The sequence below is a fragment of the Chryseobacterium vaccae genome (assembly GCF_009602705.1).
Lineage (GTDB): Bacteria > Bacteroidota > Bacteroidia > Flavobacteriales > Weeksellaceae > Chryseobacterium > Chryseobacterium vaccae.
Window position 1 is genome coordinate 922,743 of record NZ_VSWH01000001.1, and the last position, 57,671, is coordinate 980,413.

At 36.9% G+C, this 57,671-nt stretch carries 55 protein-coding genes and 1 riboswitch (2 of these 56 cut by a window edge); of the genes, 27 read left to right on the top strand and 28 right to left on the bottom strand.

The window, feature by feature from the left end; genetic code table 11:
* Together FW768_RS04225 and FW768_RS04230 are read left to right on the top strand one after the other, a co-directional pair.
* Positions 1-1,140 carry the 3' portion of a hypothetical protein gene (locus FW768_RS04225; RefSeq protein ID WP_153392813.1) on the top strand. 45 nt of this gene lie to the left of the window's left edge, so the window shows 1,140 of its 1,185 coding nt (coding positions 46-1,185); the start codon falls outside the window, past its left edge; its stop codon occupies positions 1,138-1,140.
* A 36-nt stretch (positions 1,141-1,176) separates the two neighbouring features.
* Positions 1,177-1,671 carry a MepB family protein gene (locus FW768_RS04230; RefSeq protein ID WP_153392815.1) on the top strand — a complete coding sequence of 165 codons (495 nt, stop codon included), beginning with the start codon at positions 1,177-1,179 and terminating at the stop codon, positions 1,669-1,671.
* 513 nt (positions 1,672-2,184) lie between these two features.
* Here the strand turns inward: FW768_RS04230 and cphA are convergent.
* Entirely contained in the window at positions 2,185-4,815 is a 2,631-nt protein-coding gene (cphA, locus tag FW768_RS04235) for a cyanophycin synthetase (protein WP_153392818.1), read from the bottom strand.
* 202 nt (positions 4,816-5,017) lie between these two features.
* Between cphA and FW768_RS04240 the strand changes: the two genes are divergently transcribed.
* The 4 genes from FW768_RS04240 to FW768_RS04255 all read left to right on the top strand — a co-directional run bounded on the left by FW768_RS04240 (position 5,018) and on the right by FW768_RS04255 (position 7,673).
* Positions 5,018-5,905 (top strand): cyanophycinase, encoded by an 888-nt coding sequence (locus tag FW768_RS04240; protein ID WP_153399782.1) that lies wholly within the window; start codon positions 5,018-5,020, stop codon positions 5,903-5,905.
* A gap of 50 nt (positions 5,906-5,955) precedes the next feature.
* Entirely contained in the window at positions 5,956-6,435 is a 480-nt protein-coding gene (locus tag FW768_RS04245) for a hypothetical protein (RefSeq protein ID WP_153392821.1), read from the top strand.
* A 55-nt stretch (positions 6,436-6,490) separates the two neighbouring features.
* On the top strand, positions 6,491-7,333 hold the full coding sequence (locus tag FW768_RS04250; RefSeq protein WP_153392824.1) for an isoaspartyl peptidase/L-asparaginase: 843 nt from the start codon (positions 6,491-6,493) through the stop codon (positions 7,331-7,333).
* 103 nt (positions 7,334-7,436) lie between these two features.
* A complete protein-coding gene (locus tag FW768_RS04255; protein ID WP_153392827.1) occupies positions 7,437-7,673 on the top strand; it encodes a YtxH domain-containing protein in 237 nt (78 codons plus the stop codon).
* 197 nt (positions 7,674-7,870) lie between these two features.
* Here FW768_RS04255 and FW768_RS04260 read toward each other — a convergent pair whose 3' ends face one another.
* The 7 genes from FW768_RS04260 to FW768_RS04290 all read right to left on the bottom strand — a co-directional run bounded on the left by FW768_RS04260 (position 7,871) and on the right by FW768_RS04290 (position 13,305).
* Positions 7,871-8,662: a class I SAM-dependent methyltransferase gene (locus tag FW768_RS04260; RefSeq protein ID WP_153392829.1), complete on the bottom strand. Its 792-nt coding sequence runs from the start codon at positions 8,660-8,662 to the stop codon at positions 7,871-7,873.
* A 16-nt stretch (positions 8,663-8,678) separates the two neighbouring features.
* On the bottom strand, positions 8,679-9,173 hold the full coding sequence (locus FW768_RS04265) for a hypothetical protein (RefSeq protein ID WP_153392832.1): 495 nt from the start codon (positions 9,171-9,173) through the stop codon (positions 8,679-8,681).
* Positions 9,170-9,697 carry a PH domain-containing protein gene (locus FW768_RS04270; protein WP_153392835.1) on the bottom strand — a complete coding sequence of 176 codons (528 nt, stop codon included), beginning with the start codon at positions 9,695-9,697 and terminating at the stop codon, positions 9,170-9,172. The genes FW768_RS04265 and FW768_RS04270 overlap by 4 nt, the downstream gene beginning before the upstream one ends.
* Before the next feature lie 96 nt (positions 9,698-9,793).
* Positions 9,794-10,888 (bottom strand): leucine-rich repeat domain-containing protein, encoded by a 1,095-nt coding sequence (locus FW768_RS04275; protein WP_153392838.1) that lies wholly within the window; start codon positions 10,886-10,888, stop codon positions 9,794-9,796.
* Positions 10,889-10,920: 32 nt separating this feature from the next.
* Positions 10,921-11,565 (bottom strand): GNAT family N-acetyltransferase, encoded by a 645-nt coding sequence (locus FW768_RS04280; RefSeq protein ID WP_153392841.1) that lies wholly within the window; start codon positions 11,563-11,565, stop codon positions 10,921-10,923.
* Between the two features lie 17 nt (positions 11,566-11,582).
* Positions 11,583-12,419 carry an SHOCT domain-containing protein gene (locus FW768_RS04285; protein ID WP_153392844.1) on the bottom strand — a complete coding sequence of 279 codons (837 nt, stop codon included), beginning with the start codon at positions 12,417-12,419 and terminating at the stop codon, positions 11,583-11,585.
* A gap of 13 nt (positions 12,420-12,432) precedes the next feature.
* Positions 12,433-13,305 (bottom strand): PH domain-containing protein, encoded by an 873-nt coding sequence (locus FW768_RS04290; RefSeq protein ID WP_153399784.1) that lies wholly within the window; start codon positions 13,303-13,305, stop codon positions 12,433-12,435.
* 225 nt (positions 13,306-13,530) lie between these two features.
* On the opposite strand from FW768_RS04290, the gene FW768_RS04295 reads away from it, so the two are divergent.
* Entirely contained in the window at positions 13,531-14,496 is a 966-nt protein-coding gene (locus FW768_RS04295) for a dimethylarginine dimethylaminohydrolase family protein (protein WP_153392847.1), read from the top strand.
* A 286-nt stretch (positions 14,497-14,782) separates the two neighbouring features.
* On the opposite strand, the gene FW768_RS04300 is transcribed toward FW768_RS04295, so the two are convergent.
* The 4 genes from FW768_RS04300 to FW768_RS04315 form a co-directional block, all read right to left on the bottom strand.
* Positions 14,783-16,117 carry a leucine-rich repeat domain-containing protein gene (locus FW768_RS04300; RefSeq protein WP_153392850.1) on the bottom strand — a complete coding sequence of 445 codons (1,335 nt, stop codon included), beginning with the start codon at positions 16,115-16,117 and terminating at the stop codon, positions 14,783-14,785.
* 9 nt (positions 16,118-16,126) lie between these two features.
* Positions 16,127-17,497 carry a histidine--tRNA ligase gene (gene hisS, locus FW768_RS04305; RefSeq protein WP_153392853.1) on the bottom strand — a complete coding sequence of 457 codons (1,371 nt, stop codon included), beginning with the start codon at positions 17,495-17,497 and terminating at the stop codon, positions 16,127-16,129.
* A gap of 122 nt (positions 17,498-17,619) precedes the next feature.
* The gene (locus FW768_RS04310; RefSeq protein WP_153392856.1) at positions 17,620-18,072 is read right to left on the bottom strand and encodes an HRDC domain-containing protein; all 453 of its coding nucleotides are present in this window, start codon (positions 18,070-18,072) and stop codon (positions 17,620-17,622) included.
* A gap of 16 nt (positions 18,073-18,088) precedes the next feature.
* A complete protein-coding gene (locus FW768_RS04315; protein ID WP_153392859.1) occupies positions 18,089-18,421 on the bottom strand; it encodes a single-stranded DNA-binding protein in 333 nt (110 codons plus the stop codon).
* 536 nt (positions 18,422-18,957) lie between these two features.
* On the opposite strand from FW768_RS04315, the gene FW768_RS04320 reads away from it, so the two are divergent.
* The 7 genes from FW768_RS04320 (at position 18,958) to FW768_RS04350 (ending at position 23,761) form a co-directional block, all read left to right on the top strand.
* On the top strand, positions 18,958-19,863 hold the full coding sequence (locus tag FW768_RS04320) for an arginase family protein (RefSeq protein WP_153392862.1): 906 nt from the start codon (positions 18,958-18,960) through the stop codon (positions 19,861-19,863).
* Entirely contained in the window at positions 19,864-20,457 is a 594-nt protein-coding gene (locus FW768_RS04325; protein ID WP_153392864.1) for an HPP family protein, read from the top strand.
* 8 nt (positions 20,458-20,465) lie between these two features.
* Positions 20,466-20,810 carry a hypothetical protein gene (locus FW768_RS04330; RefSeq protein ID WP_153392867.1) on the top strand — a complete coding sequence of 115 codons (345 nt, stop codon included), beginning with the start codon at positions 20,466-20,468 and terminating at the stop codon, positions 20,808-20,810.
* A gap of 17 nt (positions 20,811-20,827) precedes the next feature.
* The gene (locus tag FW768_RS04335) at positions 20,828-21,745 is read left to right on the top strand and encodes a TIGR01777 family oxidoreductase (protein WP_153392870.1); all 918 of its coding nucleotides are present in this window, start codon (positions 20,828-20,830) and stop codon (positions 21,743-21,745) included.
* 27 nt (positions 21,746-21,772) lie between these two features.
* Positions 21,773-22,354, top strand: a complete 582-nt coding sequence (nudK, locus tag FW768_RS04340; protein WP_153392873.1) for a GDP-mannose pyrophosphatase NudK — start codon at positions 21,773-21,775, stop codon at positions 22,352-22,354.
* A 240-nt stretch (positions 22,355-22,594) separates the two neighbouring features.
* Entirely contained in the window at positions 22,595-23,053 is a 459-nt protein-coding gene (locus FW768_RS04345) for a DUF2750 domain-containing protein (protein WP_153392876.1), read from the top strand.
* A gap of 18 nt (positions 23,054-23,071) precedes the next feature.
* Positions 23,072-23,761 carry a DUF2306 domain-containing protein gene (locus tag FW768_RS04350; RefSeq protein ID WP_153392879.1) on the top strand — a complete coding sequence of 230 codons (690 nt, stop codon included), beginning with the start codon at positions 23,072-23,074 and terminating at the stop codon, positions 23,759-23,761.
* A gap of 223 nt (positions 23,762-23,984) precedes the next feature.
* Here the strand turns inward: FW768_RS04350 and FW768_RS04355 are convergent, their stop codons facing one another.
* Positions 23,985-26,444 carry an SEL1-like repeat protein gene (locus FW768_RS04355; protein ID WP_153392882.1) on the bottom strand — a complete coding sequence of 820 codons (2,460 nt, stop codon included), beginning with the start codon at positions 26,442-26,444 and terminating at the stop codon, positions 23,985-23,987.
* 270 nt (positions 26,445-26,714) lie between these two features.
* On the opposite strand from FW768_RS04355, the gene FW768_RS04360 reads away from it, so the two are divergent.
* The 3 genes from FW768_RS04360 (at position 26,715) to FW768_RS04370 (ending at position 29,407) form a co-directional block, all read left to right on the top strand.
* On the top strand, positions 26,715-27,479 hold the full coding sequence (locus tag FW768_RS04360; protein ID WP_153392885.1) for a hypothetical protein: 765 nt from the start codon (positions 26,715-26,717) through the stop codon (positions 27,477-27,479).
* 176 nt (positions 27,480-27,655) lie between these two features.
* Positions 27,656-28,549, top strand: coding sequence for a retropepsin-like aspartic protease (locus FW768_RS04365; RefSeq protein ID WP_185151934.1), 894 nt, complete (start codon positions 27,656-27,658; stop codon positions 28,547-28,549).
* A gap of 198 nt (positions 28,550-28,747) precedes the next feature.
* A complete protein-coding gene (locus tag FW768_RS04370) occupies positions 28,748-29,407 on the top strand; it encodes a hypothetical protein (protein ID WP_153392891.1) in 660 nt (219 codons plus the stop codon).
* Between the two features lie 18 nt (positions 29,408-29,425).
* On the opposite strand, the gene FW768_RS04375 is transcribed toward FW768_RS04370, so the two are convergent.
* A complete protein-coding gene (locus tag FW768_RS04375; RefSeq protein ID WP_153392894.1) occupies positions 29,426-29,887 on the bottom strand; it encodes an Lrp/AsnC family transcriptional regulator in 462 nt (153 codons plus the stop codon).
* A gap of 155 nt (positions 29,888-30,042) precedes the next feature.
* Positions 30,043-30,228, top strand: a riboswitch (cobalamin riboswitch).
* Positions 30,229-30,407: 179 nt separating this feature from the next.
* Here FW768_RS04375 and metE point away from each other — a divergent pair.
* From metE to FW768_RS04395, 4 genes are all read left to right on the top strand, one after another.
* On the top strand, positions 30,408-32,747 hold the full coding sequence (gene metE / locus FW768_RS04380) for a 5-methyltetrahydropteroyltriglutamate--homocysteine S-methyltransferase (protein ID WP_153392897.1): 2,340 nt from the start codon (positions 30,408-30,410) through the stop codon (positions 32,745-32,747).
* Positions 32,748-32,990: 243 nt separating this feature from the next.
* On the top strand, positions 32,991-34,004 hold the full coding sequence (locus FW768_RS04385; RefSeq protein WP_153392900.1) for an HNH endonuclease: 1,014 nt from the start codon (positions 32,991-32,993) through the stop codon (positions 34,002-34,004).
* 222 nt (positions 34,005-34,226) lie between these two features.
* A complete protein-coding gene (locus FW768_RS04390; RefSeq protein WP_153392903.1) occupies positions 34,227-34,673 on the top strand; it encodes a KTSC domain-containing protein in 447 nt (148 codons plus the stop codon).
* A 197-nt stretch (positions 34,674-34,870) separates the two neighbouring features.
* The gene (locus FW768_RS04395; RefSeq protein ID WP_153392906.1) at positions 34,871-35,377 is read left to right on the top strand and encodes an Abi-alpha family protein; all 507 of its coding nucleotides are present in this window, start codon (positions 34,871-34,873) and stop codon (positions 35,375-35,377) included.
* Positions 35,378-35,423: 46 nt separating this feature from the next.
* Here the strand turns inward: FW768_RS04395 and FW768_RS04400 are convergent, their stop codons facing one another.
* A complete protein-coding gene (locus FW768_RS04400) occupies positions 35,424-36,509 on the bottom strand; it encodes an IS481 family transposase (protein ID WP_153391442.1) in 1,086 nt (361 codons plus the stop codon).
* A gap of 55 nt (positions 36,510-36,564) precedes the next feature.
* Between FW768_RS04400 and FW768_RS23965 the strand changes: the two genes are divergently transcribed.
* On the top strand, positions 36,565-36,876 hold the full coding sequence (locus tag FW768_RS23965; RefSeq protein WP_153392909.1) for an Abi-alpha family protein: 312 nt from the start codon (positions 36,565-36,567) through the stop codon (positions 36,874-36,876).
* Between the two features lie 70 nt (positions 36,877-36,946).
* Here the strand turns inward: FW768_RS23965 and FW768_RS04410 are convergent, their stop codons facing one another.
* From FW768_RS04410 to recQ, 12 genes are all read right to left on the bottom strand, one after another.
* Complete coding sequence (locus tag FW768_RS04410; protein ID WP_153392911.1) at positions 36,947-40,132, bottom strand: efflux RND transporter permease subunit; 3,186 nt, start codon at positions 40,130-40,132, stop codon at positions 36,947-36,949.
* A gap of 7 nt (positions 40,133-40,139) precedes the next feature.
* On the bottom strand, positions 40,140-41,201 hold the full coding sequence (locus FW768_RS04415) for an efflux RND transporter periplasmic adaptor subunit (RefSeq protein WP_153392914.1): 1,062 nt from the start codon (positions 41,199-41,201) through the stop codon (positions 40,140-40,142).
* 9 nt (positions 41,202-41,210) lie between these two features.
* On the bottom strand, positions 41,211-42,563 hold the full coding sequence (locus FW768_RS04420) for a TolC family protein (RefSeq protein ID WP_153392918.1): 1,353 nt from the start codon (positions 42,561-42,563) through the stop codon (positions 41,211-41,213).
* A gap of 97 nt (positions 42,564-42,660) precedes the next feature.
* Complete coding sequence (locus FW768_RS04425) at positions 42,661-43,254, bottom strand: TetR/AcrR family transcriptional regulator (RefSeq protein ID WP_153392921.1); 594 nt, start codon at positions 43,252-43,254, stop codon at positions 42,661-42,663.
* 418 nt (positions 43,255-43,672) lie between these two features.
* Positions 43,673-44,497, bottom strand: a complete 825-nt coding sequence (locus FW768_RS04430; RefSeq protein WP_153392924.1) for a CvfB family protein — start codon at positions 44,495-44,497, stop codon at positions 43,673-43,675.
* Between the two features lie 265 nt (positions 44,498-44,762).
* Entirely contained in the window at positions 44,763-45,614 is an 852-nt protein-coding gene (locus FW768_RS04435) for a DUF4476 domain-containing protein (protein ID WP_153392927.1), read from the bottom strand.
* Between the two features lie 102 nt (positions 45,615-45,716).
* Entirely contained in the window at positions 45,717-47,120 is a 1,404-nt protein-coding gene (gene lpdA / locus FW768_RS04440) for a dihydrolipoyl dehydrogenase (RefSeq protein ID WP_153392930.1), read from the bottom strand.
* A gap of 127 nt (positions 47,121-47,247) precedes the next feature.
* The gene (locus FW768_RS04445) at positions 47,248-47,595 is read right to left on the bottom strand and encodes a hypothetical protein (RefSeq protein ID WP_153392933.1); all 348 of its coding nucleotides are present in this window, start codon (positions 47,593-47,595) and stop codon (positions 47,248-47,250) included.
* 62 nt (positions 47,596-47,657) lie between these two features.
* The gene (locus tag FW768_RS04450; protein WP_153392936.1) at positions 47,658-48,737 is read right to left on the bottom strand and encodes a glycosyltransferase; all 1,080 of its coding nucleotides are present in this window, start codon (positions 48,735-48,737) and stop codon (positions 47,658-47,660) included.
* Positions 48,734-49,516: a formyl transferase gene (locus FW768_RS04455; protein ID WP_153392939.1), complete on the bottom strand. Its 783-nt coding sequence runs from the start codon at positions 49,514-49,516 to the stop codon at positions 48,734-48,736. Before FW768_RS04455 ends, FW768_RS04450 begins: the two co-directional genes overlap by 4 nt.
* Positions 49,503-50,483 carry a polysaccharide deacetylase family protein gene (locus FW768_RS04460; RefSeq protein WP_153392942.1) on the bottom strand — a complete coding sequence of 327 codons (981 nt, stop codon included), beginning with the start codon at positions 50,481-50,483 and terminating at the stop codon, positions 49,503-49,505. The genes FW768_RS04455 and FW768_RS04460 overlap by 14 nt, the downstream gene beginning before the upstream one ends.
* Positions 50,484-50,551: 68 nt before the next feature.
* Positions 50,552-52,756: a DNA helicase RecQ gene (recQ, locus tag FW768_RS04465; protein ID WP_153392945.1), complete on the bottom strand. Its 2,205-nt coding sequence runs from the start codon at positions 52,754-52,756 to the stop codon at positions 50,552-50,554.
* A 158-nt stretch (positions 52,757-52,914) separates the two neighbouring features.
* Between recQ and FW768_RS04470 the strand changes: the two genes are divergently transcribed.
* The 5 genes from FW768_RS04470 (at position 52,915) to tatC (ending at position 56,782) form a co-directional block, all read left to right on the top strand.
* Positions 52,915-53,874 (top strand): KpsF/GutQ family sugar-phosphate isomerase, encoded by a 960-nt coding sequence (locus FW768_RS04470; RefSeq protein ID WP_153392947.1) that lies wholly within the window; start codon positions 52,915-52,917, stop codon positions 53,872-53,874.
* Between the two features lie 11 nt (positions 53,875-53,885).
* Positions 53,886-54,449, top strand: coding sequence for a Crp/Fnr family transcriptional regulator (locus tag FW768_RS04475; RefSeq protein ID WP_153392950.1), 564 nt, complete (start codon positions 53,886-53,888; stop codon positions 54,447-54,449).
* A gap of 117 nt (positions 54,450-54,566) precedes the next feature.
* Complete coding sequence (locus FW768_RS04480; RefSeq protein WP_153392952.1) at positions 54,567-55,253, top strand: type 1 glutamine amidotransferase domain-containing protein; 687 nt, start codon at positions 54,567-54,569, stop codon at positions 55,251-55,253.
* A 119-nt stretch (positions 55,254-55,372) separates the two neighbouring features.
* A complete protein-coding gene (locus tag FW768_RS04485) occupies positions 55,373-55,885 on the top strand; it encodes a hypothetical protein (RefSeq protein WP_153392954.1) in 513 nt (170 codons plus the stop codon).
* Between the two features lie 69 nt (positions 55,886-55,954).
* Complete coding sequence (gene tatC / locus FW768_RS04490) at positions 55,955-56,782, top strand: twin-arginine translocase subunit TatC (RefSeq protein ID WP_185151935.1); 828 nt, start codon at positions 55,955-55,957, stop codon at positions 56,780-56,782.
* 137 nt (positions 56,783-56,919) lie between these two features.
* On the opposite strand, the gene gwsS is transcribed toward tatC, so the two are convergent.
* Positions 56,920-57,671, bottom strand: partial view of a grasp-with-spasm system SPASM domain peptide maturase gene (gene gwsS, locus FW768_RS04495; protein WP_153392957.1) — the 3' portion only. It continues 340 nt past the right edge of the window; the window shows 752 of its 1,092 coding nt (coding positions 341-1,092); its start codon lies off the right edge, out of view; the stop codon is at positions 56,920-56,922.

Sequence of the window (57,671 nt, forward strand, 5' to 3'; positions counted from 1 at the left end):
GAAAAATATAGTCAGCTTAAAGAATCTCTGGCACAAAAAGGCGGAATAACACCAACATTCAGAGTTTCAGAAAGTCCGATCTTCCTGAGTAAGGAATTTGAGAACAAGCTTATAGATGCCACAGAAAGTATCATTGATCAGATTAAAGCACTTCCTTCTGACCTGCTTCAAAAAGCTGTCCCTGAAAACTGTTATGTTCCGAATGACACGGATAAACCTCATTTTTTTACGATTGATTTTGGAATATGCAGAAATGAGAACGGAGAAATAGAACCCCAGCTGATCGAACTACAGGCCTTCCCGTCATTATATGCTTTTCAGAAAGTTTTTGAAGAGACTTTCTGTGAGGTCTATCCTTTTCTTAACGAAATTAAAAACAAAATGCCCGATCATGAATTCAGAAATCATCTGAAAGAAATTATTGTGGGCGATGAAAATCCGGAAAATGTTATTCTTTTGGAAATATTTCCTGAAAAACAGAAAACAGCCATTGATTTTGCTCTCACAGAAAAGTTATTAGGTATAAAAACAGTCTGCCTGACTAAAGTTAAAAAGGAAGACAAAAAACTGTTTTATGAGAAAGACGGCCAAAAAATAGAAATTAAAAGGATTTATAACCGTGTTATTTTTGATGAACTGGACAGGATTCCGGATCTGGTGACTGAATTTGATTTCCGTGAAGAGGTTGATGTAAAATGGATTACTCATCCTAACTGGTTCTTTAAGATCTCTAAGTTCCTTCTTCCCCTGCTTAATCATCAGTTTGTTCCGAAAAGCTACTTCCTGCACGAATTCCCGGCGCATGAAAATCTTGAACATTTTGTATTGAAGCCTCTATTTTCTTTTGCCGGAAGCGGTGTCAATTTAAACCCGACCAAAGAAATCACCGATGCTATTGAGGACAAAGAAAACTATATTCTTCAGAGAAAAGTAAGTTATGAACCTGTATTTGAAGATATTAACGGAGATTTTTCAAAAGCAGAAATCAGACTTCTTTACGTATGGCACGAAAATGATGACCGTCCTGTTCTGCTGGAAAATCTGGGAAGAATGACCAAAGCCGCTATGGTTAATGTAGATTTTAATAAAAAAGATGCAATCTGGATTGGAAGTTCCAATGCTTTTTTTGGAGAAGAATAACTAAAAAAACAACTATAAAACTTTAACAAAAGATAAATGAAGCTTAAAAATGTTGATGAAATGATTTTTCATCCGCTCGGACTGAAAATTTCAAATGCTGAAGAAGATGCTGAATGTAAAGAATATTCCGGAATGAATTTTACTTTAGCTCAGCTGAAGATAAAATTCCGGACTGCTAAAATTACACCAACTAAAACCGGACAATTTGTAACGCTATGGAAAAGAAACCAAAAGAGAGAAACCATTCCATTTGAATCCTGTGACAGTTTTGATTTCTATCTGATTTCCACTTCTAAGGAAAGCCATGCTGGAATTTTCATTTTTTCAAAGGAAATTCTTGCGAAAAAAGGAATATTAACTCACGAGGAAAAGGAAGGTAAGAGAGGCTTCAGAGTATATCCGGCTTGGGATAAAACAGAGAACAAGCAGGCCTCAGCTACTCAAAAGTGGCAGACAGAATATTTTCTTGAGCTTTCTGAAAACGAAGAATCCTGGCTTCAGAAAGCAAAATTGCTGTTTGGTTTGAAATGATGTTTCCAGTATTTGTTTTTCTTATTTTTTTTAAACGCAAAATTGAATTTTGCATGATATTTCAAGGGAGCAAAGAATATAATCAACTCCGTTGATTCGATGAAGCGATGGATTAGCCTTCGGCTGTTTTTAAGTCATAAAGTAATTGATAACCATTGAAAAAATAGCTGAAAATCCTAGATTTTCTTGCGTCTTAAAAACAACAGCATATTTAAAACCCTTTCGCCATCGCGTTAAGCCAACAAAAAATCAGCTAGATCAGCGAGCCTTAGAAAAATATACCTAAATATTTGTGTAGTCTGAGAAATCTACGGGAAATTTAAATTATATAGATACTGTTTCTGAAGAGCTGTGAGAGGTTTTTTAGCTCGCAGATAGAGCAGATCTTTTTATAAATACAATTTTACTCATGCTGGCTGCTTCAAAATCATAGTCTAAAATGAACGTCCAACTTCCCTCTTCCAGCTTCCAACAAATAAAAATCGCCCGAGAAATTTCGGGCGATTTTTTGTTTTACATATTTTTATCGTCTTCCAGCAATTCCCTTGCCTGATATTCCTGAACAAGATCAATGGCATTGGAGATTACATCACTCAGGGCTGTGATGAAGGTTCCTTCTTCAGCCATTCCCATTGCATGTTTTAAAGCTTCAATTTCTTTAGGAATGATCTCATAGCTTACATTTCTTCCGGCTTCGTTGATTCCGTCTATGATCAGACCGTTGATTTCATCTTCGGTTCTTCCTCTCAAATGCTTTTCATTTCGGATAATAATGTAGTCAAACATTCTTCCGGCAATCTTTCCACATTCTTTAATATCACTATCTCTTCGGTCTCCTACTCCGGAAATGATACCTATTTTCTTCGTAGCTTCCACATTTTTAAGATAATCTTCAATAGCTTCGTAACCTGATGGATTATGAGCAAAGTCAATCAGCACTTTAAAGCTTTTGAACTTAAAGATATTCAGTCTTCCCGGTGTAAGCTGTGCACTTGGAATAAAAGTTCTTAAAGAGTTGGAAATATCTTCAATTCCGAAACCGTACAGATAACTCGCCAGACTGGCTGCCAGAACATTTTCAATCATGAATCTGGCCTTCCCTTCCATTGTAATCGGGAAATCTTTGGCTTTTCCTATTCTGATCTTCCAGTCTCCTTTTTTGATCGTTACAAAACCTTCTTCATAAATACAGGTGATCTTTCCTTCTTTCGCAAACTTTACAATATGAGGATTGTTTTCATCCATACTGAAAATAGCGACATTGCTGTCCAGATCATTCACAATCTTCATGGAATAGGCATTATCTGCATTCAATACACTCCATCCGGTTTTCTTTACACTGTCCAGAACAACCCTTTTTACTTTGGTAAGATCCTTTAGGTTGTGAATATCATTCATTCCCAGATGGTCTTCCTCAATATTGGTCAAAACTCCGATATCACACTGGGAATATCCTAAACCTGAACGTAAAATTCCACCTCTTGCTGTTTCCAGCACGGCAAACTCTACGGTTGGATCTTTAAGTACGAATTCAGCGGAAAGAGGTCCTGTAGTATCCCCTTTTGAAAGCATCGTATTCTGGATATAAATACCATCTGAAGTAGTAAATCCTACTCTGTATCCGTTGCTTTTTACAATATGGGAGATCAATCTTGTTGTTGTGGTCTTTCCGTTGGTACCGGTTACTGCGATGATCGGAATGGTAAACGGTTTTCCCGGAGGATAAAGCATATCCACCACCGGAGCAGCAACGTTTCTTGGCAGTCCTTCACTTGGTGCCAAGTGCATTCTGAATCCCGGAGCGGCATTCACTTCTATAATTGCCCCACCACTTTCTTTTAACGGCTGAGTTAAGTTTTCTGCCATAATATCAATTCCGCAGACATCCAGACCTATGATTTTTGAGATCCTTTCTGCCATGGTAATATTTTCCGGATGTACCATATCGGTAACATCAATAGAAGTTCCTCCTGTAGAAAGATTGGCAGTAGATTTCAGATACACCACCTCTCCTTTCTGAGGGACTGTTTCAAGGGTATACTGAAGTTTTTCAAGAAGTTCAAGTGTATCCTTATCTACTTCTATTTCGGTCAGAACATTTTCATGTCCGTACCCTCTTCTCGGATCTTTATTTTCTTTATCGATCAGGTGCTGAAGATTAAGTTCTCCGTCTCCTACTACATGAGCAGGAACCCTCCTCGCTGCAGCCACCATTTTATTATTAATCACCAGAACTCTGAAATCATATCCTGTAATATACTTTTCTACAATTACTTTTCTGGAATATTTCTGAGCGTGTTCCAATCCTGTTTTTGCAGCTTCCCAATCATTAACATTGATAGAAGATCCTTTTCCATGGTTTCCGTCTAATGGTTTTAAAACAATCGGATATCCTATTTTCCTGATAACAGTATTCAGTCCGTCTTCATCCACTACCAGATCTCCTATAGGTACAGGAATGGCAGCATCATGAAGCATTTTTTTCGTCAATTCTTTATTACAGGCAATATCTACTGCAATAGAACTGGTTTTTCCGGTAATAGTGGCCTGAAAACGTTGTTGGTTGACTCCATACCCCAGCTGTACTAAAGAATTGGTTCCTAACCTGATCCATGGAATCCTTCTGGACACGGCTTCCTCCACGATACTTCCCGTTGAAGGGCCTAAACGTACACGTTCCCTGATCTCTTTAAGTCTATGAATACAGGCATTCATGTCATATTCACCGCCATCAATCAGGATCTGTGCTATCTTTACTGCTTCTTCAGCCGCATAGATTCCTGCATTTTCTTCTATATAATTAAAAACGACATTGTATACCCCCGGAGTTTTGGTTTCTCTGGTTCTTCCGAAACCTACATCCATCCCTGCCAGAGTCTGAATCTCTAAAGCGATATGTTCGATAACATGTCCCATCCAGGTTCCTGTTTCTACCCTGTGGAAAAAGCCTCCTTCCACTCCTTCTGAACACCTGTGGGTAATCAGTGATGGAATGAGTTTTTCAATTCTTTCCCTAAATCCATCGATCTTGTTGGTAGGATAATTTTCCATTTCTTCCAGATCCAATCTCATCTGTATCAGCTTCTTTCTTCTGATACTCCAGATATTCGGGCCCCGCAGTGCCTGTATCTTCTCAATTTTCATAGTCTATTTGTATTTTTTAACGTTAACAATAACTCCTTCAAAAATCAAAGATAATGTAAAACCCTAAATGAAACTATAGCCCATTTAAAGATTTCTCAAAAAATATTTAAAAATTATTAACAATCCTAAAACCTTAAAAATCAATTTAAATATGGTATGAATTTCGCCAAATGTGAATTATTTTTTAAATTTGTACTCTATGATGAAACCCGTTGGAAAATTAATAGTGATCGGAGGTGCTGTAAACAAAGGAAGTTTTTCAGAAACTGATTACGATCAAAATATCGAAAAAAATCTTAATTTCTTTGAAAGAGGAATTTTAAGAAAAATTATAAACGAATCAAAACACAAGGAAGATTCTGTCATTGAGATTGTTACAACAGCCTCTCAAATCCCGCAGATTGTAGGAGTAGAGTATAAAAAGGCATTTGAATTTCTCGGTGCCAAAAATGTGAACGTTCTTGATATTCACAACCGTGAAGAAGCCAACTCTGATGCGATGGTGGCAAGAGCTAATGCAGCCGATGTAATGATGTTTACAGGCGGGGATCAGCTGAGACTGACCTCTATTCTTGGAGGAACAAGATTTCATGATACTATTCTGCTGAAATATCAGGAACAGGACTTTATCTATTCCGGAACTTCTGCCGGAGCCGCAGCTGCTTCTGAAAATATGATTTATCAGGGAAGCAGTTCTGAAGCCCTTCTGAAAGGTGAAATTAAAACGACACAAGGATTAGGTCTGATTGATAATGTAATCATTGATACCCACTTTGTACAGCGGGGCAGAATCGGACGTCTATTCCAGGCTGTAGTCAACAATCCGAGAACATTGGGAATCGGACTGGGAGAAGATACCGGGCTTTTCATCCATAATGATGTGATGACTGCCGTTGGTTCCGGTCTTGTAATCTTAGTGGACGGAAGATTTATTAAAGATACCAATCTTACCAATATCAATCTTGGAGAACCTATTTCCATCGATAATCTGACTGTTCACGTGATGTCTATGAATGACCATTATGATCTGACAACCAAAACACTTACAATCGAGAATTCACAATTCAACCCGATTCCGCAGGACAAATAATTATAAAACTTAATTAAACTAATTCTTATTTTAGCTAAAAATAAGGCTAAATGAAAGAAGAAAAAATTGAACAGCTTATCAACCTTCTTCTGGAAGGCTATAACGTGGAGAATAAAGAAGAAATTATTTCAAATTGTTCTTCTTGTTATATAAATCCGGCTCAATATATAAAAGATAATGAGGCTGAATGGGTAATTGAAAGCAATGAGGGCCATGCGTTTGAATTTTCGGTTATCAATGAGCTTTTTAGTTTTCTGCTTCGCGGGGATAAAATAGATGAGGTACACGAACTGATTGATGAAAGCCTCAATAATATAATAGGAGATTTTCCGTCAGAAATAAAGTATGCTGATGATTATTTTAAATGGCTGGGTCCCCAACTTTCCCAGGAAGATCCTCCGTTGGAAATTATTGAGCTTGGAGACAGCTATTCTGATGAATTACAGCTCATAATTGTCGAAAAGCATAATGTAGAAAACATATCAAGGCTTTGCCAGGAATTAATGGTTCATTTTAAAAGAACTGTATAGCATTACTTATCCCAGACAATGTCAGAATTAAAAAAAAATAAAACTAAACTTTAGTATGAAGCTTATTATTCACGGCGGTTTTTTCTCTGAAAGCGATCAGAGCCACGAAGTAAAAACAGCAAAGCAGAATTCTTTACAATCTATTGCTCAAAAAGCTTTTGAATATCTTCAGGATCATTCTGCTTTTGACACAGCCGCCTACGCGGTTTCTCTACTGGAAGATGATCCGTTATATAACGCAGGTATTGGTTCCCAAATCCAGAGTGATGGCGTCATCCGTATGAGTGCGGCTATCATGAATGGTGAAACCCAGAAATTAAGCGGCGTCATCAATATTCAGGATGTAAAGAATCCTATATTTGTTGCAAAGGAACTGATAAGAGAAGACGACAGGGTTTTAGGTGGAAACGGAGCTAAAATTTATGCTTCAGAACATGGTTTTGAGAATTTTTCAACGGAAATCCCTCAGCGCAGAAAAGAATATGAAGCAAAGTTAGGATCAGCAGGAAAAGGAACTGTTGGCTGCGTTGTGCTTGATAAAGAGGGAAAACTTGCAGTAGCGACTTCCACAGGAGGAAAAGGTTTTGAAATTCCGGGAAGAATTTCTGATTCTGCCACTGTGGCAGGAAATTATGCCAACACCTTCTGTGCCGTAAGCTGCACAGGGGTTGGAGAAGATATTGTCAGTAATGCCACTGCTGCTAAAATCGTCACAAGAGTTACTGACGGGATGAGCCTTGAAAATGCCTTTCACAAGACTTTTGAAGAGCTGAAAACTATTGACGGATTTGCAGGCGCTATCGGCATTGACAAGGATGGAAATTTATATCATCAGGATTCTTACCCTACCATGGTTTTCGCCAGTTTTGATGGAGAAAAATTTGAAGTCTTTCAATAATTTTAACATTATTTTATAATTTCATTTAATTTTTTGGCACGTATTTTACATGATTACTAATAACAAATTTTAATAGTTTAACAACCTTAAAAAAATAGAAATCATGGGAAATAAAACAAAAGGCTTATTGGCTTTACTAGGAATTGGTGCTTTAGCATATTGGAAATACAAGAACTCTACTCCTGAAGAACAACAGGCTGTAAAGGACAAAATTAATAATGCTAAAGACAATCTTAACAAATGGGGAAATGATCTTAAGAATAAAGCAAATGATGTAGCCTCACAAGTTCAGAGCAAAGTAGATGAAGCTAAAACAAAGGCCGAAGATTCTTTAAGCTAAAAGCAAATTAGTTTTTTTAACATTCATATATAGAAAAAGTCACTGTAATATCTTACGGTGACTTTTTTTGCTCGTGATATTTTCGAACTATTTGGAGAAACCTTATAGGTTTAATAATACGTATGCTTTAAAAACCTATAAGGTTTGAGTGGTATTTAAGAAAGGTATTGCTCCGGAAATTAATATTTCAACAGCTATTATTTTTTCTCGGCTGCTAATGCATACACGATCGGTATTTTGTTTCCGAACTGGGGAATTCTCCACTTTCCTTTTTCAAACTCATCTACGTGTCTGAAGCTTGGATACGGAGACCAATCGAATTCCCGGAAGGTTTTCAGTTCAATACCGCTTTGAAGTAAACTCTGCAGAACTTCTGCCAGTGAATGATTCCACATCACATATTCCTGCACAATATCCGCAGACTGGTCTGCATAAGTTCCTTCATAGGTTTCTACGATAGGCTTTTCATTAAAATAGTTATAAGTTACTTTGGTAAAATCATCATCAAACATCCACACTACCGGATGAAATTCTGCCATGATGAATTTGCCGCCCGGCTTCAGGAAATGATTGATTACTCCTGCCCATTTATCCAGGTCCGGAAGCCAGCCTATTGTTCCGTAGCTGGTGTAAACAATATCAAATTTCTGATCAAGGACATTGGGAAGGTCATAAACATCGGAGCAGATAAATGCTGTATCAGTATTGCATTTCTGCGCCAGATCTTTTGCTGTTTCAATGGCTTTATCCGAAAGGTCAATTCCCGTAACTTTTGCTCCCATTCTGGAAAGCGAAATGGAATCCTGTCCAAAATGGCACTGCAAATGCAGGATTGTTTTGCCTTCCACATCTCCAAGAAGATCCAGTTCTATGGAGTTTAATGAAGTTCTTCCTTCTAAGAACTCATCTACAAAGTAAAAATCCGATTTCAGATGCGGTTCTACTTTGGCATTCCATGATTCTTTGTTAATTTCTAAATAATTTTCCATGATAGTTTGTTGTTCATTACAGATTCCTTGGAATTAACGGAAGTCCATCTAAAAGAGCCATATCCGAATCGTATTTTACTTTATGGCAGTCTGATTTTTCAGGATCTTCATTCACTTTTTTAATACACCTGTTACGATGTAAATAGTAAACAGCACTATAGTCTGCATTCGGACTCCCGGAATCTGTATTATTTTTAATACTTATTTTCGCTTTAATAAGCTTTTGGTTTTTATAATAGAACTGATTATTATACGTATAATCAATTCCTGTTTTCTTCACTATCTTTATATATTCCGGATGTTCAGGATCAAAGGCCACACTTACAGTTGAAATTATTCTATCAACTCCCCCGCTGCTGATTCCGGAAACAATAGTATCTTTTTTTAATCCGGCACCGGTATCAAGTAGCTGGGATTGATAATCGATTTCTTTTATATAAGCTTCCCTATTCTTCTGACTTGTACAGGAAACAATAAAGCATAGCATTAAAAGTAAATGCAATGGCTTCATATCTGGTTAAGAAGCATTTTCTTCTGTTCCATAAACCCTTCCTCAGTTATCATACCGCTTTCCTTTAATCTTTCCAGTTGTTCCAGCAATTCAAGAAGCATAGGTTCATATGCAGGAACCTTCGGTCTGGCCATGAAGTCTCTTACTTTTTCACAGAATAATTCTGCTTCGTATTTTCCTACGCCATCAATTTCAACGATGTCATCAGCAACATGAATATCTATTGAAGCTAGCATCAATGAGGTTTCATATTGTATGGAACTTATTTTATCGTAGGAAAAATCCTGCACTTTTAACCCGTACATAAATTCTTTATCTACGAAAATCAGCCTCCGGTCCGTTGCTGCTAAGATGATATGATGGTTTGTTATTTTATTCCGTCCTTCAACAAGGTAAACAATTTTTTCATCTGCTGAAAGAATGCTTGGAAGCGCACGGATCTCTTTTCTGGCAAAAAAGGTAGGATTGATATCCAGCTTTTCCAGCTCGTCTTTTATTTCGTCTAATCTTGATTTGTTATCCATGGTTTTATTTTACAGCTAAAATACTATTTCTCTGCAAGAAATGATTTGTTGTTATAAAAAATTGCAACGAAAGCTATCTTTCTTTTACATACTTATTTAGAATCCTCTTTTAGCGGGACTATTCAGATGTATTTTAGTGTTGGGCAGCTTTTTTCTTAAATTTTCAGCTTCCGTAGAAGAAATTTTGTTTCCCCAAAAAAACAATGCTTTCAGATGAGAAAGTTTCTCAATTCCCGGTGGAAGACTTTCGATCTGGCAGTCCGAAAGGTCTATCACTTCAAGGTTTGAAGCATTATAGAGGCCTACAAGTGCTGATGGCGCAATCTTAGATTTTGAAGCAAAGAAATATTTCAGATTTTTCATCTTTTCCATACCGCCAGGAATATTCTGAATCGTATTATTATTGTAGTTTATTTTCACCAGACTCTCAATACCATACAATGCAGAAGGAAATTCCTTAAAGCTGTTGTGATCTAAGGTTATTTCTACAAGATTTTTAAGTTTAGACAGGCTCTCAGGAAGGGTTTTCAGCTGATTTTTGGATACATCCAGTCTTTTCAGACTCTGTAAATCTCCTATTTCATCCGGCAGAATCTGAAGAAGGCTCTGGCTTACTGAAAGGGTTTCCAGCTTTTTTAAATTCCTGATGCTTTTGGGAATCACCAAAGGCTTGAAAATAAAATTTTTCCCATCTACAATCACTTTATCTTTTGTTCTGCAGGCCAGGTTTAGCGTTTTCAGATTCTTCATATCTCCCAGATTAGAAGGATATTCTTCCAGAAAAGGACAGAAAAAGCCAAGGCTTTCCAGATTCTTAACCTTGATGATCTGCTGTGGAAATTCTTTGATAAATATGGAATGAATGGTAATTTCACGCAGCTTATTCAGCCTGGAAAAGGAATTCGGAAACCTGGTAACTCCTGTGCTTCCGCTCATACTGAATACCTCAAGGTTTTCCAGACGGTCTATGTCTTTTGGAATTTCCGTAAATTCTCTTTCGCTGATAATACTCAGAACCCTCATCTTCTTCCAGTCAAGAATATGTTTGGGAAACTCTTTTAACTCATCTAACGATACCACTTCACTTTCTTTTGTGAGATCCTGCGGCTTAAAGCTGTAAGTTTCTGAATATTGAGCCCTGCACATTAAACCAGCACAGATAAAAATTGTGGATATTATTTTTCTGTTCATTGTTTTAAATCTATAAAATTATTCAAGAATCATCAGGTTCCGGGAATAACAACAGACGTATACGGACTGTATAGTTTCCATCCTAATGATTCATACAAAGTTTTTCCCTGAGCTGTTGCAACTAAAAAGCTGTTTGAAATCCCATTCAACAAAACTATTTTCTCAAGCTCATGCATCAGGAAGGAGGCAAGCCCTTTTCTGCGATGTTCTTCTTCTGTTGCAATTCTGTCATAAATTGCCAGATCATCCACCAGTACAAGATGGCCGGAGCAGGCCAGGGTTCCGTTTTCAGCGAAAATCTTCAGTGTACTGCTGGCATTATACTTCTCCAGCGTCATGTTGTATTCTTCAGGTATTTTTTTTTCGTTGGATATCATTTCTCCTGTGCAGTACATCATATAACCGGGTGGCTGTATTTGCCATTTTCGAGATATACTTTCTTTCACCTCATCGGCAGAAGCTGCTACTTTAAGATACACCCAAGAGTCATTTATTTCTTTTGAAAGCTGAATAAAGTCTTCTGTAATTTCCGGAAAAACATATCTTGCTTTCTGCTTTTCCTCACCCACTTCTATTTTAAAACCGGATTTATATTTTTCCGGAAGCGGTAATTTTCTGGATAGCGACCATGCTTTCAGCCATTTTTCTATGATCCCCCGGGATACTGTTCCGTCCATTGTTTTATTGTTGCTGTTTAGCCAAGAAGCTTTTTCTTCTGCTCTGCAAATTCTTCTTCGGTTAGAATGCCGCTTTCCCTCAATTTCCCTAGTTTTTCAAGCTGGTCATAAAGGGTTTCAGAAGGAGTCACTTTTTCTTCTATCTTTGGCTGCTCCGGTTGTTCCAGCTGCTTCGGTTGGTTATAGATCTTTTTAACGAAATTATAAAACCGTTCGGCATCTTCCCTGTCGCGGAAACATTCAAACCGGATTTCCCCGTCTTCTGTGTGCAGGGTTATAAACGGAGTAACACGATTCGGCACAAAGCTTATTTCTCTGATGGTTTCATTAGGATATCCGGCTACTTTTACAGCATCAAACATTGATTTTGATACAGACAGCATCCTTGTTGGGGTCACGAGCAGAATTCCGGCATCTACCGTATTGATGAACTGGGCATCCGTGGCCGCAAGGATCAATTCGTCTTCAGCAAGAATCCGGGGTAGAGCTTTAATTTCCCCCCTGGTAAACATCGAAAGATTGGCTCCTACTTTATCGAGCTGGTATTTAATCTCTTTAAGCCTTCTTTTATAAACATCATTGGAAATAAAACTCTGTGGATCCCGTACCGCAGATACAGGAAAGTCTGTATTTTCTTCAATGGCTTGGTCTGATTCTTCTTTTCTATTTTCAGCAAGACCTTTTACATCTTCAATGCTGAATTTTTTAAGATCGTCCAACAGTTCCTGGTTAATACTGCTTACTTTTTCTAAGCATGCGTTGCAGAGAACGCTCCCGTCCGAGAGTTTATTTTCTCCCAGAAGAGTGTCCATAGAAGTCAGTTCAGCGTTGCATAGTGCACAGTTACTACTCATTTTTTTCTTGTTTTTACAGTTTGGCAAGCAGCTTTTTCTTCTGCTCTGCAAATTCTTGTTCAGTTAATATCCCAGTTTCTCTGAGCTTTCCCAGTTTTTCCAGCTGGTCAAAGATAATTTCAGGAGCCTCTTTTTTAACAGGTTCCTGTTGAGGCTGTGGTTTTTCCACAATTTTTTCAGAATGACTTCCGGGACGTATAAGATAAGGTTCTACACTTTCATAAAATTTCTTTGCAGCACTTCTACTGTATAGTGTGAATTCCGCGATAAATCCAGAAGTAAAAATTTTTAAACCGGAAGACATCAGATTGGTATCATGCTGCATGAAGGTAATTTTTGTAAACGGAAATTTATTTTTAAATATCTCTCCAAAAATACTCTTATCTATAAACATAATTTTTTTCTGGGTTGCCAGCAAAATTCCTTTAAGGTTATTATATTCATAAGTACCTTCAACAATAGCAACCACTTTTTCATCTTCATCAAGAATATTAGCTAGTTCATTCACTTCACTATCAGTAAGGGCTGTGAGCACTGGGTTCAATGCAGCAATCTCGTCTTTGATATCATCAAGCCTTGTAGGCTCTTCCGGGCTAAAATCAAACTGCACAGACTGTGATATGGGTGCTACAAGGGGAATTTCCTTTTTCAATTCAGTCGTTTTCAGTTCATTATATTTTTCCTCTTCAATATTGCTATTCTGAAATATCTCTTTTATTTGTATTACATTATAATTGATGAGGTCATATACCAGATCTTTATTGATATTGGTCACTTTATTCAGGCATTTATTGCAGAGAATACCTCCGTCTGAAAGTTTATTTTCACCTAAAAGCGTATCCATAGAGGTAAGAAGAGTTCCACATAAAGCGCATTCAGTATTCATTTTGTTTTTTTATATTTATAGTATCATCTGTAAAAAATAGAATATTTATTTTACATTCTTCAATTGAGTTTTAAAATAAATTACCATTTTCCAATCAGATAGATCATCAAATTTCGTCTAAAAATAAGTAATTTTTATAATTTTCCAGACCGTTATTACTTCAGACATTGACATTCATTAAATTTTAAATACTTTTGTTATCATACTCCCCCAAAACTTCCTGTTATGATCTTTGTTGAAAATGAATTTTCGCCTTTGAAGAAAGTAGTTCTTGCCCAATCTGAATTTGGTTTCCCAAAAGAGCCTAGACCAGAAGACCTGCGTTTTCTGAGTAAAGAAGCGGTAAAAGAAAACTTTGAAAATAAAGGAAAGGATTATTCTGAGGTTTTTCCTGAACTTCAGAAACAATGGGAAGGCGAAAGGGAAAATCTGAAAAAAACACTGGAAGAGTATGGTGTCGAAGTTCTCCGTCCCCGTAAATTGTCTTCTGTAGAAAAAGAAGCTGTGGGAACTGCCGGATATTCTAACTTTTTTGTGAGAGATCCCTTTTTTACAGTGGGGAATTTTATCATTGAATCATCGCTTCGCTTTTTACATCGAAGAAGTGAAATTTTTCCGGTACGGGATCTTTTTCTTCAGGAAATATACCCTGAGGAATGCATTTATGTGGCAGTACCTCAGCCTGAAATTGCTGATGCGGAAGATTCTACATTGGGGAAAGGTCCGTTTCTGGAAGGAGGAGATGTTCTTGTCTTAGGCAAACAGGTCTTTGTAGGAAATTCAGGGCTTGCTTCAAATGAGCTTGGAGTTCAATGGTTAAGAAAACTTTTAAAACCACAGGGATATACTGTTGAACAGGTAAAACTTCATCCTGATATTCTGCATCTGGATTGTGCCCTTGGCCTTGTAAGAGAAGAATTGATGATTATATGTGAAGATACATTTTTAGATGGAATTCCAGCTGCTCTGAAAGAGTGGAAAAAAATACATGTAACTTTAGATGAAGCCATGAATCTGGCCACCAACGGACTTTCTGTATCTCCGAAAGTTTATATTACAGACCCTTCCTTCAAACATATTGGGAATCAGATTGAGCAGGAAAATATCAGGGTAGAATATATTGATTTCTCAATCAGCAGAAGTTTTGGAGGATCCTTCCGATGCAGTACGCAGCCTCTTTTAAGGCATTAAGAAATAAACTTTTGAATGTTTGCAATTTTTCAAGAAGCTTTTTCTTTTGAAATGGAAATCTTCTTCAGTAAGAATTCCATTCTCTCTTAATTTTCCAAGTTTTTCCAGAAGTTCAAAAACAGATGAACGGCTGTTCCTTCGTAGTCCGTCAACAATATGACCGATCTCTTCATCTTCCATCAGAAGATCAGGAAGCTCATCAATTTCCTATTCTGCCCGGGATAATAATTCCGGGTTGATATATTGGTTCTGATATTCTAAATTTTACACCAATCAACAATTTTATCTAAATGCGGATATCGGTATCTGGTAACGCTTTTCTCAATGCTTCAATATCTGTTTTGGGAATTTTATTTCCCCACAGATAAAGACTCTTCAGATTTCTGAGTTTTTCAATGCCTTTTGGAATTCTATCAATCTGACATTCCGAAAGGTTTAGTGATTCAAGATTCTCCAATTCATAGATCTCTTTCATATTATCCTGAGATATTTTATTTTTATCCAGACCTAATTTTTTCAGGTTTTTAAGCTGCTGAATCCCAGAAGGAAGACCTTCAAGCTGAATGCCACCCATTTCCAATATTTCCAGACCAGAGAGGGCGTACAATTCTTTAACGGATTCGGAATAAAGCGGGTTAGCTCCAATATTCAGAGACTTCAACTGCTTCATATTTACTGCTCCGGAAGGAATTTTACTGACTCCACATTCGTATACATTCAGTTCTTCGAGATTGGGAATTAAATACAGTTTTTTAAAGTCGGAGGATATCTTATTTCCCGCCAGACCTAATGTCTTCAGAGACTTTAGATTTCCTGTTGCAAAAGGAATTTTTTTAATCAGACAAAAATTAAGATTAAGATCCTCAAGATTTTCCAGTCCGGAGATTGCTTTTGGAAGTTCGGTAAACTGATTCTGTTGAAGATTCAGCTTTCTCAGATTCTTCAGAAGGCCAAAACGTTCAGGTAAGTCAATTAAACTGTTGTACCCCAGATCCAGATCTCGTAACGAAATCAGACCTCCTATTTCGTCAGGAAGGTTTTTCATCTGATTACTGACGGCAATAAATTGTTCCAGCTTTTTCAGATTTCCTATACTTTTGGGCAATATCAGTTCAGGAAGATGGGCAAAATCAGTATCTATCGATCTGAAATAGGACAGATCCAGTATTTTAAGATTTTCCAGATTCCCTAGATTTTCCGGCCATTTTCCCAGCTTTTTATCTCCATATTTAAGCTCCTGAAGGTTTTTAAGCTTTAAAACAGGTTGTGGAAACTCACTTCCTCTAAGGCTGATGTTTATTTTTTTTATATTTTGAAGATCTGCAAAACTTTCAGGAAAGGTGATATTTCCCCCAGAATTGATCAATTCAAAATCCTCAAGGTTTTTAAGGCTCTTTATTTCTCCGGGAATTTCCCTGAAACTTTCATGAGCCCTTATCTTTAAGATTTTAAGATCTTTGTTTAAAATTTCTTTAGGAAAGTCTTTGATATTATTTAAAGATATACTCTTTTTTTCTGCATTATAAGCATAAGGATCCGAAGGTCCTAGAGGAAGGGAAATCTGGGCACTGACGATAATCGCCAATGCCAGCCAGCCCAAACAAAGTACTCTCTTTATCATGAAATTGTATTACAGATTTAAAAATTCTTCTACAGAAACTGTTTTCTGTTCTCCCGCTTCAAGATTTTTAAAAGTTACTGTATTGTTTCTGATTTCTTCTTCACCCAGGAAAACAAGATTTTTAATTCCTTTCTTTTCAGCGTAAGTAAATTGTTTATTAAGCTTTGCATTTTCAGGATAGAGTTCTGCTGAAATTCCTTTTCTTCTCAACTGCATAATCAGTTTTAGTGCTTCTGTTGTTTCCTCGCCTCCAAAATTGGCGAACAGGTATTCTATTGAGGAAGATGCTTCTTCAGGGAAAAGATTAAGCTCTTCCATTACCAGATAAATTCTGTCCAGCCCGAAAGAAATTCCGATTCCCGGAATGTTTTTAACACCGAAAACTTCTGTAAGGTTATCATATCTACCGCCACCGCCGATAGATCCCATCGCAGCTTCATCAGCTTTTACTTCAAAAATAGCCCCAGTATAATAATCTAATCCTCTGGCAAGGGTAATATTGAATACAAGATTTTGCATATCAACTCCAAGATTCAGAGATTGGGTAAGAACAAACTCCAGTTCTTCCACTCCTTTTAGCCCTATTTCGTTTCCTGCAAATTTTTCTTTCAGCTGAAGAAGGTTTTCCAGCGCATCATCAGACTGCTCAAATAAGAAATCCAGTTTGTCTATAGATTCCTGGGAAATTTCTCTTTCCAGCAATTCTTTAACAACTCCGTCTCTTCCGATTTTATCCAGCTTATCTAAAGCTACAGTAAAATCGATCAGTTTATCTGTAATCCCCGCATATTCAGCTAATCCGGAAAGAATTTTCCGGTTGTTCATGTGAATTGTCACGGAAACACCCAAATCTGCGAATGATTTTAAATACAGTTGAACCAGTTCTACTTCCTGAAGTAAACTTTCACTTCCTACAACATCTGCATCGCATTGATAAAATTCTCTAAATCGTCCTTTCTGTGGTCGGTCTGCTCTCCATACCGGCTGGATCTGAGAACGTTTGAATGGAAATGTCAGTTTCCCATGATTCATCGCTACAAATCTTGCAAAAGGTACAGTAAGATCATAACGAAGAGCTTTGTCCGTTAAATTTTCCGAACTAAAAGGTTGTTCTAATGCTCTTTGAAAATCATGAAGCATCTGAGTTTTTTTATCTTCCTTGGCTTCATTAATGCTCGAATTTAAAATTTTAAAGATAAGACGGTCTCCTTCTTCACCATATTTCCCTGTCAATGTAGAAAGATTTTCAAAACTTGGAGTTTCTAATGGCTGAAATCCAAATAACTCAAAGTTATTCTGTAAAATATTGATAATATATTTTCTTCTGGAAACTTCCTGTGACGTAAAATCTCTCGTTCCTTTTGCTAAACCTGGTTTCATTTCTTGTATATCATTTTGATAGACGCAAAAGTACGGAATTGAAAGGAATTTATATAGTATAAAAAGCCGAAGAAGTAATCTTCTCCAGCTTTTGTTGTTAGGGGATCATTAATTCTGAAAAATCAGACGCTTTCAAGAATCTCCAGGATTTCTTCGCCATAATTTTCGATCTTATGTTTCCCGAAGCCTTTGATATCAAGCAGTTCTTCTTTTTTTGCAGGCTTATACTTCGCAACCGATACCAGTTCTTTATTACTCGCAATAAAATAAGTGGGTAGGTTCTGTTCTCTTGCTTTTTCTGATCTCCAGAGTTTCAGGGCAGTCAGAATCTTCTCTTCATCAGAGCTTAAAATCTCATTATCAGCAGAGTATTTTACCACTTTGGATTCTCTTACTATATTTTTCAATGGTTTTATCTCTTCAAAATACAGTATTACAGACCAATAACATTCGTCATTTACAAAAGCCGTTTCTACTTTTATAATTTCATTCACATCCAGGAAATCGTCAAGCATTTTTTGATCTTTGTACAAAAATTCTTCCGGAAGCCTGATTTTAAAAACTTTTACTTTCATTACTGTACTTTTAGAATTATTTGCCTCCCAGAAGCAGAATCTCATCTACTCTGATTTCTGTTATATATCGCTTAACACCGTCTTTGTCATCGTATGATCGATACGTCAGTTTTCCTTCAATAGCTATTTCTTTTCCTTTGGAAACATATTTCTGGAGTATTTCCGCTGTTTTCCCAAAAGCAATCAGATTGTGCCATTGTGTTTCTTCTACTTTTTCTCCTTTTGCGTTGGTGTAATGATCATTGGTAGCCAAAGATACGTTTGCTTTTAGAGTTCCGTTGTCGAAGTTTACTATTTCTACTTCTTTTCCTGTGTAACCAATTAATGTTACTTTGTTTCTTAGTGACATAACTTTATAATTTTTAAGATTAATAATTCAGATCAGAGACGTTCACTGCTTTCTCAAATCTCTGTTGCAAAGATTGCCACTTCCCCAAAACACAGTCGGTTATAAACTATTTAAATTCATTTGTAGTCGTTTGTAAACGGATAATAAAACAGAGAAAAAGAATTTAAGAATCTGTCAAACCCCATTATTAATCATAGTTTCAGAGTACTATCCTCTTGACCTGAATAGTTCTTTCACATGAATCTAATTTTTTACATTTTCTCAAGAATTTCTTTGTCCGAAAAAAAATAAATAAAAATCTTCAGTCTTAAAAAAACAAAATGTAAAATAGTAAGTTTTATTCCTGAAGAAAATTGTGTGGTTATTAAAAGTTTCTAGTCTTTAATAATTGGTAAATTATTCATTGTTTATAGGAATAAAATGAATTTAGTATCTCATTTTAAAATCCTTCTTTTAAATTATTCTTAAGGAGGCATTCATACTCAATCTACCCGTTTGCAAACGGATAATTCCGTATCTTTGATGAAATTTCTTTTATGAAAAGAAGCATCACTATTTTTGAGTTCCCTCTCAATCTGGGACTTAAGAAAAAAGAGCACGAGACAGAACCTGGTGTAAAAAAACTCCCGGACTGGCTCAGAAAGTTTGGTTTTCATAAAAGAATTGATCCCCAGCATATTTTCAGACTGGAAGCTCCTGAATATTCCATGAATATGGATGAAGAATCAGGGGTACGAAATGCAGGCAAGATCATTGAATATGCACGGAAACAATCCGAATTTATTCTGAAAAACCATCATCCAGAAAATTTCAATATTATGTTGGGTGGTGATTGCAGCGTTCTAATCGGAAACGCCCTCGCACTAAAGAAGCTGGGGAATTTCGGACTTTTTTATCTTGACGGCCACACGGATTTTATTCCGCCAACGCTTTCTGAAACGGGAGCCGCTGCCGGAATGGATCTGGCTATAGTTACAGGATACGGTCATAACAAATTGACGGATATTGACGGCTTTAAACCTTATTTTCAAGAGGAAAATATTTTCTGTGTCGGAAATGCAGAAACCAATGATGATGAATATACGGCCGAAATCATCCGTTCAAATATTCATTATTTTGACCTTGAACATCTCAGAAAAAACGGCTTCAAAAAAACTGCGGAAGATTTTCTTACCATGATCAAATATAAAAGTCTTGACGGGTTTTTCATTCATTTTGATGTAGATATTCTGAAAGATAAACTTATGCCCGCGGTAGACAGCCGGATGGAAGACGGAATTGATTACAACAACCTTCAGGAAATGCTGAATCCTTTGATCCGGTCACCAAAGTGTTTTGGAATCCAGATTACCATTCTTGATCCAGACTATGATCCGGAGGGAATTTATACCCAGCCGTTTATTAACAACTTAATTCAAATTATAAAAAATAAAGAAGAGTAAATGAAGAAGACGATAAAAAGAACTTTCAGGGTCTCAAAATATGTGATTTATAAGGAAACGCTGGTTGATTACAAGGAGCATTTCTGGTCATTTCTGGGTGCATTTTTTGGAATCGGAATCATTGCTTTTATTCAATCCCATTCTTTAACGGAGACTGAAAATATATTTCTGATCGGTTCTTTTGGCGCCTCGAGTGTTTTGATTTACGGAGCCATCCAAAGTCCTCTGGCACAGCCCAGAAACCTGATTGGAGGACATGTTTTTTCAGCTATTGTGGGGGTTACTGTTTACAAGATTGTCCCTGATATTATCTGGCTTTCCGCTCCATTGGCAGTGGCTTTTTCTATTGTTCTGATGCAGTACACAAAAACTCTTCACCCTCCTGGCGGAGCAACGGCTCTGATCGCAGTAAGTTCTACGGGAAAAATCCCTGAATTGGGGTATTGGTACGTTATCTCCCCTGTTTTATCGGGGTGTATTATCCTGCTGATTGTGGCTTTATTTTTCAATAATATAACGCCTAACCGAAGCTACCCTTCTCACAGCAGTTTTAAAAGACTGTTAAAGAAAAGACATGGCCACCACTTAAAATAAACTAAACGATGAACTGTCTGGAATGCGGCGAAAAAATTATCGGAAGGACGGATAAAAAGTTCTGCAACGACTCCTGCCGGAATGCCTACAATAATAAGCAGAACAAAGATTCTAACAATTTGATGCGGAATGTGAATAACAAACTCCGTAAGAACTATCGCATTCTCGTAGAAATCAATACAGAAGGAAAAGCAAAAGTGGCAAAATCCAAATTAGACAATTTAGGCTTCGACTTCGATTATTTTACGAATCTGAAGATCTATAAAAATGGCGCTGAATACCGGTTTATTTATGATTACGGTTATAAATTCCTGGAAGATGATTTTATCCTCATCGTAAAGAATAAAAACTAACCCCCTATTCTATAATTATGAAAGAAATTGTTCTGATCACAGGTGCTGGCGGCATGGTTGCACAGGAACTGTCTAAAAAGATAGGAAAAGAATTTGAAGTAAGGTTTTTAACCAGAAAAAAGAAACATGAACATGAATTTAAATGGGATATCCGGAAAAGAATGATTGATGGGGCTGCTTTGGATGGAGTTTCCCACATTATCCACCTCGCAGGAGCCAATATTTCTGAAAAACGCTGGACCAAAGAGAGAAAAGAAGAGTTGATTTCCAGCCGTGTAGATTCTGCGGAGCTTCTTCTGAAAACGATAAGAGATAAAAAAATGAAACTTAAATCTTTTATTTCGGCTTCAGGAATTAATTTTTACGGTACGGAAACTACGGAAAACATTTATACGGAAGATGATATGCCGGGGAATGATTTCCTGAGTGAAGTTGTTGTTCTTTGGGAAAGAGCTGCGGATAACTTTAGGGAACAGATTCTTGCAGAAAGAGTGATAAAAATAAGAACAGCCGTTGTACTCTCGGAAAAAGACGGAGCCTTGAAAAAAATGGTTCCAACAATAAAATATGGTATCGGATCTGCTTTAGGCAGCGGAAAGCAATATATGCCCTGGATTCATATTGATGATCTATGCTCAATCTATGAAACAGCATTGAAAAATTCAGAAATAAACGGAGCTTATAATGCCGTTGCTCCAGAACATACCACTAATGAAAATTTAACAAAAGAAATTGCCGGAGTTCTTAAAAAACCTTTATTCATGCCCAATGTTCCGTCATTTGTTTTAAAGCTGATGTTCGGTGAACTGGCAGACGCACTTCTGAAAGGTTCAAGAGCTTCATCCCAAAAAATACAGAGTACAGGATTCAGGTTCAGATTTCCTGATCTGAAAAAGGCTTTGGAAGATTTATTAATTCAAAACAATACTCAATAAAATAGTATATAAACTACTTACCATTACATGCACACTCCCAACGTAGATATTATTCAAACAGAAATTCTTTCTGACAACTGGTATACTTTAAAAAAAGTAACATATTCTATTTCTAAAAAAGACGATTCAACCGAGACCCAAAGCAGAGAAGCTTATGACCGGGGAAACGGAGCGGTTATCTTACTTTATCATAAAACTTTAAAATCGGTTATTTTAACCCGACAGTTCAGGCTCCCTACTTTCATCAACGGAAATCAGGATGGGATGCTTATTGAAGCCTGTGCCGGACTTCTGGATAATGATCATCCCGAAGAATGTATCAAAAGAGAAACGGAAGAGGAAACCGGATATAAAATTTCCAATGCCGAAAAAATATTTGAAGCATATATGTCTCCCGGTTCTGTTACTGAAATCCTGCATTTTTTTATCGCTGAATATTCCCAGGATATGAAAATTGCAGACGGAGGCGGACTGGAAGAGGAAGGTGAACACATTGAAGTGTTGGAACTTCCATTTGACAAAGCTCTTAAAATGATTGATGAAGGAGAGATTAAAGATGCGAAAACAATTATGCTGCTGCAGTATCTTAGAATTAAGGGAATCTTATAATCTGTAATTAACCTCTGTTCGGGATAAGAATATCTGATAGATGCAGGTTTGAAGCTGGATAATGGAAGAGAGAAGTTATGAAAATCAATAATAGCAAATGTTGATCTGCTTTTATTTAATTTCATTTTCACATAGCTTTCAATATATAACTGAAATTAACTTCCTGCTTCCTGCCTTTTACATTTAAACTCCTTAACACCAATTCACATTAACTAATACAATACTGAAATTTATAAACATATGCTACAAGACCATATTACGGTAGAAAACCGCCATAAAGATTTTATTACAAAAGTCTGCGAAACTGAAATTATTTATGCTTTAAAGGATGAAACAGGTTTTGCAGTCTCCTACTCCAACGAACTGGAATATGAAGACGGTGAACCTGTACAGATCATCTGCTTCTGGTCTGATCAGGCAAGGGCAAAATCCTGTATTGAAAAGGAATGGGATCACTATAAAGTATCAGAGATTTTTCTGAATGATTTTATCGAAAACTGGTGCCTGGGAATGAATCGGGACGGAATTGTTGCAGGAACTAATTTTGACAATCATCTGTTCGGATATGAGGCTGAACCTCTGGAACTGATCCTTGATCTTATTGAAGAACTTAAGAAAACAGGAAAATCCATCAAATTCAAAAAGTTCGAGAGCATTGAGGATCTGGAAACTCAGGTTAAGGAAGTTTTAGAAGATTAGAATTACGGGGTAAAACAGATGGCAAAGTCTATTGGAATAAAGATCGTTAATGCACTGGCTGTACTTTCTGTGATGATATTCAGTATCGTCATGCTGCAGACTATCTTCCAATATACCGGCCTGGAAAAGAATGTGGGCTTTCTTCAGTTTAAGCAGCAGGTGGTTAACAATCCGTATTGGATGGCTTTTTTCTATATTCATATTTTTTCGATAACCTTGTGTCTGTTGGCTGGTTTAACGCAGTTTTCGAGCCTGTTTTTACAGGAAAATAAAAAGCTGCACAGGATTATTGGCAAGATTTACATTTATAATATCCTGCTCATTAATGTACCAGCCTGTTTCGTATTGGGGCTTTTTTCGAATGGAGGATTAACAGGAATTACCGGATTTTTGCTTCAGGATATACTTTGGGCTTATTTTACCACGACTGCTGTTCTTTCCATTAAAAAAGGAAACATTACAGGACATAGAAATGCTATGATCCTGAGCTATGCCGTGACCGTTACTGCCATTACCTTCAGAATTATTAAAAATCTCTTCTACCATGAAGAGCTTCATGACTATGAATTGTTTTATGGAATGAATGTGTGGCTGTCACTCATCATTAATCTTTCAATTGCCTTTTTCATCATTAAAAGAAACCGGCGGATATCAGCGTCCGAGATTCAGATTGTAGAAAAAAATAAATCCGGCCACAAGCAGCACTAAAGCGAATGAACCGATAAAGATCAATGTATCCCAAATCGTTTCATATCTGCTGTTCCTTGTCCAGCGATTGAAAAAACGCATCATCAGATAAGCAATTCCGCCAAATATCAGGACAATAAAGATTAGAAATAAATATAGTGTCACGTTTAAATGAATTTATATCAAAACTATTATTTTAAAATTGAAAAGCCAATACCTGAACAATAAATAATTTTTTCAGGCTCTATATGTCCATATCATTTTCTTCCCCATACTTTTTCCACTGCTTATATTTTTCAGGGTCTGCAAAATTTGGATCTTCTTTGTAATAATAAAGCAATCTTTCCAGGGCATAGAAATAACTCATGTATTCCAGGGCGTCTTCATAATATCTGAGGGCTTTTTTAACATTCTGTTTTACTCCAAATCCATGATCATAGAGGATTCCGTAATAAATATGGGAGTAAGTACCGTCGTAATCCTGCCTCAGATAGCGCTGTAAATTTGCATAATCCCTTTTCTGATAATAAATCTCGGAAATATTTTCTCTGTTGAAACAGTATTTCTTTTCTGCTTTTTTATAATAATCAAGAGCCAGATCATAGTTCTGATCCACTTGTTTTCCATAGAAATAAAGGTCTCCCAGATTGCCGAGTGCCGTACCGTTACCCAAATCTGCTGCTTTTCCGTAACATTCCAGTGCTTTCCGAATATCCTGGGGGTATCCGATTCCGTTCTGATAATGATATCCCAGGTTATTCCAGGCGTAAGATTGATTCTGTTTTGCTGCTTTTTCGTATAAAGAAAGTCCTTTCTGAAGATCGTAAAACTCGGGATAGTCTCCGTTGGTCAGGATAAATGCAAGGTCTGTCTGCATAGAGGCATCTCCACGCTCTGCTCCCATCGTGTAAAGCCGAACAGCTTCTCTGATATTGCCTTCTTTTTCCATTTCAGCAGCTTTAGATTTCAGGGTTTCATTATTAAAATGGTTTTCATATCCCGGGCCGGTTTTTTCGGTCCATTTTTTATAAAAGTCAAGGAAATACTTCTGGTCTTTTCCGCGAAGGTTATATCTTTTTTCATACAAAGACCCCATTTCAGAATCTGATACCTTTTGAAGTTTTCTGTCTGTATTCAATATCAACATTTCAGATCCCCTGAAAAGACATAAAAGCTGCGTATCATAGTTTATCCCTTCACAGATATAATCATAGGTCGGACTTAAAATTTCTGTCTTCCGGTCATAATAAAACATTCCATTCTGAAGGATAATCCTGCATATTTCCGGTCTGCAAGAATCTATCTTTTGATGTTCTTTAGAAAACGGAACAAGCCAGCGGTCTTTCGAAGCTTCGTAAAGTCCGGTTCCTTCTGAAGTTGAAACAATAAACACATTCTTCATCTCCTGAATATGTGAATCGATCTGGATATTTTCAATTTCGAATCCATTTAGTCTGAACAGCGAACTAATATGATCATAAATCTGCCATTTTTTATCTTTCCTATAGGCAGATACTGTATAGCCATCCAGGGTAATCAGCTTATCAATTCCTTCATCCAGAAGGCTTCCGTCTGGTTGGATAATGCTGATCTTATGTTGAAATTTATTAGGATTTACCCAGTAATATCCGTTAGCCATCTGAGAAAGAGTATCTTCAGGATATTCTCCCATATAAGTTCCTTCCAGATTATAATAAGCCCTCTTTGAAGTTCCAGGAAGTTTTCTGAAAACAAGGCCCTGGTAATCAAAATCAAACGGGGTTTCGAAATCTCCAGCAACAATTTCTTTATTCAGGTGATTAATCAATCTGAAATATTCTCCCTTTTTAGCAATGAACAAACCTCTTCGGTTCAGCAGTTCCAGATCATCAAATATATTCGGAACAGACCATTCTCCCGCGTCTATATCCATAACGCCCCACAGGTCATTATCCTGAAACAATCCATAATTTTTCCCATCTGTAGAAAATGCTTCCAAAACATCCTGATAAAGACATCTTACAAGCAAAGTACCATCATCTTTAAGATAGCCGAACTTACCATCTTTCTGAACAACAGCAATTCCTTCATCATTAAAAGCATAAACTTCGTCATACACTGCAGGAATACGTACATTACCTTTCCGGTCTTTAAATCCCCACAAGCCGTTTTCTTCAAAAGTTTCGTAGGTATCTTTGTAAGCCTCATCATTCCAGTACCCAAGTCCGTAGTTAATCCAGTCTGTCTCCAGAATTTCCAGAAATGAATTGTATCCGGATCTTTTCAGTAACTCTTTTTCCAAAACCCGAAGATCCATTTTCTGTACTGCTTTATTATAGATGATATACTTATCTTTTATTTCTTCAACCCAGTCTTTGGCCTGATCAGAATGCCTGTCTTCACTCATATTGAAAACGTCCCAGGCGTCCATTTTAAAAGTATCATAAGGAAGCGCCTCCAGGAATTCAAACATTTTATTTACTGGTTCATAATACACCTTTTTATAATTCAGCTGATAATGGTCCGCCAGCAGCTGATAAAAGGTCCGCAGTTTTGAAATACCTTCCTGTCTGTCAAAATATAGCAGTTTTCCTTTTGATCTGGGATTTCCAAAAAACAGGGGGAGCAGCAGTACCGGAATCTCGTAGTTCCATTCTCCTAAATAATAAGGATACTGCTCATTATTCTTTGCTTCAACATTATATACGTAAATACGGTGCGCCATAATAAATTGTGTGTATGTTTCCATTAAAAACCAGGTCCTGAGAACAGCTTAATTCCTGATTCATTAATATTTTGCTTTCTGATTATATTCTTAATTTTGTTCTTTCTGAAAACAGAACTTTCATCAAGTTTCATGCAAAATAATAAAAGGAAATGAAAAACAGGCTGCGACCTGCATTAAATCACAAGAATTTAATCGTTAAAAAGAGCATTACATTTTTCTTTTTTGAATTTAAAACCTTAATTTTGAGGGCGTAATTTCTCTATCTGTATGAAAAAAATAGTAACCGGGCTTTCGCTGATGATGTCTTTTGCAATTTGGGGACAGAAAGCTTCCGGTAAAACTCAAAATCTGGTACAGTATGTTTACCAGACTTTCGGCTGTGACAATAAAGGATATTTTAATCCGGCAAAATATAAAAAGAGTGAGATCGACGATACGTATAAGCTTTTGTACAAGTTCAGCGGTCTTTATTTTGACAGTCCTATGGTATTCAAACTTTCCGGTCTTGAAGACATCCGGAAAAATAAAAACACTTATCTTCAAAAACTGGAACAGCAGTACCAGGAAAAGAAAAAAGAACTGTACACTCTTAAAGTGATTAATCTTCCGGTATGGAAAAATCTTCACCAGCAAGCAATGCAGACTTTTGAAAATGAATACCAGCTTACCAAAGAAGACATTACCGCCTTTTCTGATCCTTCCTCGCTGAAAAACAGTAAATTTTACAATACCTGCAGAGAACAGATTGATGCAATAGCCGCACCTGACAAGGAAAAGATGTATGCTACATGGAAGAATTATGCAGAAGCAAGCAGCAAAAGAAATTCCAATCCACAAGCGGTTATGGCAAACTTTAATGCGAAGTTCAATGATCCGCAAAAAGATGATTATGCATTAATTGACCTGATCAGTATTTCATTTCATAATTGCGCCAATAACAGCTTCAGGCCGGCTGTAGATGAAGAAGGAACCATCTATAAAACTTTTGATAAGATATTTACGAAACTGAAGATGGATTGTGAGGAACCATAGCCTTTGGTTTAGAAAATTTTAAATAACAGAGACAGTACCTGATCGGGTGCTGTTTTTTTATTAACATCCGAAAAATAACAATGAATGTTAATAACACGGTTAAGGAAAGGTTAATGGTAAGTTCTTCTTTTGCAAAGGTGATAATTACCTCTATTTTCGCCGGTAAACAGAACGTTATGAAATTCTTTTATCTTTTTTTAGCAGCATTGATCAGTATTGGAATAACAGCACAAAATAGCCCGGTTATTATCCCGTTTTCATTGGAAGATCATTCAATCTATATCTATTGTAAAGTCAACAAAACCGACAATATAAAGTTTTTATTGGATACCGGTGCCAACGGTTCTGTTATCAATATGCAAGCAAAGAAAAAACCAGATCTTATCATTGATGGTAAATCTGTCAATCAGGGTTCTAATGGAACAAACTCTGTTGAACACAGCAGTCATAACACTGTACAATTGGGAGATATGGAAAAAAAGGATGTTCTGTTCACTCTGATCCCTTATGAAACTGATCATTTTGATGGCGTTTTCGGCACAGACCTGATGAAAGGAAAGATTATTGAAATCGATTACCATAAAAAGGAGATCCAGTTTCACGACGAAAACAGCACAACCATTGATTTTACGGGATATGAAAAAATGAAACTTCACATGGTGAATGATTATCCGGCTGTAGAAAGCAGTTTCACAGTCAACGGCAAAGAATATTCTGGATTATTTGGTCTTGACAGCGGTGCAGATGATGCGCTGACCATTGCTTCCCCTTTTGCCAGGAAAAATGCTTTGGCAAACATCATGAAAACAATAGGAAAAGCAACCGCTCAAGGCTCGGACGGTTCCGTATATGAAATGCCCGTTGTACTCTGCCCTTCCCTGAAATTTGCCCAAAAGTTTCTTTATAATATTCCGGTTACTCTTTCAAGCTCTAAAGAAGGTATTGATGCCACAGAGAAAATGGCCGGCTTTTTCGGAAATAAATTCCTGAAGAAATTCAATACGATTATTGACTTTAAAAGACAGCTCATTTATTTTAAGATTAATAAACATCTGTATGAGTCTTTTTAAATCATAAAAAACGACTTAAATTTTCTTTGAAACATTAAGAGCCTTTAAGTGTTAAGATTCATTAAGGAAAAAATTAAAGATTTTTAATAAGCAGATCTTAATTCGAAAATCCATCCTAATTATACTGAAGATTTTAAGTACCCTTAACGATTGTTCTTTCTGAACATTTGGCTTAAATTTGTTAAAAACGAAACCTGTATGAACACTGTAAAGAGAATTTCTCCTGTTTTATCAGCCTTCTTACTGCTCTATTTTTTATACCAGCTGAAAGATATGCCGGGAGGGGGTTTGTTTTCGGGAATATTTGTTTCTGTCGTTATACTGGTTATGGTTATAGGGCTGATTTTGTTTCTGTCCTTTATATTGAGCCTTATATTCCGCAAAACTAAATTTATATCAATTGTTTTTTTAACATCAATTCCTGTTTTAATAGTTTCATGTTATAAACTATATTCCCCAACCTTAAAAATTATTGTTCCCAAAGGATATTCCGGAGAAATCAATCTTGTGCTTTCAAAACTCAGTAAAAATGAATTAACAGTTGACTCTAACGGAATCGGGTATATTACCCAATGGACTTTTGATAAAACCTATACCCGTCCGGAAGTTTATGATACAGAAGGTAAAAATCTGGACAACCGTCTTATCAGCTATGATAAAAACAAGTTCTGGGGACAATCCTTCGGTGGAGGAAATACCATTAAAAGCCTGAGCTTTGAGATCAATAAAGATTCAACAGAATTGCCGCTACGGAGTTTTAAAGTTTCTGATTGGCTGCGAAAAGTCGATATGAATAAAGTTTATCTTGAACATCCGGAGCAACCTGTAGAAAATATTCTGGAAGTCAGGAGCAAATAATATTGTCCTTTATAATATTTATATGGAAACCCCATGGGTATTTTTTACCTCCGCCATTACAAAAGTACTGTGTGTGCTTCCGATAGAATCTACCGATCCCAATGTATTGAAGACAAAATCCTGATAATGTTTCATATCCCTTACCTGAACTTTCAGCAGGAAATCGAAATCGCCGGAGATATTGTAACATTCCGCTACTTCTTCAATATTAAGGATGTCTTTTACAAACTTATTTCCGACAGCTCTGTCATGAATTTTCAGCTTAATCTGGCAGAAAACCGTAAAACCCCTGTTCAGCTTTTCAGCTTCCAGAACAGCTGCATAATGCTTGATATAACCTTCCTGTTCTAATCTTTTGACCCGTTCAAAAACAGGTGACGGAGACAGGTTAATTTCTTTTGCCAGCTCTTTAACGGTCAGTTTTGCATTCTTTTGCAGGATTCTCAGCAACTGAAGATCCTTTTCATCAAGTCTTTCCACAGGATAATATTCTTTTTACGGTCATTTTTTTCAAAAATACAGAATATTCAGCTTTATAATAAGATCAATTCAAAATATTATTCTAAATTTTCAAAATACAGCCAATCAATTATCTTAATTCTATATCTTTATCCCCTATTTTGTTCTTTATAATACTTCATCAAAACGGAAGAGGTTTTACGTAGCGTAGATTAATAGGGAATCGTGTGAAAATCACGAGCTGTCGCGCAACTGTAAGCAGCATACCAAAGGTTTCTGTCCCAGCATATCCACTGCCAAAAGCGGGAAGGATGACAGATGCCGCTGCAAGCCAGGAGACCTGCCTGTTCCGGATTGACAATGCTTCCGCGGTCTGAAGCTTTGGGTCATACAGATGATACTTTGAACGTATTCTACCGTTAACAGGAAAATTACGTCCTTTTTGTATCTCTGCGTTTCCTTTATTTTCTTTCCGCGGCGGCATAGCGAAGCATTCAAAAGAGCTTTTAAACCATTGTTTAATTTAAAAGTTTGAAAGAAAATGCAAACACACCTACTTGGCTGCCCGCGTATTGGCAGCAACAGAGAACTCAAAAAAGCCTGTGAACAATATTGGGCAGGTAAAACATCATTGCAACAATTGCTGGAAACCGGGGAAACCATCAGCCAAGCCAACTGGACAATCCAGCAGGAAGCAGGCATCGATCTTATTCCGTGTAATGATTTTTCGTATTATGATCAGATATTGGATATGACGCTTACCGTTGGAGCCATTCCGGAACGTTATCAGGCTATTGCTTCTGAAGAATCTTACTCAGAGCTTGATCTTTACTTTGCTATGGCCAGAGGCTATCAGAAAAACGGTCTGGACATCACTGCCATGGAAATGACCAAATGGTTTGACACCAATTATCATTATATCGTTCCTGAATTCAGGAAAAACCAGAATTTCAGATTATTTTCCGATAAAATCATCAAAGAATTTATCCGTGCCAAACAATCCGGGATTAATGCGAAACCTGTCATTATCGGATTGGTTACTTACCTGCTTTTGGGTAAAGAAAAAGAAGAAGATTTCGACAAATTGGATCTGGCTCAAAATCTTTTGCCTGTTTATATTGAAATTTTAAAAGAGCTAGAACACCACGGTGCAGAATACATTCAGTTTGATGAACCGTTCCTCGGTTTGGATTTAAATGAAAAAGCAAAAGAAACGTATCACTATATTTATGGTGAAATCAGAAAACAGTTTCCGGATCTTAAACTGATCATTGCCTCTTATTTTGAAGGATTAAAAGACAATCTTTCTCTGGCTTCTTCCCTTCCGACAGATGTTTTGCATATTGATTTAGTGCGCTGTCCTGAGCAGTTGGATGACGTTTTACAGGCAATTCCTACCACATTAAGCCTTTCTCTTGGAGTTGTGGACGGAAGAAATATCTGGAAAAACGATTTTGAAAGATCGCTTCACTGGATTAAAAAAGCGGTCAGTGAAATCGGATCAGAACGGGTCTTTATTGCGCCTTCCTGTTCGCTCCTCCATGTTCCTTTCGATCTTGACTCGGAAACTAATGAAGAAGTTTTGTCTCCTGAAATTAAACAATGGATGGCTTTTGCCAAACAAAAGATTGGAGAAATCGCTGTTTTGAAAAAGCTAGCTTCAGAAAATCCGGATTATCATACTTTGCAGGTATTAGCTGAAAACAGGAAAGCACTGGAAAACCGTAAAGTATCAACGCTTATTCATCATCAGGAAGTTAAAGACCGCATTTCCGTAACCACTGAAGCAGATGCACAGAGAAATAATCCGTTCAACATCAGAAAAGAAGTCCAACAGAAAGTCCTTCAACTTCCATTGTTCCCAACAACAACCATTGGCTCGTTTCCTCAGACCAAAGAAGTAAGAAGCTGGAGAGCGAAATTCAAAAAAGGGGAACTCACTGCCGGACATTACGATGAACTACTGAAAAAAGAAACGGAAAGAACAATCCGCTGGCAGGAAAAGACAGGAATTGATGTACTCGTTCACGGAGAATTTGAGCGGAATGATATGGTGGAATATTTCGGAGAACAGCTTTCCGGATTTGCCTTCACTCAAAACGGTTGGGTACAAAGCTACGGAAGCCGGTGTGTAAAACCGCCTGTTATTTATGGAGATGTCCACCGACTTCATCCTATGACCGTTTATTGGTCACAATATGCCCAATCATTAACTACGAAATGGGTAAAAGGAATGCTGACAGGTCCTGTAACCATCCTTCAATGGTCTTTTGTACGGGATGATCAGCCCCGTTCTCTTACCTGCAAACAAATTGCTCTGGCTATCCGTGATGAGGTAACCGATCTGGAGAAAGCAGGCATCAGGGTTATCCAAATTGATGAACCCGCCATTCGTGAAGGTCTTCCGTTGAGGAAATCCGACTGGCAAAGTTACCTGAAATGGGCAGTAGAAGCCTTTAGAATTTCTGCCAGCGGCGTGGAAGATGCTACTCAGATTCATACGCATATGTGCTATTCTGAATTTAATGACATTATCCAGAATATTGCGGATATGGATGCCGATGTAATCACCATAGAATGTTCCAGAAGCCAGATGGAACTGCTGCATGCCTTTGCTGATTTCAAATATCCGAATGAGATCGGTCCAGGAGTTTATGATATTCATTCTCCAAGAGTTCCGTCCAAAGAAGAAATGGTAGAATTGTTGAATAAGGCACAAGCCGTAATTCCGGCACAGCAGCTTTGGGTAAACCCTGACTGTGGTCTGAAAACAAGACACTGGGATGAAACGGAAAAGGCTCTGATTGCCATGGTGGGGGCTGCAAAGGAAGCGAGTGCGGAGTATGTGGCAAGGGAGAAACTAGGGAATCATTGGTTTTAGGTTTTGGCTAAAGCCGAAGGATTTTTTGTTTTTTTGGGAGCGGGCTAAAGCCCGCTCCTATTGAATAAAGTGGGCCTTTATATTGGTTTATCTCGGAATATTATTGATATGTCAGATTATCAGGAGAATTATTCATTTTAGATAAAATAGAGACCGAACTCTTGTTTTCAATTGATTGGGGTTTAAAAAATTCATCTTGTTTGTAAATAAATAAAAAATTATTAGTTTCGTTTTAAAAATCTAATGACTAATTATTTTAATCAAATCTGTGAATTCAGGCAAAATAATCCTATTGTAAAAAGCCAAACCATAAAGACCGACAATCCTATTTTAAATAATGTAAAAAAAGCTCTTAATAATTTTAAACTTGAATTAGAAGAAAAATATCAAAATTTTGAGGGTACAAATTTAACAATAGAGGTATCTCAAGGTGCAGCAAACTTCCCCCATGTAACCCATGTGTGTATTCTTCCTCCCAACCAAAAAGTATCAGATGGAATATATGTAGCGATTTGTTTCGATAAATTTGGAAAAGGCGCTGTAGTAGGTTGCGCAGAATCAAAAACTAATCCTAAAGGTTTAAACATAACTATAAGAAAATCAAAAAGTCTTTCTCCTAAAATTGATGTCGACGGTGGTAGTGATAGAACTAAATATAACAATGTATTTGAAAATCCTAAGGAATTTTATTATGAATTAAAAGACGACGATGCCTTACTTAGTCATATCAATAAGTCTTTAAGCTTATGTCTTTATAATTTAGGGTTAATAAAAGCCTCTGATTATCTACAAACTAACGATTATCTAACTTCATTTATTAACGAGAAAGAAATTGAACCATTCAATTTTAATAACATAGAAGATGACAGAAAAAGAATGGCTGTTCAAATTTATGCTAGAAGAGGACAAAGAAAATTCAGAGAAAAACTTCTTGAGATTTATAATCAAAAATGTGCAATCACTCAATGTGAAATTGTTGAAATGTTAGAAGCGGCTCATATCTATTCTTTTAAAGGAACAGAAACGAATAAGGTTCCTAATGGTATCTTGCTACGATCTGATATTCATACATTGTTTGATTTAGGATTAATTAGTATAAATCCTGAAAATTATACGATTCAAGTGAGTAATAAAATTCTCCATGACAAATATTATGCTAAGTTACATCAAACTAAAATTATTTTACCAGGAAAAAAGGAATATTATCCCAATATAGATTCACTAAAGAATCATTTTGAAAATATTTTTGAAAAATAAACAATAAGATATACACCGGCATAGAATGGCACTATAAAAGACTCATCATGACTCATAGAAAATAATCTGCTATCTCCATACACGTTAAAATAGTATTATATACTCCTATTGTCTGCATATAAATTTTCAGTTTCTGATTATTAAATAAATTAATACTGAATAAGTTATGATTTTTACAATTTAAAAGCTTAATTTTGCACCCCGAAATAAGGACCATACATTATGAAAAAACTGGGCGAGCACAGAAAGCTTTTAGGAGTTGATAAAACCGTTACTTTAAAGGAGTTAAAAACTATTTACAGAAATACGATGAAGGATACTCATCCTGATAAATTTATCAATGATGAAGCCGGAAAATTAGAAGCAGAGGAAAAAAGCAAATCGGTGATTGAAGCCTATCATTTTCTGGTGAGCATCAATCCTGAAACGCAGGAAAAATACAAAGAAGAATATACGGAGACCATCACAAAGTCCAATATTCAGGATTTCTTTCTTGAAAAATCGGTTCTGACAGTACAGCATTTGAACGGAAATATGTATGAATACATTGGTGTTCCGAGAAATACCTACATTAAAATGGTTAATTCTGATTCTCCAAGCCGTTTTGCAAGAAGACATATTTATGGAAGTTTTATCTACAGAAAGTCCGGTGAGGCTATGGCAGATTAATTTCTATTATAAAAATAAAAAAGCTTCCAGTTTTACTGGAAGCTTTTTTTGTTTAGTTTGTACTATAAAAATTTAGCTTATACTCCTAACAATTTATAATAAATAAGATAATTAAAAGTGATTTCTAACTCAGAAGAACTATTAAATAGTTCTTTTTTTCAACAATAAATTTAATATCTTTATTAAAAAAAATTAAGATGGATGAAAAAAATACTTTAGGTTTTATAAAAGACACTCAACAATTACTTACAACAATTTATGGAGATTTAGCTCAACCAGCAGTAAAAAAAGTAGGAATAGCACTAGAAAGTGTATTGGAATTCTCAACTAGTATATTTCTTCCTTTGAAATTTCAAAATGAAAAATGGAAATTAAATTTTGAAAAAAGATTATTAGATTATAAAGAAAAACTAAATCAAATACCAGAAGAAGATATAATTGAAGTTAATCCACAAATAGGAGTTCCTATAATTGAGAAACTTAGTTACACAACAAATGATAACATAGCTGAGATGTTTTTAAATTTATTAATAAAAGGAAGCTCTATTAAAACTGCAAATATTGCTCATCCTAGTTTTATAAGTATAATTGAAAGAATTTCTTCAGACGAAGCAAAAATTATTAATTACTTAAAACATAAAGACTATATCCCGTATATTAGTTATAAACTATATCAAAATGGCTCTAGTTCCTATAATATGTAATAGCCACGACTTTATCTGACAGTTAGGGGTTAAAAATAATTGTCAGTTATCCAATATTATCCTTACTTCCAAAAGTAAGGATTTTTTGTTCCTCTGCAAGAGTTTCCAATAATTTCTCTTTTGCAATAGTTTTACTATCTAGAAACGTCTGCATCGGTGTTTTACCGTAACAATGTTTTCCTGTATGCGTTCTTTCATTGTTGTAATACGACAACCAGCTGTTCAGGTCTAATTGCAGTTCTTCAATACTTCTGTAAATTTTCTTTCTGAAAGCTATGGCATAAAACTCGTCCTGTATCGTCCTGTGAAAACGTTCACAAATACCATTGGTCTGAGGGCTTTTAGCCTTGGTCTTCGTATGATCGATATCTTCAATGGCCAAATAGAGCTGGTATTCATGCTGTTCTCTTATTCCACAGTATTCCGTTCCTCGGTCTGTTAAAATTCTGAGTAAACGAAGTTCCTGCTGCTCAAAGAAAGGGACTACCTGATCATTAAGCATGTCAGCAGCAATAAGAGCATTTTTACGGTCATATAGCTTTGCAAATACTACCTTTGAATATGTATCAATAAAAGTTTGTTGATAAATATGTCCAACTCCTTTGATATTGCCTACGTAATAAGTGTCTTGAGCTCCTAAATATCCAGGATGATGAGTTTCAATTTCTCCATGAGCTTTTTTCTCTTCCTTAGCCCTTTCTAGTGCTGAAAGTTGAGATTCAGTAAGGACTACACCATCTTGAGCAGATTTGGCTTCTAGGGCTTTCAATCTTAGTTTAAACGTATGTAGATCGTGTCTTAACCAAATACTTCTGACTCCACCTGGTGATACAATGAAACCTTTCTTTTTAAGTTCATTACTTACTCTAAGCTGCCCCAAAGCAGGGTTTTCAATAGCTATATCAACAACAGCTTTTTCAATGACTTCATCTACACGATTCTTTAATACTGGCTTTCTTCTGGAGATTTCCTGTAATGCTAATTCACCTCCTTGCTCATACAATTCTTTAAATCTATAAAAACTGTCTCGGGAATAGCCCATCACCTTACAGGCTTTGGATACGTTTCCTAAATGTTGTGCTAATTCAAGTACGCCTAACTTGTTTTTGATAATCTTTTGTTGTGTTGTCATAATACTTAATCTGTTTTAAAGTTATTTAATTTGATTATAACTGTCAGATTAAGTATTGACTAATTCATATAATATAATCTTAACCAAAGCCACTTTACTTCCATTTGAATTAGAGTTACTTTTTCCCCAAAATGTTTCTATGTATTTGGATAACTTAACAAGTCTTGGAATTTTGTATTATGACGAATCAAAATATAAAAATGATCCTAAAGCTTATGAAAAACTTCTTGAAAAGTATCAATATGAAGAATCTCACAATAGTCTCAAATTAGTTTTGGAAGGATTTAACAATCTCGAAATTATTAAATCTTTTTATGAATTAACTGATTATGGTAAATCTTTTATACAGTCTTGCGTAACTAGCTAGTTTTATTTAACAAATCAAAAAAGCGCCCCAGATAATCTGAGACGCTTTTGGCTAATTAAAGGTTATTATTTTAGTCTAAATGTTTTGGAGTAAATCCATCTTCACTTAGTTCTCTGTGATCGTATTCAGCTTTCATTTCAGCTTCATAGTCTACTTTTTCATGTTTACCCATTCTTCTCAGGATGGAATCAAACAGAGAGTATACTACCGGAACAATGATCAGGGTAAGGAATAGAGACGATGTCAAACCACCGATAACTACCCATGCAAGACCTTTGTTCATCTCTGCTCCGGCTCCTGTTGCCAATGCAATCGGAAGCATACCGAAGATCATCGCAATCGTTGTCATCAAAATCGGACGAAGACGTGCGTGGTTGGCCTGAATCAGAGCGTCATGTGTATTAGCACCTGCTGCTTTTCTGGCATTCGTAAAGTCGACGATCAGAATCGCATTTTTCGCAACAAGACCAATCAACATGATCATTCCCAGCATCGTAAAGATGTTCAATGAGTTGGCTGTCAGGGCAAGGATTACCATTACTCCGATCATCGCCAACGGAATGGAGAACAATACCACGAATGGATACACAAAGCTGTCATATAGAGAAACCATTACTAGGTACACCAATACGATCGCTGCTAATAATGCAATACCTAATGTACCGAAACCTTCCTGCTGGTTTTCCATATCACCACTCCAGATGTAATCAACTCCTACTGGTTTGTCTTTACTATCCATGAACTTGGCTGCCCATTCATTGGCTACGTCACCTACAGGTCTACCTACTGCTTTAGCCCTTACTTTTACAGAAGGTGATTTATCTCTACGTTCAAGCAAACTTGGTCCTGAACCCATTTTCACTTCAGCAAACTGGCTTAAACGAACCTGCTGCCCCTGAGGGTTGGTGAACATTAAGTTTTTAACATCATCAATGGATTGTCTGTTGGCATCTCCAAAACGGATATTAATATCATATTCATATTCTCCGGCTCTGAATTTCCCATCAGTATTTCCGTTGAATGCGGTCTGCATCGTTTGTCCTACACTTGAAAGATTTAAGCCTAAAGAAGCCATTTTATCTCTATCGATGTTCACCTGAACTTCCGGATTACCTGTATCCGTTGATAATTCAGCATCTACTGCTCCCGGAACTTTTTTCAGTAATTCCAAGATTCTTGTCGCTTCTTTTACTGCTGTTGCGTTGTCCGGAGCGGTTACCACCATTTCGATCGGTGCATTTTCAGCTCCCATGATACCGATTGGCGCTGTTTTGAATTCAACTCCTGTGAATTTCTCTTCCAGTGCTCTTTTTACTTTTGCCGCTTTAATGTTGGTACTTTCAGAACGTTCAGACTTATCTGTTAAGTTTACCTGAACTTCAGACTGGTACGTTGTTGCCTGAGCCCCACCAAAACCTGTTGACTGCTGACCTACCGTTGTAATAAGGTCTACAACATCTTTATCATTTCTTAAAAACTTCTCAACATCTAATGTCAGCTGGTTGGTTTTTTCTACTGTTGCATCTTTCGATAATTCCATCTGAACAAGGAACTGGCCACGGTCAATCGGCGGGAAGAATTCACCTCCGATGAATCCGAATGCTACCAGCATAAATGAACTGATCAGGACAACGAATGTAATAATTACGGTTGAAATTCTTCTTAATGTTGTTTTCAAGCACCATTCAAGGATATCTGTGATCCAGTGCGTGAATTTTTCAATTAAACCTTCAAACCAAAGGATGAATTTCTCAAACCAGTTTTTACCTGTTAAATGTTCAAGCTTACCGAATCTTGATGATAGCCACGGAATGATCGTAAATGAAGCCAATAACGATAATAAAGTGGCAATAACTACCGTGACGCAGAACTGGGCAAGGATATTTGCTACAAGACCTGAACTCATCGCAATCGGTAAGAATACCACCACAATTACCAAGGTAATCGCTGCTACGGTAAACCCGATTTCCGAAGCTCCGTCATAGGCTGCTCTGATTTTGCTTTTCCCCATCTCCATGTGACGATAAATGTTCTCAAGTACTACGATCGCGTCATCCACAAGGATACCTACCACAAGCGAAAGTCCCAGTAAGCTCATTAAGTTCAGCGTGTAGCCCATCAGATTCATTCCGATGAACGCTGCCACCAACGAAGCCGGGATGGAAACCATTACAATAAACGCGTTTCTGATACTGTGAAGGAATAATAACATCACGATCGCCACGAGGATAATTGCCAGGAACAAGTCGAAAATAACGTGGTTGGCAGATTCAAGGGTAAAGTCTGTGGTATCGTTCACCACTTTTACTTTTATTCCCTGAACTTTATAAGCATTTTCTACCGTTTGAATGGTTTTCTGAACACTTTCAGATACGGCAACCGCATTGGCATCAGACTGCTTTTTTACCTGCATTAAGATGGTTGGAAACTGGTTAAATCTCGCTACTTTCTCAACATCTTTCTGAGCATCGAAAACTGTAGCAATATCAGATAAACGTACCTGAGCTCCATTTTTATTGGAAACCACAAGGTTGTTCATTTCCGCAATCGACTTATATTTTCCGGATAATCTAATTGTAGATTTTGTGGTTCTCGTTTTCAAGCTTCCCGTCGGGAAGTCAAGGTTTGAGGAAAGAATCGCCTGTTGTACGTCTCCGATTGAAAGTCCGTATCCCTGCAGTTTTTTCTCATCCAGATTTACCTGGATTTCTCTTTCCTGTCCACCTACAAGGTCAACCTGTGCTACACCGTTTACACGAGAGAAGATGGGTTCAATCTTTTTATCTAAAAGGTCATAAAGATCTTTACTGTTCAGTTTATCTGATGAAATACTCATTGTAATGATCGGGAGATCATCCAGGGAGAATTTATTCAGAGACGGTGCATCTACATCATCCGGAAGGTCTGCCAGGATAGCGTTTACTTTTCTCTGGGCATCATTCAGGGCATAATCTACATCCGCTCCGTCATTCAGCTGAACCATGATTACGGATAAACTTTCATAAGAAGAAGATTCTACTTTCTTCACGTTTTCCAAAGACCCCACAGCATCTTCAATCTTTCGGGTTACGGAGGTTTCCACCTCTGCAGGTGAAGCTCCCGGATATACCGTAGAAATGGTTACCATATTGGTTTCAAACTTCGGAATCAATTCGTACCCCATCATGGAGTAACTCAAAATACCACCCAGAGTTAATATCGTAAATAATACGATAACCAGGGAAGGCCTTTTAATGGATATTTCTGCTAACTTCATCTTTCTTCTACTTTACGATATTGATTTTGGATCCGTTATCAAGATTGATCTGTCCGCTGGTAATTACCTGTTCTCCTCCATTCAGACCACTTAATATCTGAACTTTGTCTCCATATACCTTACCAATCGTTACTTTGATCATCTTAGCTGTACCGTTCTGAACGATGAACAGCTGTCCTGAGCTTACTCCGTTTACGAAAGCTTCTGCAGGTACAGTGATCATATTCTGTGTTTCGGCACCGTTATTGGTTTTAAAGGTAGCAGTTGCATACATCCCCGCCTTCAGGTTTCCTCTGTTCTGAACTTCAATTTCAACCGGGAAATTAAGGGAAGCATCACTTTTCGGAGCAATGAATGTGATCCTACCTACAAAAGAATCTTCCGGTAATACATTCACTTTAATAGGAACTTCCTGACCTAGCTGGATTTTCCCGATCTGGCTTTCATCCACCAAAACAGATAATTTCAGACTGTTGATGTTAACGATCTCAAACATTGCTGTTCCTGGAGAAACCACAGTTCCCGGCTCAACCATTTTTTTGTTGATGGTACCACTGATCCCTGCACGAATGCTTGTATCATTTACTTTTACACTCTGTGCTCTTACCGCAGCCTGCATATTTTTCAGCTGTAGTCTTGAATTATCCAGTTGCTGCTTGGTAACTCCTCCTGTTTTATAGGCATTTTCATAACGTTGGTTATCAATAATTGCATTCTGAAGGTTATTTTGAGCCTGGGTAACGTCAACTTCGATGGCATCTTTCTTTATGGTTGCCAAAACCTGACCAGCTCCTACTCTAGAACCTTCTTTTACCAAAACACTTACGATACGTCCTGAGATCTCTGAAGACTGGTTCATTTCCTGTTTAGGAATGAATGTTCCGTTAGCTGAATAATCTGTATCAATATTTTCTCTTGCAACAGTTACCACATTCACATTGATCTTATCGACCTGCTTAGCAACCTCCTTTACTTCCTGGGTCTGTTTTTCTTTGTTTCCTGCAATCTTGTAAGCTGCAAGACCTACCAGCACTGCCGCTACGATGATATATATTAAAGTTTTTTTCATTTTAGTTTATTATAAGTTTTGTAATGTGTTGAGTTCGCCTTTAGCTTTAATCAGTTTGATCTCAGCCTGCTTATAGTCTAATAATGCGTTGGAGTAGTTCTGTTTTGCCTGTGTTAAAGCGTTTTCAGAATCCAATACTTCTGTAAGGGTTGCCAATCCGTACTGATAGTTAGACTGGGTATTTTTCTGTACTCTTTCTGCCAGCTCCACATTGTCTTTCATACTCTGGATATTGATAATAGCATTTTCCATATTGGTAATGGCATTTTTGTAATCCAGATCTAAGCTCAGCTGTGTTTTCTGAATATCCTGATCAATATCCTGAATATCGATTTCTGCCTGCTGAATTTTTGCTTTTGTAGCTCCACCAGTGAAGATCGGGATATTAACATTCAAGCCTATCGCTGAATAATCGCTCCAAAGTACCCCGTTATTAAGTCCGTTGGTTAAAGGAAACTTCTTACCCATTCCAGCCCAGCCGTAGCTTGCAGTAAGGTTTACCGTAGGATACAGATAGGCTTCTGTTGCTTTTTTGTTAAACTGAAGAAGTTCTCTGTTCTTATTCAGTACTTTAAGCTCTGTACGGTTTTCTAAATTCACATTGCTTGCAATAAGTTCAGGTTTCGGCTCAATTGTTTTTTCTTCAAGCTCGATATCTGTACCGATCGGAACTCCCATATAAAATTTCAAAGCATTTTTAGAAAGCTCAACAGAGTTGATCAGCTGCTGTTTATTGGAACCGATGTTGGTAAGCTGTACGTTGGTACGGTCAAGGTCAATAGATTTAGCTAAACCATTATCCACCAAGCTTTTGATCACGTTTCTTACTCTTTCCGTATTGGCGTAGCTGGCTTCTACAGTCTTCAGATTTTCTTCCTGAACAAATACCTGATAGTAGGCGGTTGCTACGTTCTCAATGATCTGTTCATTGGTAAGTTCTGCATTCAGAATATAGAATTCTCTGGTAGATTTTGCAGCCTTAAGACCTGTAAAAACTCTCTGGTCAAATAAAGCCTGCTGAAGCTGGACTACTGCACTTGAGCTCCATGGTTGTCCTAACTGAGCTCTGATTCTTTCGCCACCAAATTCAAGCAAAGATTCCTGAATAATTGGATTGTAGGTAAGTCCTGCTGTAGCACTGATCTGTGGAAGAGCTCCGGCTCTGGCCTCATCAATTTTATATTCGGCTTTTTTCACCTGTAGTGCAGCTTTTTTAGCTTCTGCCTTATTCTGCAATGCCTGTTTGATTGCTTCTGGCAAAGAAACCTGCTGCTGTGCAGATACCGATGAAAAACCGAAAATCATAAATGCTGCAGCTATCCCAATTTTTAGCTTTTTAGCAGTTATACGTTTTCTGTTCATAATTTTATACTTCGTTTATTTTTTTAATTTGATTTTTCTCTTTCAATGTTTATATTTCTAAAGGACGGATCACTTTTAAAAATACTTTAACATTTTTTTAGTTTTTGAACAACATATTGATAATAATCTCTTTTCTTTCGGAAATGATCTTATCATATTCTTCATCATTAATCATCAGATTCTCCATGAATAAAGGTCTTATGGCACTCGGAAAAACGAGAAGCGATACCATATTGAGAATGAATTGTACGGGAGCCATTTTCTCAATATTTCCAAGCTCCATCTCTTTTTCAATGTCCTTGTATAAAGTCTCCAGAAAATCTTCTTCAATTTCTTTCTGATGACAATTTCCTTTATTGATCTGGGAAACAATATAGGTTTCCAGATACGGATACTGAAGGCTTGTAGAAAGACTGCTTTCTATGAATTTGCTCATTTTTTCCTTAAAAGGAAGATCTGAGGTCTGAATGATTTTTGATTTTTCCTGCTCCACTTTCTGGGCTTCGTCAAAGATGATCTGAATCAGATTATCCCTTGAACGGAAGTAGTAGTTAATAAGCGTCCTGTTTACTCCGGCTTCATCTGCAATCTCCTGGGTAGTTGCGCCAAATTTTCCTTTCACAAAGAATAAATTCTTCGCGGTCTCCTTGATCAATTCCTGTGTTTGGTCCTTTTTTGCTTGATTTGACATTATTGTTAAACAATTTTGTGCAAATTTAAATCAAATTCTGTTTTTGACAAAATTGTTAAACAAAATAATTAAACAAAATTGTTATGACATGCATCATGTTTTTGTAATTTTATATACATTCAATTATTAACTAACTTTAACCAGTCAGATTAAGAAAGTTAGGAACAAAAGGCTGGAAGTTACTTTTAGTTATAGATAGTAAAAACCATTGTAAAATCAAATTAGCTAAAAATAAACACATGTTATTGATGTTCTGCATAACTTCTCTCTTCCAGCTTCAAATCTACATCAAACTCCTAAACTTAAGTTGATTATAAAAAACAAAACAGGTAATCAGACCAAATAAAAAAGACCACCCACTGGGCAGTCTTAATATATTTTAAATGTTATTTTTTCAGATCAGTCTAAAGAATAAAAATTATAGTAGTCGGATTTTGTCTTCTGAAATATCAATAACTTTATCCTTATACAGTCCGCCAATGGCTTTCTTGAAATTCTTTTTGCTCATTTGAAGCTCTTCCTTGATCTCTTCTGGTGAGGATTTATCCGAAAGATGGATCAGTCCGTAATTCTCTTCCAGTCTGTCAAGAATCTTCTTTCTGAATTCATCAATATTTTCGAAACCTTCCGGCTGCAGGGAAACATCAATTTTCCCATCTTCACGGATCGTTTTAATGTACCCCCCTTCCTCAGACAACGGATACAGTTTTTTGAATACATCCGAAGCGTATATCAAACCAATATATTTTTTATTGATGACTACATTCCAGCCCAATTCGCTTTCATTCATCATGATAAGGTCTACTTTGTCCCCTTTTTTGAACGGCAGATCCTCATATTGCGGATTTCTTTTGAACTTTGTTGTTCCAGTGATCAGATCCAAATCTTCATCTACATAAATATGGACCAGATATCTTTTCCCTTCGATGATTTTTGATTTCTGCTGCTTGTATGGGATAAAAAGATCTTTGATGATCCCCCAATCCATAAACGCTCCACTCGGAAGACTCTGTACACAGCTCATTACTGCAAACTCTCCTACTTCAGCCAATGGAATTTCAGTCGTAGCCTTTAATTTCTGGTCATCCTGATAAACAAATACTTCTACCTCTTCACCGGTTTCTTTGTCGTCCTGAATGAAGATCTTTGGCAAAAAAGCTTTTTCTCCTGATTCATCCGTGAGGATCCATCCTGAAGTATTTTTTTCTGAAATTTTTAAAGTCTGGGTTTTTCCGAGTTGCATTGATGATAAAATTAGCTGACAAAGGTACGGAAATTTGAAGATTTTAAACCATCAGATTCCTTTATGATTTTTTAAAGTTGGCTTTTGGCTTTACATAGGTAGAAAACCCGTGATTATTAATGAACATGGATTGGGGTTAAAGCCAATTGGATTATTATCTTTTTAATGGGCTTTAGCCCATTTTTATTGAATAAGGAAGTCTATAAAACAAGGATATTGATAAGGTTAAAAAAAAGAGAAACCTATGAGGTCTCTCTTTTTCTTATTATGATCTTGAAATATATTCCATGAGCTCTTTTTTGCTGTTCTCGAAGTCAAAAGCATCGTATACCAGGAAATATTTGTTTTTATCTGCACAGTTTCTATACATAGATTTGGCAAGAGACAGCCTGTTTTTATCGAAGCTGATTAACTTCATCAAATCCCGTATTTGTGCAGAGGTAAACAGAGAGTTGTTCATCTGCTGATTAATCATGGCTATCTTATTGTCATCGAACTTGGCATTTCTCTGAAGCATATCAACAAACTGGCGGAAGGTATTATTATCCATCACATTTCCGGAGTTATTCCAATTGCCGGGCTGATTTCCGTAAGGATTGTTCCAGATATCATTCCAATCATTGAAGGCATATTGCCCCTGAACCGGATAAGAATCCAATAAATATAATCCTTCATTTGTAAAGAAATCCAGTACCATTCTGCTGTTATTTCTAAGCGTCAAAGTAGTTCTGTAGATCAGAAATCCGTTATTATAGACTGAAATAAAATTTCTTCCGGACTGAAGATCAAAGAAACGGTATTTTCCTGAACCGTTTGAGATAGTCTGATCTCCGACTTCTACTGTAAAATAGCCCTGTTCAGGAATTCGCAGGAAAACTTCTGCATAACCGTAATTCCGGTTCCATTGGTAATTTGGGCTTTTAATTCTGTTTTGCTGGCCATTTATATTGCCAGACCTTGAATTGTCAAAAGATCTGTTCTTTGTATTGACACTTCCCTGAGCCTTCATTTCTGTTGATGTTGCCTCATTTTTCAAAAGTTCGCCAACTTTTCCTGCTTCCTGTGCAGATAAACTAAGTCCTGCGAATATGATTAAACTTGTAAAGATATTTTTCATAGGTGAAATTTATTATTCTGCACTCCATTTCTGTGCCAAAAAAAAGAGAAACAGAAACTGCTTCTCTTTAATTATTTAAATATTTTAATTTTTCAATTAAAATTACATATGAATCGGTCTTTTTGCCGTAGCATCCAATGCTGCTTCTTTAATAGCTTCTGCATAGGTTGGGTGAGCATGAGAACTTCTTGCGATGTCTTCAGCACTTGCACGGAATTCCATAGCAATTACTCCTTCAGCAATAAGGTCAGCAGCTCTTGCTCCAATGATATGCATACCTAACACCTCATCAGTTTTCTCGTCAGCAATAATCTTCACAAGACCATCAATATCACCACTTGCACGGCTTCTACCTAATGCTCTCATTGGGAATGAACCTACTTTGTAAGCTACTCCTTCTTCTTTTAACTGTTCTTCAGTTTTACCAACTCCGGCAACCTCAGGCCATGTATAAACCACACCAGGAATCAGGTTATAGTTGATGTGAGGTTTTTGTCCTGCTAATGTTTCAGCAACAAAAACTCCTTCTTCTTCAGCTTTGTGAGCAAGCATTGCTCCTTTGATCACGTCACCAATCGCATAGATGTTGGCAACGTTAGTCTGTAAATGATCGTTTACTTTTACTCTTCCTCTTTCATCAAGTTCTACTCCTGCTTTTTCAAGGGCAAGTCCGTCTGTGTATGGTTTTCTACCTACAGAAACAAGGCAGTAATCTCCTTCTACCACTACTTCTTCTCCTTTTTTATCTTTAGCGGTGATCTTCACAGTATCTCCGTTTCTCTCCACAGCAGAAACCGCCGTAGAAAGCATAAACTTCATTCCCTGTTTTTTAAGAACTTTAGTCAATTCTTTGCTTAAAGCTCCGTCCATTCCAGGAATGATCTTATCCATAAATTCAACAACTGTTACCTGAGCTCCCAATCTTAAGTATACAGATCCTAATTCAAGACCAATTACTCCTCCTCCGATTACTACAAGGTGCTTAGGAATTTCTTTAAGGTTTAAAGCTTCCGTGGAAGTAATCACTCTTTCTTTATCTAGTGTGATGAAAGGTAGAGAAGATGGTTTAGATCCTGATGCAATGATGGTATATTTAGATTCGATTGTTTCAGAAGAACCGTCATTTTTAGTAACCTTGATCTGAGTAGCAGATTCGAAGCTTCCTACGCCTTCAAAAACAGTAATTTTATTTTTGCTCATCAGGTAGCTGATTCCGTCTGTATTTTGTTTGATTACTTCGTTTTTACGCTCAATCATTCTTGCAATATCTGCCTGTGGTTCATTGATAATGATCCCATGACCTGCAAAATTGTGTTTTGCATTCTCGAAATGCTCAGAGCTGTCCAGAAGCGCTTTTGAAGGAATACATCCAACGTTAAGACAAGTTCCGCCTAAAGTTGAATATTTTTCAATAATTGCTGTTTTGAAACCTAATTGAGCTGCACGGATAGCAGCTACATAACCACCGGGACCAGAACCTATTACGGTAACATCGAATTGACTCATGTTATTCTATGAATTTGTTTATTATTATCTTTCTTAATTCTCACAAATTTACATATAAATTATCAAGCGCCAAAGTGAGTTTTGTCAATTTTGAAATCAGGAAATTTTAAATATCTTAAGGCACCGGCTAATCTACCATTACTTTTCCCTTTCCTATTGTCGCCGGACTTTCAAAAAACGGGCCTCCATACACATACCATTCAAGATTTTCCAAATGCTCTACTGCATTTTCCGGCGTTATCTGTGTCCGATCTTTTTTAGAAACAATTCCTTTGTACCATCTTCCTGAATTGGGAGAATTTTTATTTTCAGTAAAATAATGAATCCATATTCTCTGGCATAACTTACACTGTTGAATCGTTACTTCTCCATGCCTGCCGTCAGTATGATCTATACCTAATTCTGAACTTCTGTATTCAGTATAGCTGGAAGTAGGTTTTTCACAAGCACAACCTATTTGGGGGATTTTTGTCATTAATATCTGTTTTATCAGACCCCAAATCTAAGAAAATAAAAGCCCACAAGGCAATAGGATTATTACTTCGTTAACTCCTGCAAAACCTTTTCATACTGATCCAAAATAACATTTTTAGAGAATCTTGATCTAATGGAGTTTTTAATAGATTCTTTATCATAAGTTCTCTGCAATACCTCTATAACCTTCTCAGCAAAGTCAGCCGTATGTTCAATATCCGAAATTTCTCCATTGATCTGATTCTGAATGATCTCATTAATTCCTCCCGGACAGTTATTGGCTAAAGAATAGGTTCCGCAGGCTCCGGCTTCCAGAAGCACATTGGGGAAGCCTTCATATCTTGAAGAAAGAATAAAAAGATCCGCAAATTTCAAAAACTGGTAGGGATTTTCCTGTTTTCCATGAAAAATAACGTTTTTTAAACCCAAGTTTTCCTTCATCGCGTACAGCATTTCCTTATCGCCTCCGTCCCCAAGAATATGGAGCAGGATATTTTCATGGGTCAATTTTGAGAAGACTTTCAACAGGTTATCAAATCCTTTTCTGGAGGATAAATTTCCGATGGCCACCACATTTTTATAATCATCTTTAAAGCTTTCAGGTTTTACAGAAATGTCCAGTTTAGCATTGATAAAATCGAAATCAACAGGATTATTGATTTTAACAATCTTCTTTTCCTTAATGTTGAAATTTTCTATTAAATCCTTCTTCATATCATCACTTTGCGCGATGATCCTCTGAAAATTATTATAAAAATTATAAAAAACTTTTATTTCCTTTTTGGTTACATGCTGTGAGACGACATTGGTTTCTCTGGAGATAAACTTGGTCTTTTTTAAAAACGGAATAAACGGGGATATAAACGCTGAGATTTCGCCCCAACCGGAAAAGAAAACATCTGGTTTCTCCTTATAAATAATCGGTAAAATTTTAAAAATTGAAAACCTAATTCTTTCTATACCCAATTCCCGTACTTTGATATTGGGTTTAAGCTGTGAAGTGGGAAAATCTACATTTTTAAAAAGGAAAAGAGTAAAGTCATATTTCTCATCATCCAAATGATTGAGCAGGGTAAAAATAATTCTCTCTGCTCCTCCAAAAGTGAGCCCTGGTAAAAGAAAGTAAACTTTTTTTTTCATTATTTCACGCCTCTGAAAATTCTATAATATAAATACTGCCAGATGGTAGGATGATACCAAATGAAGTTTTCTTTTGTTCCGCTCATTGTTTTCAGATCATCATTACAAAAATCCTCAACGGCAAGTTTTAATATCTTACTGCCCTCTGCGGTTTGATATAGCGGATATGTTGTAAAATTATCTGATTTTTCCGGTGAAACTCTTGCCTGATAAATAACGTCGCCTGTATCTACCGATTGATCTACCAAATGTACGGTAACCCCGCAGTTTTCTCTGTCATTATTTGCCAAAGCCCAATATCCGCCGTGTATACCTCTGTATTTTGGAGTAATTCCTTCATGGGTATTCATAAAAACCGAATTGGTATTATTCAGAATTTTTTTGGAAATAATTCTACAGCCGTTAACAATCACTAAATCTGGTTTAAGTTCCTGCAGCAGCTGAAGTGTTTTATTTGAATTTACTGAGTCGGTTCTTGTAAGTACGGTTTCAGGAATCGGAGACAGGTCTATTTTTAGTTTTTCAATGACTTTTTTTGTCTGATTTTTCGAAAATTTCTTAATAAACGGCAGCAATAAAAGACCAAACATAATTTGTCCACCCACATTTACCCAGCCTAATCTTTTAGCACGATTTTTCATAATCTGCTTCATAGGTACCGCTTCTTCCTGCAGCACGGCAGAAATATCAAAATCTTGTACTAACGCATTATAAATAATTGCCGATGACCGTGTATTTCCGGTGAGCATGACTATTTTTTTACTGTTATTATTTTTTTTCATATTCTGCTGCTATTTCAGACATGTTTTTGCTTTGGAAATTATACTTTTGATTTAATTTTTTATAGTGCTGAAAGATTTCTTCCAAATACCCGAAGTTGATATCCTGATGAATTCCAATATCATGCGGATGAAACCAAAGGTGAAAAATTTCGTTATTTTTGGCAGCGTAGGTCATCTGCTGTTTTATTCTTCGAAGCTTGAGCCCATCCAGAAATTTTATTTTCTCTGAATACGGCCTCAACCAACGGCTTGCCCGAATGACTGTAAAGCCTGCCTCATGAAGATCAGAAGTTTTCTGGGTATGATGACTTCCCACTTTCACAAAATAATCCAGATACCTGAAAGCTCTTTTGATTAGGCCTTCTTCTGAACCTTTTGCAGGAGAATGATACCATGCTTTTTCTGTGCCACGGTAAATTAAAATCCCATTATTTTTCAGGACTTCCAAATAGCTGTTGTTAATCTGATGCCGAGGGAAGATGAAAGACTTTATTTCAATTTTGTTGGCCGAAGAAACAGCGATAGCAGCTTTGGTATCTGCTTCAAACTGATCTTTAGTCTGCCCGTCTTCCAAACAATAATAGTGTGAAAAAGTATGGCTTCCGATTTCCTGATGCTCAGCTTTCTGAACCAGTTCCACTAATGTCTTTCCATATAAATAAAGACCATCCATTTCCTGTGAAGAAGGAATGAAATGGTGATAAGGGGAAAGATTTTTTTCCTGGTAAGAAGGTGTATTTACAGGGCAATATTGTTGTAAATCCTGATGATCTCCGGTCATCATAGCTCCCACTGCTGCCCAGGTACAATGAATATCGTATTGATTGTAGAGTTTCAGGAGCTTAGGAACGACTTCCCAAACTCCTGCAATATTCTGACCATATTCCTGAATCGTTTTCTTATCCCGGATTCCCCAATAGAGTTCAAAATCCAAGGATACGGTGAAAATGCCGTTATTTTTTTTCATAAGTGTTGTGTGCAAATTTACAGTTTTTTCTGATCTTTCAATCTGAAACTAAAAAACTGTCATTTTCATCAATTAGCTACATCGCTTATAAATTTAATTCTCAGCATTCTTACCTCTTCATCTGAAAGTTCATCTCCAAATTCATCCAGAAGCACTTTCATGCTGTCACTTTCGGATTCGTTCATGAATTCCATGAAGCCTTCTACGATATCTTCATCGAAATTGTCTTCTATATAATAATCAATATTCAGTTTGGTCCCCTGATAGACAATGCTTTCCATTTCTTTCAGCAATTCATTCATTGAAAGATTTTTGGCTCTTGCAATATCTTCAAGATCAATCTTTTTATCGGTGCTCTGAATGATGAATACTTTATGGCTGGATTTGTTGGCTACCTGCTTCAGGACCATATCCTGAGTACGTTCGATATTGTTATCTTCTACGTAAGTTTTGATGAAATCTGCGAATTCTTTACCGTATTTTTTGGCTTTTCCTTCTCCTACTCCATAAATTTTAGCAATCTCCTCCACCGTAATAGGATACTGAACCGTCATATCTTCCAGACTTGGATCCATAAAAACAGTATAAGGGGGAATCCCGTGTTTTTTAGCCACTTTTTTACGCAATTCTTTCAACTGTCCGAACAAATTCTGATCGAGGCCTCCGCTTGCCTGCAACTGTACCTGATCGCTGTCTGCTTTGGTCTGGGTAAGATCAAATTCCCGGTCTTCTGCAATTAAAAACGGTTCTTTCAACTGTCCGCTCAGAATATTTCTGCCCTTTTCAGACATTTTCAAAACCCCGTAGGTTTCGATATCTTTTTGCAGAATCCCCTGAACGGTAGCCTGTCTTAAAATAGTTTTCCAGTAATTATCCTTTTCTTCTTTTCCAAATCCGAAATGAGAAGTCTGTTCCAGTTTATAGGACTTTGTAACAGCAGTTTCTTTTCCTGCGATGACAGAGATCAGATCTTTAGATTTAAACTTTTCTCCGGTATCTTTAATCAGTTCAAGAACTTTTTTCAGATCTTGTGCAGCATCTTTTAATTTGGGAGGATTGGATGAGTTGTCACACATCATGGCTCCTTCACCTTTTACAGGATCGAAATTTTCTCCGAAATAATAAAGAATGTATTGTCTTCGGCTCATTGAAGTTTCGGCATAGCCCACCACTTCATTTAATAATTGCAGTCCTATTTCTCTTTCTGACACGGGCTTTTGTGCCAGGAATTTTTCAAGCTTCTCTATATCTTTAGGATCGTAGAATGCCAGGCAATGTCCTTCACCACCGTCTCTTCCTGCTCTTCCTGTCTCCTGGTAATAGCTTTCCAGTGATTTAGGGAAGTCATAGTGGATTACAAAACGTACATCCGGCTTATCAATCCCCATTCCGAATGCAATGGTTGCCACAATTACATCTACTTCTTCCATCAGGAATTTGTCCTGATTAGCTACTCTTACTTTCTGGTCAAGACCTGCATGATAAGGAAGTGCATTAACTCCGTTTACCTGCAGCAGCTGGGCGAATTCTTCAACCTTTCTTCGGCTAAGACAGTAAACAATTCCTGATTTTCCTTTATGCTGGCTGATGAACTTTACGATCTCCTTATCAACATTAACTTTTGGACATACTTCATAATACAGATTGGGACGGTTGAAGCTTTCTTTAAAGACCAGCGCATTCGTCATTCCCAAAGTTTTCTGAATATCATCCTGAACTTTAGGGGTTGCTGTAGCCGTTAAAGCGATCACCGGTACGTCGGCAATCTTATCAATAATCTGTTTCAGATTCCGGTACTCCGGTCTGAAATCATGTCCCCATTCTGAAATACAGTGCGCCTCATCAATAGCAAAGAAAGAAATCTTCACATCTTTCAGGAAATCTAAATAATCATCTTTGATTAATGATTCCGGGGCAACATACAAAAGTTTGGTCTTTCCGCTTTTGATATCGTCAAAAACCTGTTTGGTCTGTGTCTTATTTAATGATGAATTTAATACGTGGGCAACCCCATCGTCTGACGAAAGGCCGTTTACTGCATCTACCTGATTCTTCATCAACGCTATTAAAGGCGAAACTACAATTGCCGTGCCTTCGGAAATAAGTGCCGGAAGCTGGTAACATAAAGATTTACCACCTCCTGTCGGCATCAAGACAAATATATCTTTCCCATTCAATAGGTTTTCTATAATCTGTTCCTGCTGGCCTTTAAATGTAGAAAACCCAAAATACTTTTTCAATTCGCCTGATAAATTGGCTTTTTTTGCGCTCATCTAATTTTCTATTGCTAAATTTGCATGTACCTCAAAGTTATAAAAATTCTGCTTAAAATAAAAGCGAACGAATTTATAAAAAATAAAATTTATATTAAATATCCTTTTTAAAATATAACGTTTTTTAAGAGATTTTTTGTATACCTCATACTCGTAAAATGGAAAGAACCGACATTATTTCAATTGCTAGAAGCACTTTAGAGATAGAAATTTCAGAACTTGAAAAATTAAAAAACAGGATTGATGAAGATTTTGCCAGAGCCGTAGAGATCATTCATTCGGCCAAGGGAAAATTAATTGTTGTGGGAATCGGAAAGTCGGCCCATGTCGGCAACAAGATCGTTGCTACTTTAAACTCTACGGGAACCCCTTCACAGTTCCTTCATGCATCGGAAGCCATCCACGGAGATCTGGGGGTGATCCAGAAACAGGATGTTGTTTTGTGTATTTCCAACTCTGGAAATTCCCCGGAAATAGCCAACCTGGTTCCTTATCTAAAGGATTATTCTTCCGCCCTTATCGGGATGACCGGAAATAAAACCAGTAAGCTTGCTGAGTTTTCTGAAATTGTCCTGAATACTCATGTAGATGTGGAAGCCTGCCCTAATAAGCTGGCGCCAACCAGCTCCACGACTATTCAAATGGCACTGGGAGATGCGCTTGCTGTGGCTTTAATGGAACTGAATGATTTTAAAGCGAATGACTTTGCTAAGTTCCATCCGGGAGGAAGTCTCGGAAAAAACCTGACTTCAAAAGTAGAACAGTTCCTGTCTTCCCAGAAGCCGCAGGTATCGGAAAATTCATCCATCAGAGATGTGATTATATCCATCAGTGCTTCAAGCCACGGAATAACAGTGGTTACGGATGATGAAAAAATTATCGGGGTAATTACAGACGGTGATCTGAGAAGAATGCTGATGAAAGGGGAAGACATTACAAAGGCTCTGGCTAAAGATATTATGTCCGGCTATCCGAAAACCATTGAAAAAGATGCTCTGGCTAAGGAAGCGATGAAGGTTCTTAAAGAAAACAATATTGGACAGCTGGTGGTAACGGAAAACGGAAAATATTTTGGAATTATTGACCTTCATAAACTTCTTGATGAAGGAATAAATTAATTTTCGCCTGTATGAGCCAGTTTCTGAAAGCCCATATTCAGGAAGTCATCAATTTGAACGATGATGATTTTGAAGCAGTCCTGTCTTTCTTTACCCAAAAGAAATTCAGGAAACGGCAGTTTCTGATCCAGGAAAACCAGCCTGTTCACGAAATTTACCTTATAGAAAAAGGAATTCTGAAAAGCAGCATCATTGACGGTACCGGAAAAGAGCACATTCTTCAGTTTGCAGCTCCCAACTGGTGGATTTCAGATTTTGCAGCCTTTTTTAAACAGGAAAACTCATCATTGGCTGTTGACTGTATTGAAGACACGGAAGTATATGCCATAACCTACGAAAATTTAAACAGCCTCTGTTCAAAATTTCCGACTATGGAACATTTTTTCAGGGTGAAGTCTAATTTCGGTTATGTGGCCTTACAACAAAGGATACTTTCATTGATCAGCAAACCTGCCAAAGAGCGGTATGAAGATTTTGTGCGGCAGTATCCAGGTTTTACAGAGCATATTCCTAAACAGTTTATTGCAAGCTACCTGGGTGTTTCAAGAGAGACATTAAGCAGATTATATTCTTAAAAGTGTGATGAAGGTCACACTTTTTTTTTGAGAAATATCCTTCTTTTCCAGTATTAAAATGTGAAACTTTGTACTCATCAAAACAAATACAAAAAATAACATTTAATCCCGAATACAATGAAAAAGAAAGCATTAATCGTAGTAACAAGTGTAGAAAAGTATCCTGAAATGGACAGAGCTACCGGCTTATGGCTGGGAGAAGCCGTTCATTTTTATGAAAAACTACATGAAAAAGGCTATGAAATAGATTTTGTAAGCCCTAGAGGAGGTTATACTCCGCTCGACCCCGTTTCTCTGCAGATGTTTGTACAGCCTGTAGACTGGAAATATTATGCTGATGAAACATTTAGAAATAAGCTGGCAGATACTTTAAAACCTTCTGATATCAATGCAGAAGACTACAGTGTGATCTATTATTCCGGAGGGCACGGTGTAGTTTGGGATTTCCCGGAAAATACCGAACTTCAGGAAATCGCCAGCAAAATTTATGAAAACGGAGGTATTGTTTCTTCTGTCTGCCACGGAGCGGTAGGTTTGTTCAATATTAAACTTTCAGACGGAGAGCTTCTTATTAAAGGAAAAACGCTGACCGGGTTTTCCAACTCTGAGGAAATTGCCGCGGAACTGGCTGATCATATGCCTTATCTTACTGAAGACGTTTTGAAAAGCAGAGGTGCCCATTATGTAAAAGCAGATCAGGATTTTGTTCCTTTTGCAGTATCTGACGGACGTTTGGTTACAGGACAAAACCCTCAGTCCGGAGGAGCAGTTGGAGAAAAAGTACTGGAAATTCTGGGGAAATAATGTAGGTTTATCATCTAAAAACCGGACAAGGTCATGCATAGATACGCTCTGCATGACCTTTTTTATATGAAAAATTAATTTTATTTCTTAATTTCGGCAATTCTGTTAAAAAACTAATCATGATCTTTTTTTCTCTTCTGGCTGTCTTCGCCTATTTTCTTAAAAAATACCTGGATCATCAGGATGATGTAAGAAGATCTGCCCCACATTATATTCCTAAGGAAGGGGCTGATGAGTACGGAAGCGATGCTTATTATGATCAATACAGCCATGGGCATTATGATCTTTTAGTAAAGTGCCTGATCTTCTGTACTTATCATTCCGAACAGTTCAAACTTATTGAAGAGAATCTGTATTTTGGAGATATTGGTGATGATCTGAAAAGCCTTTTTCATGAGAAGCAGATGGAAAGTTTATTCAGAAATCAGCTGGTTGAAAGGTCTTTATTACCCCAATTATTGTATTTTAAAGAGGTTACTTCCCAAATTTCAGAATCGGAGTGGCTTTTCGCAACTGTTGATGTGGATCATGATGAACGATGGAAGGTAATCAACAGGACAGCAGAGGAACTTTTAACAGCAATGAATGTCAAGGAAAGAGGATATGATTTCAGTTTGTACAGACCGCAGTAATTTTAAGTTTCAAACGTCGGGCTTTTCATCAAATATTTCATAAATTTGTGCCTTAAAAAAATATATTCTGTGAGTGAAGGTAAAGACATGTCCTTTCTTGGGCATATTGGAGAATTAAGAGGACATCTTATCCGCTCGATTATTGCGATTATAATTGCTGCTTTTGCTGTCGGTTTCAATATCAACTGGATCATGGACCATATTTTTTTCGGGCCTACAAGAAATGATTTTCCTACGTTTAAAGTGGTGAACCATTTTTCGAGAATGATCCTAGGAGAAGACAGTATTCACCTTCCTAAGGACTTTCCGGTTCGTGTACAGAGACTTTACCAGCAGTTCAATGTGATGATGGCTGTTTCTATTTTCGGAGGAATGGTAGCTGCTTTTCCTTATATTGTATGGGAATTGTGGCGATTCATCAGTCCTGCTCTTCATCCTAAAGAAAGAAAAAATTCAATTTATATCATCAACGCAGTGTGGATTCTGTTTATGACAGGTGTACTTTGCGGTTATTTTTTAATTCTTCCATTTGCAGTTAACTTCGGGGTTATTTTCAAAATTTCAGATATTATTGTTCCGTTATATGATCTGAGTGATTATACTACGCTGTTTCTACAGGTTGTTATAGGGATGGGGGTGATATTCCTCTTCCCGATCCTGATTTACTTCCTGACAAGCATCGGCATCCTGACTCCAATGTTCATGAAAACATACCGTCGTCATGCTATCGTTTTGATCATGGTGGTTGCTGCAATTATTACTCCTGCTGATGTTTTAAGTATGCTGATGGCTGCTTTCCCACTGCTGATCCTTTATGAATTCAGTATCATGATGTGTAATATCACCTACAAAAGGGTTCAGAAGGCTAACGGGAATCTTCCGGCAGTACAGAAATAGCTTATTGCTTATTGCTTATTGCTTATTGCTTATTGCTTATTGCTTATTGCTTATTGTCCTAACTCCGGGTATGATGTTATATTTTGTTTGAATCTTGATTTTTAAGTGAATTATTCAAATTAAAAACAAGTCTTCATTTATTTTATAATTTCTCTCATTCCGTAGTGGTCTATCGCTCTCTGCTTTAGGGGGTGGATGCTCCAGTCTTCCCATTCACAGGTTTGCGGATCGTAGCCGCATTTAAGGGGTGCTGAATATTGATCTTCCGGATTTTCTATGTAGGCTCTGCAGTCGATACAGACATGACGGAATTCACAATCCTTACATTTGGTGATCTGATCTTTGGTGATATTCCAATATCTCTTAAATTCTGAATGACTGACAGCTTCTTCTAAAGCTGTATTCCTGATATTTCCAAAAGACGCTTTCATTGCCGGACAATTTTTGATATTGCCATCAGTATCAATGGAAAGCTTTCGGTTCAGGCAGGAATTGTGATTGATAGACTCTGTGTAAGTAGGAATATTAACATTGAATAATTGGGGACTCATCAACCCACAATGTAAAGGGCTGTTGATTTTTTCTGTAACCTTTACGATCATTCCCATCCCTTCGATTTCGCCCTGCAAAACTTTATTATCATCAGCATTGGTTATGATTAAAGTACTTATTTTTTTATGTGTGTTCACCAGGCTAACTATTGTATCATAGAATTGTATTTCTTCCTTATTTTCAGGCAGTATCACTTCTATTGACTTCATCTGGGTTGGTTTTATTTTTTCGAGTAAAAGCTTCAGCTCTTGGGTAGATATTTCATTAAAAAACCGGAACTGGAGATGGTTACAGCAAAGTTTTTCCAGCTGGGCCAGAAAAGAATCATCAAAATAAT

What these genes read in the sequence shown, in the direction of transcription:
- FW768_RS04365 (WP_185151934.1), top strand. Translation starts at nt 27,656, where the DNA reads ATGAAATTCTTTTATCTTTTTTTAGCAGCATTGATCAGTATTGGAATA.
- FW768_RS04460 (WP_153392942.1), bottom strand. Translation starts at nt 50,483, where the DNA reads ATGAAAAAAAATAACGGCATTTTCACCGTATCCTTGGATTTTGAACTC.
- metE (WP_153392897.1), top strand. Translation starts at nt 30,408, where the DNA reads ATGCAAACACACCTACTTGGCTGCCCGCGTATTGGCAGCAACAGAGAA.
- FW768_RS04285 (WP_153392844.1), bottom strand. Translation starts at nt 12,419, where the DNA reads ATGAGTAGTAACTGTGCACTATGCAACGCTGAACTGACTTCTATGGAC.
- cphA (WP_153392818.1), bottom strand. Translation starts at nt 4,815, where the DNA reads ATGAAAATTGAGAAGATACAGGCACTGCGGGGCCCGAATATCTGGAGT.
- FW768_RS04325 (WP_153392864.1), top strand. Translation starts at nt 19,864, where the DNA reads ATGAAGAAGACGATAAAAAGAACTTTCAGGGTCTCAAAATATGTGATT.
- FW768_RS04355 (WP_153392882.1), bottom strand. Translation starts at nt 26,444, where the DNA reads ATGGCGCACCGTATTTACGTATATAATGTTGAAGCAAAGAATAATGAG.
- FW768_RS04240 (WP_153399782.1), top strand. Translation starts at nt 5,018, where the DNA reads ATGAAACCCGTTGGAAAATTAATAGTGATCGGAGGTGCTGTAAACAAA.
- FW768_RS04415 (WP_153392914.1), bottom strand. Translation starts at nt 41,201, where the DNA reads ATGAAAAAAACTTTAATATATATCATCGTAGCGGCAGTGCTGGTAGGT.
- FW768_RS04435 (WP_153392927.1), bottom strand. Translation starts at nt 45,614, where the DNA reads ATGAAAAATATCTTTACAAGTTTAATCATATTCGCAGGACTTAGTTTA.
- FW768_RS04430 (WP_153392924.1), bottom strand. Translation starts at nt 44,497, where the DNA reads ATGCAACTCGGAAAAACCCAGACTTTAAAAATTTCAGAAAAAAATACT.
- FW768_RS04370 (WP_153392891.1), top strand. Translation starts at nt 28,748, where the DNA reads ATGAACACTGTAAAGAGAATTTCTCCTGTTTTATCAGCCTTCTTACTG.
- FW768_RS04485 (WP_153392954.1), top strand. Translation starts at nt 55,373, where the DNA reads ATGATCTTTTTTTCTCTTCTGGCTGTCTTCGCCTATTTTCTTAAAAAA.
- FW768_RS04265 (WP_153392832.1), bottom strand. Translation starts at nt 9,173, where the DNA reads ATGAAGCCATTGCATTTACTTTTAATGCTATGCTTTATTGTTTCCTGT.
- hisS (WP_153392853.1), bottom strand. Translation starts at nt 17,497, where the DNA reads ATGAAACCAGGTTTAGCAAAAGGAACGAGAGATTTTACGTCACAGGAA.
- FW768_RS04250 (WP_153392824.1), top strand. Translation starts at nt 6,491, where the DNA reads ATGAAGCTTATTATTCACGGCGGTTTTTTCTCTGAAAGCGATCAGAGC.
- FW768_RS04455 (WP_153392939.1), bottom strand. Translation starts at nt 49,516, where the DNA reads ATGAAAAAAAATAATAACAGTAAAAAAATAGTCATGCTCACCGGAAAT.
- FW768_RS04255 (WP_153392827.1), top strand. Translation starts at nt 7,437, where the DNA reads ATGGGAAATAAAACAAAAGGCTTATTGGCTTTACTAGGAATTGGTGCT.
- FW768_RS04315 (WP_153392859.1), bottom strand. Translation starts at nt 18,421, where the DNA reads ATGTCACTAAGAAACAAAGTAACATTAATTGGTTACACAGGAAAAGAA.
- recQ (WP_153392945.1), bottom strand. Translation starts at nt 52,756, where the DNA reads ATGAGCGCAAAAAAAGCCAATTTATCAGGCGAATTGAAAAAGTATTTT.
- FW768_RS04480 (WP_153392952.1), top strand. Translation starts at nt 54,567, where the DNA reads ATGAAAAAGAAAGCATTAATCGTAGTAACAAGTGTAGAAAAGTATCCT.
- FW768_RS04310 (WP_153392856.1), bottom strand. Translation starts at nt 18,072, where the DNA reads ATGAAAGTAAAAGTTTTTAAAATCAGGCTTCCGGAAGAATTTTTGTAC.
- FW768_RS04295 (WP_153392847.1), top strand. Translation starts at nt 13,531, where the DNA reads ATGATCTTTGTTGAAAATGAATTTTCGCCTTTGAAGAAAGTAGTTCTT.
- FW768_RS04245 (WP_153392821.1), top strand. Translation starts at nt 5,956, where the DNA reads ATGAAAGAAGAAAAAATTGAACAGCTTATCAACCTTCTTCTGGAAGGC.
- FW768_RS04470 (WP_153392947.1), top strand. Translation starts at nt 52,915, where the DNA reads ATGGAAAGAACCGACATTATTTCAATTGCTAGAAGCACTTTAGAGATA.
- FW768_RS04345 (WP_153392876.1), top strand. Translation starts at nt 22,595, where the DNA reads ATGCTACAAGACCATATTACGGTAGAAAACCGCCATAAAGATTTTATT.
- FW768_RS04275 (WP_153392838.1), bottom strand. Translation starts at nt 10,888, where the DNA reads ATGAACAGAAAAATAATATCCACAATTTTTATCTGTGCTGGTTTAATG.
- FW768_RS04290 (WP_153399784.1), bottom strand. Translation starts at nt 13,305, where the DNA reads ATGAATACTGAATGCGCTTTATGTGGAACTCTTCTTACCTCTATGGAT.
- FW768_RS04260 (WP_153392829.1), bottom strand. Translation starts at nt 8,662, where the DNA reads ATGGAAAATTATTTAGAAATTAACAAAGAATCATGGAATGCCAAAGTA.
- nudK (WP_153392873.1), top strand. Translation starts at nt 21,773, where the DNA reads ATGCACACTCCCAACGTAGATATTATTCAAACAGAAATTCTTTCTGAC.
- FW768_RS04395 (WP_153392906.1), top strand. Translation starts at nt 34,871, where the DNA reads ATGGATGAAAAAAATACTTTAGGTTTTATAAAAGACACTCAACAATTA.
- FW768_RS04360 (WP_153392885.1), top strand. Translation starts at nt 26,715, where the DNA reads ATGAAAAAAATAGTAACCGGGCTTTCGCTGATGATGTCTTTTGCAATT.
- FW768_RS04230 (WP_153392815.1), top strand. Translation starts at nt 1,177, where the DNA reads ATGAAGCTTAAAAATGTTGATGAAATGATTTTTCATCCGCTCGGACTG.
- FW768_RS04445 (WP_153392933.1), bottom strand. Translation starts at nt 47,595, where the DNA reads ATGACAAAAATCCCCCAAATAGGTTGTGCTTGTGAAAAACCTACTTCC.
- FW768_RS04390 (WP_153392903.1), top strand. Translation starts at nt 34,227, where the DNA reads ATGAAAAAACTGGGCGAGCACAGAAAGCTTTTAGGAGTTGATAAAACC.
- FW768_RS04280 (WP_153392841.1), bottom strand. Translation starts at nt 11,565, where the DNA reads ATGGACGGAACAGTATCCCGGGGGATCATAGAAAAATGGCTGAAAGCA.
- FW768_RS04350 (WP_153392879.1), top strand. Translation starts at nt 23,072, where the DNA reads ATGGCAAAGTCTATTGGAATAAAGATCGTTAATGCACTGGCTGTACTT.
- FW768_RS04400 (WP_153391442.1), bottom strand. Translation starts at nt 36,509, where the DNA reads ATGACAACACAACAAAAGATTATCAAAAACAAGTTAGGCGTACTTGAA.
- FW768_RS04320 (WP_153392862.1), top strand. Translation starts at nt 18,958, where the DNA reads ATGAAAAGAAGCATCACTATTTTTGAGTTCCCTCTCAATCTGGGACTT.
- FW768_RS04425 (WP_153392921.1), bottom strand. Translation starts at nt 43,254, where the DNA reads ATGTCAAATCAAGCAAAAAAGGACCAAACACAGGAATTGATCAAGGAG.
- FW768_RS04330 (WP_153392867.1), top strand. Translation starts at nt 20,466, where the DNA reads ATGAACTGTCTGGAATGCGGCGAAAAAATTATCGGAAGGACGGATAAA.
- FW768_RS04270 (WP_153392835.1), bottom strand. Translation starts at nt 9,697, where the DNA reads ATGGATAACAAATCAAGATTAGACGAAATAAAAGACGAGCTGGAAAAG.
- FW768_RS04420 (WP_153392918.1), bottom strand. Translation starts at nt 42,563, where the DNA reads ATGAACAGAAAACGTATAACTGCTAAAAAGCTAAAAATTGGGATAGCT.
- lpdA (WP_153392930.1), bottom strand. Translation starts at nt 47,120, where the DNA reads ATGAGTCAATTCGATGTTACCGTAATAGGTTCTGGTCCCGGTGGTTAT.
- FW768_RS04475 (WP_153392950.1), top strand. Translation starts at nt 53,886, where the DNA reads ATGAGCCAGTTTCTGAAAGCCCATATTCAGGAAGTCATCAATTTGAAC.
- FW768_RS04410 (WP_153392911.1), bottom strand. Translation starts at nt 40,132, where the DNA reads ATGAAGTTAGCAGAAATATCCATTAAAAGGCCTTCCCTGGTTATCGTA.
- FW768_RS04335 (WP_153392870.1), top strand. Translation starts at nt 20,828, where the DNA reads ATGAAAGAAATTGTTCTGATCACAGGTGCTGGCGGCATGGTTGCACAG.
- FW768_RS04300 (WP_153392850.1), bottom strand. Translation starts at nt 16,117, where the DNA reads ATGATAAAGAGAGTACTTTGTTTGGGCTGGCTGGCATTGGCGATTATC.
- FW768_RS04385 (WP_153392900.1), top strand. Translation starts at nt 32,991, where the DNA reads ATGACTAATTATTTTAATCAAATCTGTGAATTCAGGCAAAATAATCCT.